The organism is Streptomyces sp. NBC_01445, assembly GCF_035918235.1.
Lineage (GTDB): Bacteria > Actinomycetota > Actinomycetes > Streptomycetales > Streptomycetaceae > Streptomyces.
Map to the genome: position 1 here is coordinate 8,437,795 of NZ_CP109485.1, position 57,671 is coordinate 8,495,465.

General features: G+C 69.9%; 45 protein-coding genes and 4 pseudogenes (2 of these 49 only partly in view). 27 read left to right on the plus strand and 22 right to left on the minus strand.

The window, feature by feature from the left end:
- The 4 genes from OG574_RS38450 to OG574_RS38465 form a co-directional block, all read left to right on the plus strand.
- Window positions 1–41 carry the final stretch of an NAD(P)H-dependent oxidoreductase gene (locus OG574_RS38450; RefSeq protein ID WP_326776966.1) on the plus strand. Its footprint begins 520 nt before the window's first position, so 41 of the gene's 561 nt are visible here — the last part of the coding sequence; its start codon lies off the left edge, out of view; it ends in the stop codon at window positions 39–41.
- 189 nt (window positions 42–230) lie between these two features.
- A complete protein-coding gene (locus OG574_RS38455; protein WP_326776967.1) occupies window positions 231–686 on the plus strand; it encodes a DUF6153 family protein in 456 nt (151 codons plus the stop codon).
- A gap of 85 nt (window positions 687–771) precedes the next feature.
- Complete coding sequence (locus OG574_RS38460; protein WP_326776968.1) at window positions 772–1,422, plus strand: DUF305 domain-containing protein; 651 nt, start codon at window positions 772–774, stop codon at window positions 1,420–1,422.
- Window positions 1,423–1,696: 274 nt separating this feature from the next.
- The gene (locus OG574_RS38465) at window positions 1,697–2,149 is read left to right on the plus strand and encodes an STAS domain-containing protein (protein WP_326776969.1); all 453 of its coding nucleotides are present in this window, start codon (window positions 1,697–1,699) and stop codon (window positions 2,147–2,149) included.
- 39 nt (window positions 2,150–2,188) lie between these two features.
- On the opposite strand, the gene OG574_RS38470 is transcribed toward OG574_RS38465, so the two are convergent.
- Complete coding sequence (locus tag OG574_RS38470) at window positions 2,189–2,767, minus strand: TetR/AcrR family transcriptional regulator (protein ID WP_326776970.1); 579 nt, start codon at window positions 2,765–2,767, stop codon at window positions 2,189–2,191.
- Window positions 2,768–3,029: 262 nt separating this feature from the next.
- Here OG574_RS38470 and OG574_RS38475 point away from each other — a divergent pair, with 262 nt between their 5' ends.
- The 4 genes from OG574_RS38475 to OG574_RS38490 are packed head-to-tail and all read left to right on the plus strand — an operon-like array spanning window position 3,030 to window position 7,840.
- The gene (locus OG574_RS38475; RefSeq protein WP_326776971.1) at window positions 3,030–3,569 is read left to right on the plus strand and encodes a (2Fe-2S)-binding protein; all 540 of its coding nucleotides are present in this window, start codon (window positions 3,030–3,032) and stop codon (window positions 3,567–3,569) included.
- Window positions 3,566–4,558, plus strand: a complete 993-nt coding sequence (locus tag OG574_RS38480; RefSeq protein ID WP_326776972.1) for an FAD binding domain-containing protein — start codon at window positions 3,566–3,568, stop codon at window positions 4,556–4,558. Before OG574_RS38475 ends, OG574_RS38480 begins: the two co-directional genes overlap by 4 nt.
- Window positions 4,555–6,693 carry a xanthine dehydrogenase family protein molybdopterin-binding subunit gene (locus tag OG574_RS38485; RefSeq protein ID WP_326776973.1) on the plus strand — a complete coding sequence of 713 codons (2,139 nt, stop codon included), beginning with the start codon at window positions 4,555–4,557 and terminating at the stop codon, window positions 6,691–6,693. The genes OG574_RS38480 and OG574_RS38485 overlap by 4 nt, the downstream gene beginning before the upstream one ends.
- Window positions 6,686–7,840, plus strand: coding sequence for an XdhC family protein (locus OG574_RS38490; protein WP_326776974.1), 1,155 nt, complete (start codon window positions 6,686–6,688; stop codon window positions 7,838–7,840). Before OG574_RS38485 ends, OG574_RS38490 begins: the two co-directional genes overlap by 8 nt.
- Before the next feature lie 141 nt (window positions 7,841–7,981).
- Here the strand turns inward: OG574_RS38490 and OG574_RS38495 are convergent, their stop codons facing one another.
- Window positions 7,982–11,203 (minus strand): BTAD domain-containing putative transcriptional regulator, encoded by a 3,222-nt coding sequence (locus tag OG574_RS38495; RefSeq protein WP_326776975.1) that lies wholly within the window; start codon window positions 11,201–11,203, stop codon window positions 7,982–7,984.
- Between the two features lie 82 nt (window positions 11,204–11,285).
- Here OG574_RS38495 and OG574_RS38500 point away from each other — a divergent pair.
- The 4 genes and pseudogenes from OG574_RS38500 (at window position 11,286) to OG574_RS38515 (ending at window position 16,040) form a co-directional block, all read left to right on the plus strand.
- Window positions 11,286–12,531: pseudogene (locus OG574_RS38500) on the plus strand (MFS transporter).
- Window positions 12,532–12,584: 53 nt separating this feature from the next.
- On the plus strand, window positions 12,585–13,682 hold the full coding sequence (locus tag OG574_RS38505) for an alkene reductase (protein WP_326776976.1): 1,098 nt from the start codon (window positions 12,585–12,587) through the stop codon (window positions 13,680–13,682).
- A 288-nt stretch (window positions 13,683–13,970) separates the two neighbouring features.
- On the plus strand, window positions 13,971–14,174 hold the full coding sequence (locus OG574_RS38510) for a cold-shock protein (protein ID WP_100598391.1): 204 nt from the start codon (window positions 13,971–13,973) through the stop codon (window positions 14,172–14,174).
- A gap of 330 nt (window positions 14,175–14,504) precedes the next feature.
- On the plus strand, window positions 14,505–16,040 hold the full coding sequence (locus OG574_RS38515; protein WP_326776977.1) for a DEAD/DEAH box helicase: 1,536 nt from the start codon (window positions 14,505–14,507) through the stop codon (window positions 16,038–16,040).
- A 68-nt stretch (window positions 16,041–16,108) separates the two neighbouring features.
- On the opposite strand, the gene OG574_RS38520 is transcribed toward OG574_RS38515, so the two are convergent.
- Window positions 16,109–17,071 (minus strand): electron transfer flavoprotein subunit alpha/FixB family protein, encoded by a 963-nt coding sequence (locus OG574_RS38520; RefSeq protein WP_326776978.1) that lies wholly within the window; start codon window positions 17,069–17,071, stop codon window positions 16,109–16,111.
- A 63-nt stretch (window positions 17,072–17,134) separates the two neighbouring features.
- A complete protein-coding gene (locus OG574_RS38525) occupies window positions 17,135–17,920 on the minus strand; it encodes an electron transfer flavoprotein subunit beta/FixA family protein (RefSeq protein ID WP_326776979.1) in 786 nt (261 codons plus the stop codon).
- 142 nt (window positions 17,921–18,062) lie between these two features.
- Between OG574_RS38525 and OG574_RS38530 the strand changes: the two genes are divergently transcribed.
- The 3 genes from OG574_RS38530 (at window position 18,063) to OG574_RS38540 (ending at window position 20,214) form a co-directional block, all read left to right on the plus strand.
- Window positions 18,063–18,731: a TetR family transcriptional regulator gene (locus OG574_RS38530; RefSeq protein ID WP_100598846.1), complete on the plus strand. Its 669-nt coding sequence runs from the start codon at window positions 18,063–18,065 to the stop codon at window positions 18,729–18,731.
- A gap of 181 nt (window positions 18,732–18,912) precedes the next feature.
- Window positions 18,913–19,284 carry a Zn-ribbon domain-containing OB-fold protein gene (locus OG574_RS38535; protein WP_234374819.1) on the plus strand — a complete coding sequence of 124 codons (372 nt, stop codon included), beginning with the start codon at window positions 18,913–18,915 and terminating at the stop codon, window positions 19,282–19,284.
- A 66-nt stretch (window positions 19,285–19,350) separates the two neighbouring features.
- Window positions 19,351–20,214, plus strand: a complete 864-nt coding sequence (locus OG574_RS38540; protein ID WP_326776980.1) for a 3-hydroxybutyryl-CoA dehydrogenase — start codon at window positions 19,351–19,353, stop codon at window positions 20,212–20,214.
- 21 nt (window positions 20,215–20,235) lie between these two features.
- On the opposite strand, the gene OG574_RS38545 is transcribed toward OG574_RS38540, so the two are convergent.
- Both OG574_RS38545 and OG574_RS38550 read right to left on the minus strand, forming a co-directional pair.
- Window positions 20,236–21,498 carry an arginine deiminase gene (locus tag OG574_RS38545; RefSeq protein ID WP_326776981.1) on the minus strand — a complete coding sequence of 421 codons (1,263 nt, stop codon included), beginning with the start codon at window positions 21,496–21,498 and terminating at the stop codon, window positions 20,236–20,238.
- A 40-nt stretch (window positions 21,499–21,538) separates the two neighbouring features.
- Window positions 21,539–22,999, minus strand: coding sequence for a basic amino acid/polyamine antiporter (locus tag OG574_RS38550; RefSeq protein ID WP_326776982.1), 1,461 nt, complete (start codon window positions 22,997–22,999; stop codon window positions 21,539–21,541).
- Window positions 23,000–23,183: 184 nt separating this feature from the next.
- On the opposite strand from OG574_RS38550, the gene OG574_RS38555 reads away from it, so the two are divergent.
- Window positions 23,184–24,275, plus strand: a complete 1,092-nt coding sequence (locus OG574_RS38555) for a baeRF3 domain-containing protein (RefSeq protein WP_326776983.1) — start codon at window positions 23,184–23,186, stop codon at window positions 24,273–24,275.
- Window positions 24,276–24,311: 36 nt separating this feature from the next.
- Entirely contained in the window at window positions 24,312–24,956 is a 645-nt protein-coding gene (locus OG574_RS38560) for an FxLYD domain-containing protein (RefSeq protein ID WP_100598841.1), read from the plus strand.
- 25 nt (window positions 24,957–24,981) lie between these two features.
- On the opposite strand, the gene OG574_RS38565 is transcribed toward OG574_RS38560, so the two are convergent.
- The 4 genes from OG574_RS38565 to OG574_RS38580 all read right to left on the minus strand — a co-directional run bounded on the left by OG574_RS38565 (window position 24,982) and on the right by OG574_RS38580 (window position 27,956).
- The gene (locus OG574_RS38565) at window positions 24,982–25,959 is read right to left on the minus strand and encodes a threo-3-hydroxy-L-aspartate ammonia-lyase (RefSeq protein ID WP_199842101.1); all 978 of its coding nucleotides are present in this window, start codon (window positions 25,957–25,959) and stop codon (window positions 24,982–24,984) included.
- 98 nt (window positions 25,960–26,057) lie between these two features.
- A complete protein-coding gene (locus tag OG574_RS38570; RefSeq protein WP_326776984.1) occupies window positions 26,058–26,681 on the minus strand; it encodes a helix-turn-helix transcriptional regulator in 624 nt (207 codons plus the stop codon).
- A 68-nt stretch (window positions 26,682–26,749) separates the two neighbouring features.
- On the minus strand, window positions 26,750–27,448 hold the full coding sequence (locus tag OG574_RS38575; RefSeq protein ID WP_326776985.1) for an HAD family hydrolase: 699 nt from the start codon (window positions 27,446–27,448) through the stop codon (window positions 26,750–26,752).
- A gap of 25 nt (window positions 27,449–27,473) precedes the next feature.
- Entirely contained in the window at window positions 27,474–27,956 is a 483-nt protein-coding gene (locus OG574_RS38580; protein WP_326776986.1) for an Lrp/AsnC family transcriptional regulator, read from the minus strand.
- 206 nt (window positions 27,957–28,162) lie between these two features.
- Between OG574_RS38580 and OG574_RS38585 the strand changes: the two genes are divergently transcribed.
- Complete coding sequence (locus tag OG574_RS38585; protein ID WP_326776987.1) at window positions 28,163–30,385, plus strand: NADP-dependent isocitrate dehydrogenase; 2,223 nt, start codon at window positions 28,163–28,165, stop codon at window positions 30,383–30,385.
- Between the two features lie 77 nt (window positions 30,386–30,462).
- Here OG574_RS38585 and OG574_RS38590 read toward each other — a convergent pair whose 3' ends face one another.
- From OG574_RS38590 to OG574_RS38610, 5 genes are all read right to left on the minus strand, one after another.
- Window positions 30,463–31,050: a dihydrofolate reductase family protein gene (locus OG574_RS38590; RefSeq protein WP_326776988.1), complete on the minus strand. Its 588-nt coding sequence runs from the start codon at window positions 31,048–31,050 to the stop codon at window positions 30,463–30,465.
- A gap of 177 nt (window positions 31,051–31,227) precedes the next feature.
- Window positions 31,228–32,115 (minus strand): LLM class F420-dependent oxidoreductase, encoded by an 888-nt coding sequence (locus tag OG574_RS38595; protein ID WP_326776989.1) that lies wholly within the window; start codon window positions 32,113–32,115, stop codon window positions 31,228–31,230.
- A gap of 212 nt (window positions 32,116–32,327) precedes the next feature.
- Entirely contained in the window at window positions 32,328–33,872 is a 1,545-nt protein-coding gene (locus tag OG574_RS38600; protein ID WP_326776990.1) for a GMC family oxidoreductase, read from the minus strand.
- A 20-nt stretch (window positions 33,873–33,892) separates the two neighbouring features.
- Window positions 33,893–35,476: an APC family permease gene (locus OG574_RS38605; RefSeq protein WP_326776991.1), complete on the minus strand. Its 1,584-nt coding sequence runs from the start codon at window positions 35,474–35,476 to the stop codon at window positions 33,893–33,895.
- A 42-nt stretch (window positions 35,477–35,518) separates the two neighbouring features.
- Window positions 35,519–36,988: an aldehyde dehydrogenase family protein gene (locus OG574_RS38610; protein WP_326776992.1), complete on the minus strand. Its 1,470-nt coding sequence runs from the start codon at window positions 36,986–36,988 to the stop codon at window positions 35,519–35,521.
- A gap of 785 nt (window positions 36,989–37,773) precedes the next feature.
- On the opposite strand from OG574_RS38610, the pseudogene OG574_RS38620 reads away from it, so the two are divergent.
- Both OG574_RS38620 and OG574_RS38625 read left to right on the plus strand, forming a co-directional pair.
- Window positions 37,774–38,154: pseudogene (locus OG574_RS38620) on the plus strand (FUSC family protein); the annotation flags it as partial.
- Window positions 38,155–39,038: 884 nt separating this feature from the next.
- Window positions 39,039–39,557, plus strand: coding sequence for an NADPH-dependent F420 reductase (locus tag OG574_RS38625; protein WP_266667804.1), 519 nt, complete (start codon window positions 39,039–39,041; stop codon window positions 39,555–39,557).
- Here the strand turns inward: OG574_RS38625 and OG574_RS38630 are convergent.
- Window positions 39,470–39,802 (minus strand): helix-turn-helix transcriptional regulator, encoded by a 333-nt coding sequence (locus tag OG574_RS38630; RefSeq protein WP_266667802.1) that lies wholly within the window; start codon window positions 39,800–39,802, stop codon window positions 39,470–39,472. The genes OG574_RS38625 and OG574_RS38630 overlap by 88 nt on opposite strands.
- Before the next feature lie 889 nt (window positions 39,803–40,691).
- Here OG574_RS38630 and OG574_RS38635 point away from each other — a divergent pair.
- Window positions 40,692–41,309, plus strand: coding sequence for a hypothetical protein (locus tag OG574_RS38635; protein ID WP_326776993.1), 618 nt, complete (start codon window positions 40,692–40,694; stop codon window positions 41,307–41,309).
- Window positions 41,310–41,323: 14 nt separating this feature from the next.
- Here the strand turns inward: OG574_RS38635 and OG574_RS38640 are convergent, their stop codons facing one another.
- From OG574_RS38640 to OG574_RS38650, 3 genes and pseudogenes are all read right to left on the minus strand, one after another.
- Window positions 41,324–42,487 (minus strand): hypothetical protein, encoded by a 1,164-nt coding sequence (locus OG574_RS38640; RefSeq protein ID WP_326776994.1) that lies wholly within the window; start codon window positions 42,485–42,487, stop codon window positions 41,324–41,326.
- A gap of 3 nt (window positions 42,488–42,490) precedes the next feature.
- Window positions 42,491–43,603, minus strand: coding sequence for a helix-turn-helix domain-containing protein (locus OG574_RS38645; RefSeq protein ID WP_266667796.1), 1,113 nt, complete (start codon window positions 43,601–43,603; stop codon window positions 42,491–42,493).
- Window positions 43,604–44,121: 518 nt separating this feature from the next.
- Window positions 44,122–45,374: pseudogene (locus tag OG574_RS38650) on the minus strand (IS110 family transposase).
- Between the two features lie 550 nt (window positions 45,375–45,924).
- Here OG574_RS38650 and OG574_RS38655 point away from each other — a divergent pair.
- Complete coding sequence (locus OG574_RS38655) at window positions 45,925–47,040, plus strand: IS110 family transposase (protein WP_326776995.1); 1,116 nt, start codon at window positions 45,925–45,927, stop codon at window positions 47,038–47,040.
- Between the two features lie 94 nt (window positions 47,041–47,134).
- On the opposite strand, the pseudogene OG574_RS38660 reads toward OG574_RS38655, so the two are convergent.
- Both OG574_RS38660 and OG574_RS38665 read right to left on the minus strand, forming a co-directional pair.
- Window positions 47,135–47,881 (minus strand): annotated as a pseudogene (locus OG574_RS38660) (NADPH-dependent F420 reductase); the annotation flags it as partial.
- A gap of 102 nt (window positions 47,882–47,983) precedes the next feature.
- Window positions 47,984–48,577, minus strand: a complete 594-nt coding sequence (locus OG574_RS38665; protein ID WP_266667790.1) for a TetR/AcrR family transcriptional regulator — start codon at window positions 48,575–48,577, stop codon at window positions 47,984–47,986.
- Window positions 48,578–48,882: 305 nt separating this feature from the next.
- On the opposite strand from OG574_RS38665, the gene OG574_RS38670 reads away from it, so the two are divergent.
- From OG574_RS38670 to OG574_RS38690, 5 genes are all read left to right on the plus strand, one after another.
- Window positions 48,883–49,764, plus strand: a complete 882-nt coding sequence (locus OG574_RS38670; protein WP_326776996.1) for an alpha/beta fold hydrolase — start codon at window positions 48,883–48,885, stop codon at window positions 49,762–49,764.
- A gap of 56 nt (window positions 49,765–49,820) precedes the next feature.
- Window positions 49,821–50,618, plus strand: a complete 798-nt coding sequence (locus OG574_RS38675; RefSeq protein WP_266667785.1) for an alpha/beta fold hydrolase — start codon at window positions 49,821–49,823, stop codon at window positions 50,616–50,618.
- A 95-nt stretch (window positions 50,619–50,713) separates the two neighbouring features.
- Complete coding sequence (locus OG574_RS38680) at window positions 50,714–52,114, plus strand: MFS transporter (RefSeq protein ID WP_266667783.1); 1,401 nt, start codon at window positions 50,714–50,716, stop codon at window positions 52,112–52,114.
- A 62-nt stretch (window positions 52,115–52,176) separates the two neighbouring features.
- The gene (locus OG574_RS38685; RefSeq protein ID WP_326776997.1) at window positions 52,177–55,326 is read left to right on the plus strand and encodes a BTAD domain-containing putative transcriptional regulator; all 3,150 of its coding nucleotides are present in this window, start codon (window positions 52,177–52,179) and stop codon (window positions 55,324–55,326) included.
- A 65-nt stretch (window positions 55,327–55,391) separates the two neighbouring features.
- Window positions 55,392–55,763 (plus strand): hypothetical protein, encoded by a 372-nt coding sequence (locus OG574_RS38690; protein WP_326776998.1) that lies wholly within the window; start codon window positions 55,392–55,394, stop codon window positions 55,761–55,763.
- Window positions 55,764–55,863: 100 nt separating this feature from the next.
- On the opposite strand, the gene OG574_RS38695 is transcribed toward OG574_RS38690, so the two are convergent.
- Window positions 55,864–57,671 carry the 3' portion of an alpha-L-rhamnosidase gene (locus OG574_RS38695; RefSeq protein ID WP_326776999.1) on the minus strand. It continues 847 nt past the right edge of the window, so 1,808 of the gene's 2,655 nt are visible here — the last part of the coding sequence; its start codon lies beyond the right edge, outside the window; it ends in the stop codon at window positions 55,864–55,866.

A 57,671-nucleotide genomic window follows, 5' to 3' on the forward strand; every position in this document is an offset into this window, starting at 1 on the left:
TCGGCCGCCTGAGCGAGCAGGCCGCCCCCGCCGCGGCCTGAGGCTCCCGGCACAAGTGCGGCCGGAGGCCGGGGGCGAAGCTGTCCCCGGCCTCCGGCCGCATCCATTTACGGGGAGGGCCTACGGGGAACCCGTACGGCGGTTCCGGGCGAACCGGGGCCGGCCACGAACGGCTGATCCGTGGCGGCCCCGGAGCGCGCCCGCCAATCCCTTCTGCCTACGATGCAGCGGTGACCACCCGCCCAGGACAGCCCACGCGACCGCAGTTGACGCTGCGGCTCCTCGGGCTGCTCGTCGGCGCCGTGCTCCTTGGCCTGCTCAGCATGCACGGCCTGGGACCCGTACCGGCAGGCGCGCACGGCGAGATGCACCCGGCGGCCGCGCCCGCGACGAGTGGCGCCGCTGACGCGGTTGACCGTGCCGGGCCCGAGCGTCAAGGCGTCAAGGCTTCTGCTCCCGACATGTGTGACCACGGAGACGGTGGCTGCGAAGGGCACATGGCGCACGCCGACTCGGTCTGCGCCTCCGCCTCCGTCGCAGGCCCCCCGGCAGTCGCCCCCGCGCTGCTCCCCGACGTGATCGCCTGCCCCGCCCGCCCCGAGGTCCGTACTTCCTCGGCCGGCAGCGGCCCCGACGGCGGCCGTGCCCCACCGTCACTCTCCGAACTCCAACTCCTGCGGATCTAGAACGGCCCGCGCGGTACCGCATCCCCCAAGGGGCGGCGCCGCGCTCACGCGAGCCCTTCACCGAGATCAGCATCAGGAGTTCCGCATGACCGCACACCGCACGTTCGTCCGCCGCGCCCTTGTCGCCGGCACCGCAGGGGCGGCCGCCCTGGTCCTCGCCGCATGCGGCAGCGACAAGCCGGCCGGGGGCCACGACATGGGCGCGAAGGAGTCCGCTTCCCGTCCGGCCGCGTCGGCCCAGGCCGACGGCCACAGCAATGCAGGCAGCCGCAACAGCGCCGACGTCTCCTTCGCCAAGGAGATGATCCAGCACCACCGGCAGGCCGTGGAGATGGCCGGACTGGCCGAGGGCCGCGCCGCGTCTAAGGACGTGAAGAGCCTCGCCGCCAAGATCAAGGGGGCCCAGGACCCCGAGATCGAGGAGATGTCCGGCTGGCTCACCGCATGGGGTGAGGAAGTCCCCGCCGACATGTCGGGCATGGGCCACGACATGTCCTCGTCCATGCCCGGCATGATGAGCGCCGGTGACATGGACGAGCTCAAGAAGGCGTCCGGCGACGACTTCGACAAGAAATTCCTCGCGATGATGGTCAAGCACCACGAGGGCGCCGTCGCGATGGGCAGGACCGAGAAGACCGACGGCACGTACGGCCCCGCGACGCGCCTCGCCGCAGACGTGGTGACCGCGCAGACCGCCGAGATCGAGCGGATGAACAAGATGCTCGGCAAGAGCTGAAGAAACCTGCGCGGGCGCGCCGTACACCCCGTCGGCCACACGCCGGCGGGGTGCACGCCCACGCTGTTCCCCGCCGGACCCGTGACGTCACGCGCGATCGGGGGCATGGTGGGAGACCCTCACCGCAACGGTCGCCCGGCACCCGTCGGCGTGAACCGGGGCCCGGCACGGCCTGATCGTGCCGCCCCGGAGCACTTGTCCGGTTCGGGAACGGGCGCCGGTGTGTGCGAGGCTCGACGCCAAGGCCTTCGTACGTCGGCCGGATGGAGGTGTGATGTCCACGCAGAGCCATCGCTTGATGATCACCGAGCTGGCGAGCTGTGACGGCTGCGCGGTGCTGCGGGTCAGCGGCGAACTCGACCAGAGCGCTGAGGGACTCTTCCTGGGCACGCTCGGCGCCTGCGTCGACGCGGGTCACCCGTACCTCGTCCTCGACGTCACCGCGCTCTCCTTCTGTGACTCACGCGGTCTCTACTGCCTGCTGGCCATGCGGTGGCTCCTGGACCGCCGCGGCGGCAAGCTCCTTCTCGCGGGGGCGGGGCGCCGGCTGACCGAACTGCTCACCCAGACAGGCAGTGTCGATCTCCTCCCCGCCCAACGGTCCGTCGGCCAGGCCCTGTTGTCGCTGCCTCCCACGCACCGGCCGGTCTGGCCACCCGTAACGAGCCCCGACGTGCTGGACGACGGGCAGCCCAGACCCCCGCGGCCTCGGCCGCCCACACCCTGACCTGGCCGTCGGCCCGAGGCCGCGCGCGACTCGCCCGCCTCAGGCGGCTCCCGGCGCACCGGCGCGCAGGCCGTCCATGACGAGGTCGAGCAGCCGCCCGGCGCGGGACTGCCAGTCGCCGTGCGGGTCGATCTGCCAGAGCCCGGCGATGGTGAGTGCGAAGTCCTCCGGTGTCACTCCGGGGCGGATCGTGCCCGCCTCCTCGTTCGCCGTGAGCAGGAGCGACATGGCCGCCGTCACCGGGCCGTGCCCGAGGGCGGCGAGGCTGCCGCGCGTGGTGGCCTGGCGCAGCGCGTCCGCCAGACCGGCCTTCGCCATGGCGTACTGGGCGAGGCGGTCCATCCACGCGCGCAGGGCCTCGTCGGGCGCGCGGGTGGCGAGCAGGTGGGACGCGGTGTCGGCGACCTGCTGCATCTCGTAGCGGTAGACCTCGAGCACGAGGGACTCGCGGTTGGGGAAGTTGCGGTAGAACGTGCCCTGGCCGACGCATGCCTTCTTGGCGATCGCGCTCAGTGGGGCGTCCGCCGACCGTGTCAGCTCGGTCAGCGCCACTTCCAGGATGCGGTCGCGATTGCGTTGCGCGTCCGAGCGGAGCGGCGCTTCCTTCTTCGGCTGCACCCGTCCCCCTTCCGGGAATCGCGAATCCGACGCCAGTGCCAAGAATCGGTATGCCCTTGCTAAGCGGACAGCTGTCCGTTAGCGTACGGCGTAGTGGACAGTTGTCCGCTTGGCTCCACCATAGCGGCAGCCCCGGCTCGAGTGGAGAGCTGGTGACCACCGCAAGCGACTTTTCGGCCGCCGAGCGCGCGACAGGCGCGGAACCCCGACGTTCTCCCTCTACGTACAGCCCTCTCACCCCATGAGCGAAAGAAGGCTGATCATGGCCCCATCGACGTCCAGCGTCATCACGCTGAACATCAACGGCGAGAAGTACACGCTGCCCGTCGACCACCGCACCACCCTGCTCGACGCACTGCGCGAGCGCCTCGATCTGCCGGGCACGAAGAAGGGCTGCGACCAGGGCCAGTGCGGCGCCTGCACCGTCCTCCTCGACGGCCGTCGCGCCGTCTCCTGCCTGCAGCTCGCGGTGGCGGCCGAGGGGCGTGAGATCACCACCATCGAGGGCGTGGCCGGCGCCGACGGACTGCATCCGGTGCAGCAGGCCTTCCTCGATCTCGACGGGTACCAGTGCGGTTACTGCACGCCTGGCCAGATCTGTTCGGCCCTCGCGGTCATCGAGGAGCACGCGGCGGGCTGGCCGAGCGCCGTGACCGCCGACGTACGGCCGGAGGCGGGCGTTCCGGCGCTGACCGCCGACGAGATCCGGGAGCGGATGAGCGGCAATCTGTGCCGCTGCGGCGCCTATGTGTCGATCGTCAACGCCGTCGCCCGCGCCGCAGGAACGGAGGCTGTCGCATGAAGGAGTTCGGATACGAGCGCGTCTTCGACGTGCCCGCCGCGGTCGCCCTGCTCGACGCCGACCCCGACGCGCGCTGTCTGGGCGGCGGCACCAACCTCGTCGACCTGATGAAGACCGGCGTCGAGAGGCCCGCCCGGCTCGTCGACGTACGCGAACTGCCGCTCGGAGAGATCGAGTTGACGCCGGAAGGCGGCCTGCGCATCGGTGCGACGGTCACCAACAGCGACCTCGCCGCCCATCCCGAAGTGCGGCGCCGCTACCCGATGCTGGCGCAGGCCGTCGTCGCCGGTGCCTCGGGTCAGCTGCGCAACATGGCCACCGTCGGCGGCAATCTGCTCCAGCGCACGCGCTGCGGCTACTTCACCGACCTGGCCAAACCCTGCAACAAGCGGACGCCCGGCAGCGGTTGCCCCGCGATCGAGGGCGAGCACCACAACGCCGCGATCCTCGGAGCCTCCGCGCACTGCGTGGCCGTCCACCCCTCGGACATGGGAGTGGCGCTCGCCGCGCTCGACGCGGTCGTCTCGTACGAAACGGTCGACGGCCCGGGCGAGTTGGCGCTGGCGGAGTTCTATTCGCCCGTGGGGGAGACCCCGCACGTGGAGACCGCTCTGCCGCCCGGCGCGCTGATCACCGCTGTCATCCTGCCCCCGGCGCCCGTCGCCGCCCTGTCCCGCTACCGCAAGGTCCGCGAGCGCGCCTCCTACGCGTTCGCGATCGGCTCCGTCGCCGCGGCGCTCGACGTCCGGGACGGAACGGTCCACGAAGTGCGCCTGGCCTTCGGGGCGGTCGCGTCCCGGCCCTGGCGCGCTCACGAGGCCGAACGCGCCCTGACCGGCGGCCCCGCGACCGCCGAGGCCTTCGCCGCCGCCGCGGACGCCGAACTCGCGGCCGCCGAGACGCTGCCCCACAATGGATACAAGGTGACGCTGATGCGCAATCTCGTCGTGGCCGTCCTGACCGAGCTCGCCGAGGAGGCCGTCCGATGACCACGACGACCACGGCAACCCTGGTGACGGGCACCGTCGGCGCCTCGTACACCCGGGTGGAGGGGCTGGAGAAGGTCACCGGGGCGGCCCGGTACGCGGGGGATGTCCCCGCCGCCGAACTCGCCCATGGCTGGCTGGTGTTGTCCACCGTCGCCCGCGGCCGCATCCGCTCGATCGAGTCGGACCCCGTCCGCGGGATGCCCGGGGTGCTGGCTGTGCTGCACCACGGCAACGCGCCGCGCGTCGACGGGAACTACGTCGGCATGCTGGGGCGGCCCGACCCGATCGTCGAGGTCTTCCAGCACGACCGGGTGCCGTTCGTGGGCTGGCCGGTGGCGCTGGTTGTCGCTGAGACCTCCGAGCAGGCCAGGGAGGCCGCCGAGGCGCTGGTGGTGCGGTACGACGAGGAGCCGCACGACGTCGCGTTCTCCGCCGGACACGCCGGCATCTACACTCCGGACGGCGACGGCATGCTGGCGGAGAAGGGCGACCTCGCGGCCGAACTCGCCGCGTCCGTCCATGTCGTGGACGCGGAGTACACCACCCCGGAAGAGCACCACAGCTCGATGGAACCGCACGCGGCGATGGCGCGCTGGGACGGCGGACGCCTCGAGATCGTCGACTCCAACCAGGGCAGCATGTGGGTGGCGCAGGAGCTGGCGAAACTGTTCTCGCTCGACCCGGCCTCGGTGCGGGTGCGGTCCGAGCACATCGGCGGTGCCTTCGGGTCCAAGGGTGTGCGCGTGCACCAGATCCTCGCCGTGATGGCGGCGACCGTACTCGACCGCCCGGTCAGGGTCGTCATGACCCGACGTCAGATGTTCTCGCTCGTCGGCTACCGCAGCCCCACGGCCCAGCGCGTCAGGCTCGGTGCCGACGCCGACGGGCGGTTGCGTGCTCTCGACCATCAGGCGCACAGCCTCACGTCGACGGTCCACGAATTCGTCGAGGCCAGCGCCGGGTTCGGGCGTCCGATGTACGCCGCCGACGCTCACCGCAGCGTCAACCGGGTGGTGCGCCTGGACGTGCCGACGCCGACCTTCATGCGCGCGCCCGGTGAGGCTCCGGGCTCGTTCGCCCTGGAGTCCGCGCTCGACGAACTCGCCGAACAGTGCGGCATGGACCCGATCGCGCTGCGTGCCCGCAACGAGCCGGACGTGGGCCCGGTCTCCGGCCTGCCGTTCGGCTCCCGCAACCTGCTGGCCTGCTTCGACGAGGGGGCCCGCAGGTTCGGGTGGGCGGACCGGGACCCACGTCCCGGCGTGCGGCGCGAAGGGCGCTGGCTGCTCGGCACCGGCACGGCGGCGGCCACCTTCCCGGTGATCGTGGCACCGTCCACGGCGGCCGTGACCGCTGAGGCCGACGGCACCTTCACGGTGCGGATCGGCGCGTCGGACGTCGGCACGGGGGCGCGGACCGCGCTGACCCTGCTCGCCGCGGAGGCCCTCGGCGTGGCCGGGGAGCGCGTCCATGTGCGCATCGGCGACAGCGACTTCGGCCCGGCGGCGATCTCGGGCGGCTCGATGGGCACCCGCTCCTGGGGCTGGGCCGTCACGGCCGCCGGGCGAGACCTGCGGGAGCAATTGGCCCTGGGCGGCGACATTCCGCCGCAGGGCATCACCGTGCGATCCGACACCAGCGCCGCCGTCGGCTCCCTCACCCAGAAGGAACGGCACTCCTTCGGCGCCCAGTTCGCCGAGGTCGCCGTCGACGTCACCACCGGCGAGGTACGCGTACGGCGGATGCTCGGCGTCTTCGCGGCCGGCAGGATCGTCAACCCGCTGACCGCGCGCAGCCAGTTCATCGGCGGGATGATCTGGGGACTGTCCATGGCACTGCACGAAGAGGCGATCAGGGACCAGGCCACGGGCGGTCACGTCGGCGCCGACTTCGCGGGCTACCACTTCGCCGCCAACGCCGACGTACCCCTGATCGAGGCGGACTGGGTCGACGATCCGGACGCGGACGACCCCGTCGGGATCAAGGGCATCGGCGAGATCGGCATCGTGGGCGCGGCGGCCGCCGTCGCCAACGCGGTCTGGCACGCGACCGGCGTCCGGCACCGGCACCTGCCGATCCGGCCCGACCGCGTACTGTCGGCCGGGGCCCCTGCCGCAGGTGACGGCGATGCTTGACATCGCCGACGAGCTGAACCGGTGGGCCGGGCAGGGCCGGGACTTCGCCGTCGCCACCGTCGTCTCGGTGGGCGGCAGCGCACCCCGCCAGCCCGGCGCCGCCCTCGCCGTCGACAGCGAGGGCACCGTCATCGGCTCGGTCTCCGGAGGCTGCGTCGAAGCGGCGGTCTACGAACTGTGTGTGCAGGTGCTCCAGGACGGCGGGTCCGTCCTGGAGCGGTTCGGCTACAGCGACGAGGACGCCTTCGCCGTGGGGCTCACCTGCGGCGGGGTCATCGACATCCTCGTCACGCCGGTGCGCGCCGACGCGCCGGACAGGCCCGTGTTCGCGGCGGCGCTCGCGGCCGCCGCCCGGGGTGGGACGGCCGCGCTCGCCCGGGTGGCCCGCGGACCGGACGAACTGCGCGGCGGAGCGCTGCTCGTGAGGGCGGACGGCTCGTACGAGGGAGGGCTCGACGGAGGATCCGGCCTCGAGCGGACCGTGGCGGCCGAGGCGCGGGCCCTGCTCGCGGCGGGCAGCACCGGTACGTTCGACCTCTCGGCCGACGGCTCCCACTGCGACGCCGACCTGACGCTGTTCGTCGAGTCGAGCGTGCCGCCGCCCCGGATGATCGTGTTCGGCGCCGTCGACTTCGCGGCGGCGCTGGTCCGTGCGGGCAAGTTCCTCGGCTATCACGTGACGTTGTGCGACGCCCGCCCCGTCTTCGCCACGCGGGCCCGCTTCCCCGAGGCGGACGACATCGTGGTCGACTGGCCGGACCGCTACCTGCGGCGCGCCACGACCGACGAACGCACGGTCCTGTGCGTGCTCACCCACGACGCGAAGTTCGACATCCCGCTCCTGGAGATCGCGCTACGGCTGCCCGTCGCGTTCGTCGGAGCGATGGGCTCACGCCGCACCCATGAGGACCGCGACCGCCGCCTGCGCGAAGTCGGCCTGAGCGACGAGGAGTTGTCGCGCCTGCACTCGCCGATCGGTCTGGACCTCGGCGCCCGCACACCCGAGGAGACGGCCCTGTCCATCGCCGCGGAAATCATCGCGTCGAGGCAGGGCGGCACGGGCGCACCCCTGACCACCTCGCGCACACCGATCCATCATGACGGCGAGGCGGGAGAGCGGCGCCTGTTGGCGACGGGGGAGAGGTGACCCTCGGCGGCCGGAAGACCTCGGCCCGGCCTCGTCGCCGAATGGCAGGACTGCGTACTGGGTAGGCGCGGGCGCCCCCGCGAGCGCGTCGCGCATCCCGCGCCCGGAACACGCGGCCGTGGACCTCGTCCCCGGCGCTCCCTAGCCCCCAGGAGCTCGGTCTGACGCGGCAGCGTGAAAGTGGAGCCGCGCGGTGTCCGCCGCCTTCTCCGGGGACAGATTCGCGCCCTCCCGGTACGCCTGCGCGAAGGCCGTCTCACCCAGCGCCGCCGTCGCCCTCGCGGTGACGCGGTCCACGTCGCCGCGTTCCGCGGGCGGGAGTGGGGCGCCCGCGCTGCGGCGGGCCGCGTCTGCGGCCCCGAGGAGCTCGGCCGCCCGACCCGCGGCGTCGGTGAGTGCTGCCGCGCCCGCCAGGCCCTCCAGGGAGAGGGCCACGGCGCGCGGCTCGCCGATGGCGCAGGCGACGTCCAGGCCGAGGAGATGGTGGGCTGCCGCCCCGCCCGCATCCCCGCGCAGTTCGGCGACGAAGCCCCGTTCCGCCTGGAGCAGATGATCGCCCGCCTCCGACGACACGTCACCGAACTCGTCGCGGATGCGCAACAGATGCGCCTCCGCCGCGTCGAGGTCGCCGGAGCGGCGTGCGCCGAGGGCCAGGCCCATCTCGGCGTGGAGCTCCCCGTACTTGTAGCCCTGTTCGGACGCTGATCGCCGGGCTTGCTCGTGCAGGTCGGCGGCCCGGTCCCAGCCGCGCTCGAGCAGCGCGAGCCGGCCCAGGCCCGAGAGCCGGGCGGAGACCTCCGCGTCCAGGCCGAGTTCCCGCGCCATACGCAGGCCCTCTTCATGGCGCCGGGCGGACTCCGCGTACTCACCCTTGATCTCGGCGAGCGCCGCCAGTGGCTCCACCGTCTGCAACTCGCCCCACCGGTCCCCGAGTTCACGGAAGAGCGCCGCGCTGCGCAGCCCGTCGCGCCCGAGCGCGTCCAGGTCCCCGCGGATGAGCGCATGCATCGCCCGCAGCCCGAGACCCGCGGCCGTACCCCACCGGTCGCCCTCGGCGGCGAAGAGGGCGAGCGCCTGCGCGACGGCCTCCTCGCTGGCGGTGACGTCACCCGACCTGAACAGGCCGTACGCGGAGAACCACACGGCGCGCCCCCGCCGCACAGGATCGGCGACCGCGGCGTCCGGGCACGGCGTCGCCGGGGGCCGCTCTCCCGTCATCAGCCCGAAGGCATCGCTCAGTACCCGGAGTTCGCCCGCGGACGGCGCCACGGCGAGTACGGCAGACAGGGCACGACGGGCCTCGCTCGGTCGGCCCCGCAGCAGCCACCACCAGGACAGGGCGGTCGCCAGGCGCACGGCGTCCTCGGCCGCACCACCCGTCGACGCGCGCCGCGTGGCTTCGTCGAGCGCCGCCCGCAGATTGGCGGTCTCGGCGTCGAGCCGGCCGAGCCACTCGCGCTGCCCGCGCCCACGGAGCCGGGGCTCGGCACGCTCGGCGAGTTCCGTGTAGTGGCGCAGATGCCGGTCGCGTACTCCGTCGAGTTCGTCGGTCTCGTGCAGGCGCTCCGTCGCGTACGCGGCGACGGACTCGAGGAACCGGTAGCGGGGGCCCGTACCTCCGGGGCCGGTCACCACGACGACGAGCGACCGGTCGACCAGCCGCGTCACGAGGTCGAGAACCTCGTCGCGGCGCACCCCGCCGCCCGCGCACACCTCCTCCGCCGCCTCCAGAGTGCACCCGTCGCGGTGCACGGCCAGGCGGCGCAGCACGGTCCGCTCAGGAGCGCTGAGCAGGTCCCAGCTCCAGTCGATGACCGCCCGAAGGGTCTGCTGACGCGGCGGGGCACCCCGTCGCCCCGACGTGAGTACCCGGAAGCGGTCCTCGAGCCGGGCCGCCAACTCCCCTACACCCAGGGCCCGTACGCGCGTCGCAGCCAGTTCGAGGGCGAGCGGGATCCCGTCGAGGCGCCGGCAGATCTCCAGTACCGCCGCACAGGTCTCGGGAGAGGCTCCGTCGAGCGGGAAACCGGGGGAAGCCGCCGCGGCGCGCGCCGTGAACAGGCGTACCGCGTCCTCGGGTTGCAGTGGTTCGACCGCATGCACCGTCTCTCCGGCGACGCACAGCGGCTCCTGGGTGGTGGCCAGGAGCCGCAGGTGCGGCGCCCGGCTCAGCAGCGTATCGGCGAGCTGCGCCACCGACTCGACGACCTGCTCGCAGTTGTCCAGGACGAGCAGCGACCTGCGGTCCCGCAGAGCTGTGGCGAGCCGTTGCTCGGGCGCGGCCGGCGCGCCTTGCCCGGGCGGCCCCGAAAGCGCGTCGTCCCGCAGGCCGAGCGCCGCCGAGACGACCTGCGCCAGATCGGCCACGCTCCCGCGCTCACCGGCGAGTTCGACCAGCCACACCCCGTCGGGTGCGTCCTGGGTTCGACGCGCCGCCTCGACCGCGAGCCGCGTCTTGCCGACCCCGCCCGGGCCGGTGAGCGTGACCAGCCGTTCCGTGGAGAGCAGCCGAGCGATCTCGGCCAGCGAACGGTCACGGCCCACGAGCGCCGTGAGCGGGGCGGGAAGGTTCGACCGGGGAGGTGCGGACTGAGGCACAGCGCCCGCAGGAGAGACCGGGGGAGGGGCGAGCGACGGGTCCTGGCGCAGGATCGCCGCGTGGAGCGCGGCGAGTTCGGGGCTCGGGTCGAGCCCGAGCTCGTCCGCGAGCCGGCCCCGAAGCTCCGCGTACGAGGCCAGCGCCTCACTCTGCCGACCCGTCAGATACAGCGCCCGCAGCTGGACGGCACGCAGCCGTTCCCTTAGCGGATGGCGCGCGACGAGGCCCGCCAGCTCCCCGGTCAGGAGCGTGAGGTCGCCCGACTCGAGGAGCGCCTCGGCCCGTTCCTCGAGGACGGCCAGCCGCTGCTCCGTCAGGCGCTGCGCAGCAGCACGTACGAACTCCTCGTCCGCGAAATCCGCGTACGCCGGACCGCGCCACAACTCCAGTGCCTCGGTGAGGAGTTCGGCCCGTTCGCGCGGGCCCACCGCGGATCCCGCCCGGTCCACCAGGTTCAGGAAGCGGTGCGCGTCCACTTCGTCACCGGCCTCGTCGAGGCGGAGCCGGTAACCGGGCGCCTGGCGCACCACACGGTCCCGGCCGAGCGCCCTGCGCAGTTGGGAGACCTTCGCTTGGAGGGCGTTGGCGGGGTTTCCAGGAAGGTCGTCGCCCCACAGCCCGTCGATGAGGCGGTCGGCGGAGACGGGCCGCCCCTCGTGGACCAGCAGTGCGGTGAGCAGGGCCCGGACCTTCACCTCGGGAACCGCGACCGGCTCCCCGTCGCCGTCCCGCACCGTCAGTGGACCAAGCACCCCGAACCGCATGGGAGCACCGTACACACGCCGCGGCCGCTGACCGTCAGCGGACCATCAGCGTTCCCGAAGCCCCGACCTGCACTGTCGTCGCATGAACGGAGCAGACGTCACCAGAACAGAACCGACCGACAGGTCATCCGCCACCGCCGCCGTCATCGGCCCGGCGCACAAGCACAAACTGCCCCTCCCCGCCCTGCTCGCGCTCGCCACCGCCGTCTTCGTCACGAGCCTGACGGAGACACTGCCCGCGGGCCTGCTTCCCGCGATGAGCCGGGACCTGGGAGTCGGCGAATCGGCCACCGGGCAGACCGTGACGGTCTATGCGATCGGCACCGCCCTCACGGCGATCCCCCTCACCGCGGCGACCGCCGGATGGCGCCGCAAGCGGCTCCTGATGACGGCGATGGCGGGGTTCGGTGTCGCCAACACGGTCACCGCCGTCTCGACGAACTTCCCCCTCACGATGGCCGCCCGGTTCGGGGCGGGCGTCGCCGCCGGTCTGGCCTGGGCGCTCCTCGCCGGTTACGCCCGGCGCCTCGCGCCCGCCCACCTCCAGGGCAGGGCCATCGCGATCGCGATGGCGGGCATCCCGGTCGCACTGTCCCTGGGGGTGCCCGCGGGCACGTTCCTCGGCAAGGCCGTGAACTGGCAGACCGCGTTTCTGAGCATGACCGGCCTCACCGTCGCCCTGCTCGGATGGATCGCCGCGGCCGTCCCTGACCAGCCAGGAGTGCGGCAGGAGACCCGGCCGCCGATCCTGCGGGCGCTCCGTGTGCCCGGCGTGCCCCCGGTCCTCTTCGTCACCCTCGTCTTCGTTCTGGCCCACACCGTCCTCTATACGTTCGTCGCGACGTTCCTCGACGGCGTGGGCATGGGGAACTCCACCGACCTCGTACTGCTCGCCTTCGGAGCCGCGTCCCTGGCGAGCATCTGGATCGTGGGCGTCCTGATCAACCGACACCTGCGCGCCCTGACCGTCGCGGCCGCGCTGCTGGTCGCCGTGGCGGCGGCCGTACTCGCCCTGCTGTCCGACAGCCCCGCCCTGGTACGCGGCCGTGACGCTGTGGGGTCTCGGCTGGGGCGGCGCTCCCACGCTCCTGCAGACCGCCGCGGGCGACGCGGGAGGCGAGTCGGCGGACGCGGCGCAGGCCATGCTCGTCACCCTCTGGAACGTGGCCATGGCCGGCGGCGGAATCGCCGGCGGGATCCTCCTCGACCTGGCCGGATCCCGCTCCTTCCCCCGGACGGTCCTCCTGCTCCTGATTCCCGTACTCGCCGTGGTCGTCGCCGCCCGCAGCCACGGATTCCCCGCCCGCCGCACGGCGAGGACGTCATGAACGGCCACACCGCACACCGTCACACCACTCACCCTGATTCAAGGAGCACCGCCATGACGACGTCCCGCCTCTTCGAAACCGCTCGCCTCGGCACGCTGACCCTGCCCAACCGCCTCGTGATGGCGCCCATGACCCGTAACCGCGCCACAGCGGACGGCGTCCCGCAGCCCGTCATGGCCACCTACTACGCGCAGCGCGCCACCGCGGGCCTGATCATCGCCGAGGCGTCCACGCCCAACGCCGTCGGACAGACCTACGCCAACATCACGGCCATCCACAACGAGGCCCACGTCGAGGGCTGGCGGCACGTGACCGACGAGGTCCGCGCCGCCGGCGGCCGGATGTTCCTCCAGCTCCAGCACGGCGGCCGGATCGGGCACCCCGACAACAGCGGCGGTCTGACACCGGTCGCCCCCTCACCCGTCCCGCTCCCCGACACCATCCACACCCCGACCGGCCACCAGCCCGCCGTTGTACCGAAGGAGATGACGCCCGACGACATCCGCTCCACCGTCGCCGACTTCGCCGAAGCCGCCCGCAAGGCCGTGGCGGCGGGCTTCGAAGGAGTGGAGGTGCACGGCGCCAACGGCTACCTCCTCCACCAGTTCCTCGGCCAGGGCACCAACCACCGCACCGACGCCTACGGAGGAACCGTCGAGGGCCGCATCCGGTTCGTGGTCGAGGTGGTCCGCGCCGTGGCCGACGCGATCGGCCCCGAGCGGGTGGGCCTGCGGATCTCCCCGGGACTCACCGTCAACGGCATGGACGAGGGAGACACCGACGACATCTACCCGGCACTCGTCGACGCCCTCTCGGACCTGGACCTCGCCTATCTGCACATCGTCTTCGCCGACCCGGACAACCCGCTCTTCCAGGACCTCCGCAAGCGCTGGACCGGCACGCTGATCGCCAACCCCGTGCTGCCTCGGGAGCGGATTCCCGCCGACGGCGGCAGACACGAGGGCGAGTGCCTCCTGGCCGCCGGCGCCGACCTTGTGGCACTCGGCCGCCCGTTCCTGGCCAACCCGGACCTCGTCGAGCGGCTGCGCGTGGGCGCAACGCTCAACCAGGTCCGCGACAGGTACCTGATGTACGTAGGAGGGGAGACGGGCTACACGGACTATCCGTTCCTGTCCGACAGCCGCCGATGAAGTGAATATTCGGGGCCCGGGGCGCCGGGATTTGCTCAACCTGGGGTGAAGGTTCGCGGCGACGCGCGAAATATCCTGGCTCACCGTGCCCCGAAGCTCGTTTCGTGCTAGTCTCGATCTCAGTTGCAGTTGTGGTTCCCATAGATACTTCAAGTGCCTTAGGTGACTTCACGTTGCCGGGCGCTTTTCTATTTCCGGATGCATTTTTCCGGGCGGGGCAATCATTGCGGCGACGCCGAGGTTCGCACAGTGCGGATCACGGGCACTGCCCCGAAGGAGAATTTGCATATGGCTACTGGCACCGTGAAGTGGTTCAACTCGGAAAAGGGCTTCGGCTTCATCGAGCAGGAGGGTGGCGGCCCCGACGTCTTCGCCCACTACTCGAACATCGCCACCCAGGGCTTCCGTGAGCTTCAGGAAGGCCAGAAGGTGAACTTCGATGTCACGCAGGGCCAGAAGGGCCCGCAGGCGGAGAACATCGTTCCCGCCTGACGCTGAAGCGTTGAGCGCAGCTGGTGCCCGTACCCCAGTGGTACGGGCACCAGCTCGTTGCTGTTTGCGGGGCATCCCGCCCGGGTAGGCACGACCACCGGGTGGCACACCACCCCGGCGGGGCGCCCAGACCCCCGCACCCCATTGATCCGGCCCGTCCGAGAGCCGCCTGCCGCCGCGGAATCCCAGTATTCCTACGTCAGGCGTCGCCATTCTCCGTACCGGCGCGCCGGCTGATTTTCAGTCTGCTATTCGGCTCGTTCTTGCAATTCGTCCGGCACTCATACGCCGGGAATTCCTCGATACGTGCCATATCGAGGAAGGTTCTCCATGAACCGTTCAGCTCGCACGAACGACCGTTACTCCAACCCTCGCCGGGGCTCCGCCGGCGGTGACCGGGGCGCCCGTTTTCGACCCCAGGGCCAGGGCCAGGGACGCACCGGAGGCAAGAGCTCCGGTGGCTACGGGCGCAGGTCCGCCGCGCCGCAGGGTGAGTTCGCCCTGCCTGTCACCGTCACGCCCGCCCTCCCCGCCGTGGAGACCTTCGGAGAGCTCGACCTGCCGGCCGAGATCCTCAAGACGCTCACCGGCCTCGGCGTGACCGTGCCGTTCCCGATCCAGGCGGCCACACTGCCGAACTCGATCGCGGGCCGGGACGTCCTGGGCCGCGGCCGCACCGGCTCCGGCAAGACCCTCGCCTTCGGGCTCGCGCTCCTCGCGCGCCTCGCGGGCCAGCGCGCCGACGCCAAGCAGCCCTTCGGCCTCATCCTCGTCCCCACGCGGGAGCTCGCCCAGCAGGTCACCGAGGCGCTCACCCCGTACGCCCGGTCGCTGAAGCTGCGGATGGCCACCGTCGTCGGCGGCATGTCCATCGGCCGTCAGGCCAGTGCGCTGCGCGGTGGCGCCGAGGTCGTCGTCGCGACGCCCGGACGCCTCAAGGACCTCATCGAGCGCAAGGACTGCCGCCTGGACCGGGTGAAGATCACCGTCCTGGACGAGGCCGACCAGATGGCCGACATGGGCTTCATGCCGCAGGTCACCGAGCTGCTCGACCTGGTGCACCCCGAGGGCCAGCGGATGCTGTTCTCGGCCACCCTCGACCGCAACGTCGACCTGCTGGTGCGCCGCTACCTGCACGACCCGGTCGTCCACTCCGTCGACCCGTCGGCGGGCGCCGTCACCACGATGGAACACCACGAACTGCATGTGCACGGCGCCGACAAGTTCGCCGCCGCCACCGAGATCGCGGCCCGCGACGGGCGGGTCATCATGTTCCTCGACACCAAGCACGCCGTCGACCAGTTCACCAAGCACCTGCTCGGCAGCGGCGTGCGGGCCGCCGCCCTGCACGGCGGGAAGTCCCAGCCGCAGCGCACCCGCACCCTGGCCCAGTTCAAGGCCGGTACGGTCACGGCGCTCGTCGCCACGAACGTCGCGGCGCGCGGCATCCACGTCGACAACCTCGACCTCGTGGTCAACGTCGACCCGCCGAGCGACCACAAGGACTACCTGCACCGCGGCGGCCGTACGGCCCGTGCCGGTGAGTCCGGCAGCGTCGTCACCCTCGTCCTGCCCAACCAGCGCCGCGACATGAGCCGGCTGATGCGCGACGCCGGTATCCGGCCGCAGATCACCCAAGTCCGGTCCGGCGAGGCCGAGTTGAGCCGTATCACCGGTGCTCAGGCGCCCTCCGGCGTCCCGATCGCCGGCCCCGCGCCGGCCACGGAGCGGCCCAAGCGCGGCGGTGCCCCGTTCCGCGGCATGGGCTCGCGCCCGGGCCGCGCCGGTGGTGACTCGCGCCGCACCTCCGAGGCCCGCCAGCTCGCCGATGCCCGCAAGGCCGCGCGGGTCCGCCGCGCCGGCTGAGGCATACGCACGAAGGCCGGAGGCCCGGGACCGATATCGGTCCCGGGCCTCCGGCCTTCGTGCTGCTGTCAGCCCTTGCGGGTGGTGACGTTCTCGGTGAGTTGGGGGACGACGTCGAAGAGGTCGCCGACGACGCCGTAGTCGACGAGGTCGAAGATCGGGGCTTCGGCGTCCTTGTTGACCGCGACGATGGTCTTCGAGGTCTGCATGCCGGCCCGGTGCTGGATCGCGCCGGAGATCCCGTTGGCGATGTAGAGCTGCGGGGAGACACTCTTGCCGGTCTGGCCGACCTGGTTGGAGTGCGGGTACCAGCCCGCGTCGACCGCGGCGCGGGAAGCGCCGACCGCCGCGCCGAGGGAGTCGGCGAGGGCCTCGATGATCGCGAAGTTCTCGGCGCCGTTGACGCCACGTCCGCCGGAGACCACGATCGCGGCCTCGGTCAGGTCGGGACGCCCGGTCGACTCACGCGCCGTGCGCGCGGTGACCTTCGTGCCCCTGGCCTGGTCGGAGAACGACACGTCCAGCGTCTCGACCGCACCGGCGGCCGGGGCGGACTCGACCGGGGCACTGTTGGGCTTGACGGTGATGACCGGGGTGCCCTTGGCCACCCGGGTGGTGGTGGTGAAGGAGGCGGCGAACGCCGACTGGGTGGCGACCGGACCCGAGTCACCGGCCGTCAGGTCGGTGGCGTCGGTGATGACACCCGACCCGATCCGTACCGCCAGACGCGCCGCGATCTCCTTGCCCTCCGCCGAGGACGGCACCAGCACGGCGGCCGGGGACACCGCGTTGTAGGCGGCCTGCAGCGCATCCACCTTCGGCACGACCAGATAGTCGGCGTACTCGGACGCGTCGTGCGTGAGCACCTTCACGGCGCCGTGTTCGGCGAGGGTCGCGGCGGTGTCGGCGGCGCCGGCACCGATCGCCAGCGCGACGGGCTCGCCCAGACGGCGGGCCAGGGTCAGCAGTTCAAGGGTGGGCTTGCGGACGGCACCGTCCACGTGATCGACGTAGACCAGAACTTCAGCCATGGAACTTCTTCTCTCCTGCGTGCGAAAGATGAGGACAGAGCGGGTGATGCGAGCAGGCGGAACTCAGATGAACTTCTGGCCCGCGAGGAACTCGGCGAGCTGCTTGCCGCCCTCGCCCTCGTCCTTGACGATCGTGCCCGCACTGCGCGCCGGACGCTCAGCCGCGGAATCGACCGTCGTCCAGGCACCCTCCAGGCCCACTTCCTCGGCCTCGATGTCCAGATCCGACAGGTCCCAGGAGGTGACCGGCTTCTTCTTCGCCGCCATGATCCCCTTGAACGAGGGGTAACGCGCCTCGCCCGACTGGTCGGTCACCGACACCACCGCCGGCAGGGACGCCTCCACCTGCTCCGAGGCGGTGTCGCCGTCACGGCGCCCCTTGACCACACCGTCCTCGACCGACACCTGCGACAACAGCGTCACCTGCGGCACACCCAGACGCTCCGCCAGCAGCGCCGGCACCACACCCGCCGTGCCGTCCGTGGACGCCATACCCGAGACCACCAGATCGAAGCCGGCCTTCTCGATCGCCTTCGCCAGCACCAGCGACGTGCCCACGATGTCCGTGCCGTGCAGATCGTCGTCCTCGACATGGATCGCCTTGTCCGCGCCCATCGACAACGCCTTGCGCAACGCGTCCTTCGCGTCCTCCGGACCCACCGTCAACACGGTGATCTCCGCCTCGTCCGCCTCGTCCGCGATCTGCAACGCCTGCTCGACCGCGTACTCGTCCAGCTCCGACAGCAGCCCGTCCACATCATCACGGTCCACCGTCAGGTCATCAGCGAAATGCCGGTCCCCCGTCGCATCCGGCACATACTTCACGGTGACAACGATCCTCAAGCTCACGCCGGCTCTCCTACCCTGTAGTTCCTGAAAGCGACACTATGGCACTCAGTACCCTCTGGCAAGGTACGTGGTGCCAGATGGGCCTCTTCGGTGTTACGTTCCCGGCATGACTGAGGCGACCAGACCGGCCAAGAAAGCGCCGATGCGCGAGGTGCTCGCCGAGGCGGCGTTCCAGCTCTTCCTCGACCGGGGTTTCGAGCAGACCACGGTCGACGACATCGTCGCCCGTGCGGGTGTCGGGCGCAGGTCGTTCTTCCGGTACTTCCCGTCCAAGGAGGACGCGGTCTTCCCGGATCACGAGCGCTGCCTCGCCGACATGACGGCGTTCCTCGAAGAGGCCGACGGCAGCGACCCGGTGGGCACCGTCTCCGACGCGGCGCGTCTCGTGCTGCGCATGTACGCGGCCAACCCCGAGTTCTCCGTGCAGCGTTATCGCCTCACGCGTGAGGTGCCGGGGCTGCGGACGTACGAGCTGTCGGTGGTACGGCGCTACGAGCGCACCCTGGCGGGCTATCTGCGGGAGCGTTTCGAGGGGGAGCGGGACGGCGCGCTGCGGGCCGAGGTGATCGCGGCGTCCGTCGTCGCCGCCCACAACAACGGGCTCCGAACCTGGCTCCGTTCGGGTGGTGAGGGAGACCCGTACGCGGCCGTGGACCACGCTCTGGGGATGGTGCGCGGTGTGTGGAGTGGCGCGGACCGGAGTGCGGCCCTGCCCGCCGCCGAGGACGAAGTCGTCGTGATGGTGGCCCCGAAGGGTGCCCCGATGTGGCAGGTCGTGCAGCGGATCGAATCGGCCTTGGGGCAGGGCTGAGGGCTCGGTCCGGGGACGCATCTGACTTGATTTGGCACTCAGTGCCTTTACAGCACGGAACTCAGTGCCATACGGTGCGGAGGCGCCGACGCGATGGTGCGGCGCATCAGAGCCGAGCGCAGGGGGCCGAGCCGTGTCCGAGACAGCAACAGCAACCCACACCGCGCCGATCGGGCACGACGTGTCCCACGCCGCGCCGACCGGCCCCGACGGGACCGGCCTGACGATCCAGCGCTGCCGATGGTGCGGCACCGCCTCGTTCCGGCGGCTGCTGTGTCCGGTGTGCGCGTCGAGCGATCTGCAGGCCGAACACAGCGACGGTCTTGGCGTCGTCGTGCAGTCCAGCGTCGTGAACCGGTACACGGGGACGGCGCGAAACGAGTCCCTCGTCCGCTTCCCCGAAGGCTTCGTGTTCCGGTGCCGCGTCGTCGGCGCGGCACCGAACCTGGTGTGGATCGGCGCCCGGGTGCGACCCGTGGCCGGCAGCGACCCCGACGCCGGGGAAGTGGTCTTCGAGCTGTGCGACACGGGTGGACGCACCGACTGGCAGTGACTCTGCCGTATTGCGACAACGGGTGGCCCGGCAACCGCGGGCGGCCGTAAGAGAGGACGATTTTCGATGCGTGAGTTCGGCAGAGTGGGCGTGGTGGGCTGCGGCCTGATGGGATCGGGCATCGCGGAGGTCTGCGCCCGCGCCGGTCTCGACGTCCTGGTCGCCGAGCGCGGCGAAGAGGCGCTTGCGGCGGGCCGGTCCCGTATCGTCACGTCCCTCGACCGCGGCCTGCGCAGCGGCAAGTTGAGCGCGGACGAGCGCGAAGCCGCCCTCGCCAGGCTGGAGTTCACCACCGACCTCGACGAGTTCGCCGACCGTGACCTGGTCGTCGAGGCCGTCGCCGAGCAGCCCGACGTGAAGACCGCCGTGTTCAAGGAGCTCGACCGGGTGCTCGGGGGCGGGGACGCGATCATCGCCTCCAACACCTCCTCCATCCCGATCATCGACCTCGCCGCGGTCACCTCGCGCCCCCAGCAGGTCGTCGGCGTCCACTTCTTCAACCCCGTCCCCGTACAGCGTCTCGTCGAGGTCATCCCGACGCAGCTCACCGCGCAGAGCGTCACCGACGCGGTGACGGACTTCGCTGAGCGGCGGCTCGGCAAGACCGTCGTCCACGCCCAGGACCGGGCGGGCTTCGTCGTCAACGCCCTGCTGATCCCGTACCTCGTCTCCGCCGTCAGGATGCTGGAGTCGGGGGCCGCGTCCGCCGAGGACATCGACAACGGCATGGTGCTCGGCTGCGCGCATCCCATGGGCCCGCTGCGCCTCCTCGACCTCATCGGCCTCGACACGGCGCAGTCCATCGCGGAGTCGATGTACGACGAGTTCAAGGAGCCGCTGTACGCGCCCCCGCCGCTGCTGCGCCGCATGGTCGCCGCGGGCGCGCTCGGCCGGAAGTCGGGGCGCGGCTTCTACGCGTACGACAGCTGAGCCGGGCGCACTCGGCGCCGGTCAGAAGTCGACGGGGTCCCGGATCAGCGGGCACGTCATGCAGTGTCCGCCGCCTCGGCCGCGGCCGAGTTCCGCGCCGACGATGGTGATGACCTCGACGCCCGCCTTGCGCAGCAGGGTGTTCGTCTGGGTGTTGCGGTCGTACGTGACGACGACGCCCGGTTCGACCGCGACGGCGTTGTTGCCGCTGTCCCACTGCTGGCGCTCGGAGGCGTAGACGTCGCCGCCGGTCTCGATGACGCGCAGTGCGCCGAGGCCGAGCGCCTTCGCCACGACGTCGACGAACGGGCGCGAGCCTTCGTCGGCGATGTGGAGGCCGGACGGATCGCTGCCGGGGCGCAGCGTGAAGGTGTGGACGGCGTCCATGATGGCCGGGTAGAGCGTGACGATGTCGCGGTCGGCGAAGGTGAAGACGGTGTCCAGGTGCATGGCGGAGCGCAGCTTCGGCATACCGGCGACGATGACCTGCTCCGCAGCGCCGTTCCTGAAGAGTTCGGCCGCCACCTGAGTGATCGCCTGCCGTGAGGTGCGCTCGCTCATGCCCATCAGGACGACCCCGTTGCCCACGGGCATGATGTCGCCGCCCTCGAACGTGGCCTGGCCCCAGTCCCGTTCGGGGTCCCCCCACCACACGGTGGAGCCCATGAAGTCGGGGTGGAACGCGTAGATCGCCTTCATCAGCAGGGTCTCGTCGTGGCGTGCGGGCCAGTACAGCGGGTTGAGGGTGACGCCCTCGTACAGCCAGCAGGTGGTGTCGCGGGTGTAGAGGGTGTTGGGCAGGGGCGGCATGAGGTACTCGCGTACGCCCGTCGACTCGCGGACCAGGGCGACGTAGTCGGAGCGGAACTCGTCCGGCAGGTCGGTGGTGGCAAGCCCGCCGACCAGATACTCGGTGAGACGGTGCGGGCTGAGCTCGTCGAGGAAGGCCCGGGTGTCGTCCATGAGGCCGAGACCGACCTCGTTCGCGACGATCTTGCGGTCCAGGAGCCAGGCCTTCGCCTCGGGGATCAGCATGGTCTCGGCGAGGAGTTCGTGCAGTTCTACGACGTCGACGCCGCGCCCTCGCAGCTTGTTGACGAAGTCGGCGTGGTCGCGCTGGGCGTTCTCCACCCACATCACGTCGTCGAAGAGGAGGTCGTCGGAGTTGGTCGGGGTGAGCCTGCGGTGGGCGAGGCCGGGCGCGCAGACCAGGACCTTGCGCAGCGTGCCGACCTCGGAGTAGACGCCGAGCGCCGGCTCGGCCGTGGTGTCGTTGCTGGTCACGATGTGCCTTTCCAGGGAGTCGGTGCGACGGGCGGGCCGGTCAGAGGCTGATCCAGCCGGCCGCCAGGGCGATGACGCCGAGGACCGCTCCGGCCACGGACACCGCGAGGATGACGAGTTCGGTGGGGGAGAACAGGCGTCTGCCCTGTTCGCGGCGGGCCATCACGAAGAGGACGGTGGCGGGCGCGTAGATGATGAGGGACACCAGGACGAACTTCACCCCGGCCGCGTAGAGAAGGAACGCCGTGTAGACGGTCGCGATGACCGCCACGACGAGTTCGCCGCGCGAGTCGCGGGCCCCGGCGGTCAGTTCGTCCGGCCGCAGCGCGATCTTCACGGCGAACGCGGCGGCCAGCAGGAACGGGATCAGCGACAGGGCGCTGGTCAGATCGAGCGCGAAGTTGAACGCGTCGTCCGAGAACGAGGTGATGACCAGGACGACCTGGGAGAGGGCCGTGGTCATCACAAGTGCGGGCACGGGCACGTCGGTGTGGTTCGTACGGGCCAGGAACCGCGGCATGTCCTTGTCCCTGGCGGCGACGAGGAGGACCTCGGCCGACATCAGCGTCCACGCGAGATAGGCGCCGAGCACGGAGATGATCAGGCCGACGCTGACGAACACCTTGCCCCAGGTGCCGACCGCCTCCTCGAGAACGCCCGCCATGGACGGCTGGCGCAGCTCGGCGATCTCGCTCATCGGCAGGATGCCGTACGACACGATCGTGACGGAGGCGAAGACGGCGAAGACGCTCAGGAAACCCAGGACGGTCGCGCGGCCGACGTCCTCGCGGCGTTTGGCGTGGCGGGAGTAGACGCTCGCGCCCTCGACGCCGAGGAACACGAAGACCGTCGCCAGCATCGTCCCTCTGACCTGGGAGAACAGTGAGCCCGCATAGTCGGCGCCGCCGAAGTTCTCCGCGAAGACGTGCGGCTTGAGGCAGAACAGGGCCAGCACGACGAAGACGAGGATCGGCACGACCTTCGCGACGGTGACGACGCGGTTGATCGTGGCCGCTTCCTTGACCCCTCGCCGGATCAGGAAGAAGAACGCCCACAGCCCTGCCGAGGACAGGATGATCGCGAGGGCGGTGTCGCCGTCGCCGAGGGCGGGGGCGATCGCGCCGATGGTCGACATGATCAGCACCCAGTACGTCACATTGCCGACGCACGCGCTGGCCCAGTAGCCGAAGGCCGAGAAGAAGCCCAGATATTCGCCGAACCCGGCCTTGGCGTACGCGTACACGCCGGCGTCCAGATCGGGCCTGCGGACGGCGAGCGTCTGGAAGACGAAGGCGAGCATCAGCATGCCGGTGCCGGCGATGGCCCACGCGATCAGGGCGCCGGCCACGCCGGTCTCCTGCGCGAAGCGGCTCGGCAGGGAGAAGACGCCGGCGCCGACCATGGATCCGACGACCATCGTCGTCAGCGTGAGGAGGGTCAGCTTGGCTGTGGGCGACTGCTCGGGCTGGTCGGCGGAAAGGGTGCCTTCTGCCTGCGTCATGTCTTCCTCTGGCCGTGGGGCGTTGGAACCGGCAGAGGACGACCATATTCGCTAAATGTCTTGTATCTCCCATTGAGGGGTTGGGGTGGCAAGGGGAGTAGTGCCGCGCGCCGAACGGGAAATTCGGGCATATCGTGCATCGAGGAAGCCTTGTGAAGCCTCACGCCTTTGGAAAGGCGCTCCCATGCAGCCCGAACTGACCCCCGCCGTGCTGGCGTCGCTGCGCCGGCCCCGGCACTATCCGGCGGTGTCGGTCCTTGTGCCCACGCACCGGCGGAAGCCGGACAACGCGCAGGACCCCATCCGGCTGCGCAATCTCCTGGCCGAGGCCGCCAACGAGCTGAAGGCCGATCCCGCGGTGAGCCCGGAGCGCCGCCAGGACATCGTCGAGCAGCTGGATCTGGCGCTCGCGGAGATCGACCTCGACCACGCCGAGGACGGTCTGGCGATCTTCGCCTCGCCGGGCGAGCACCACGTGTGGTCGCTGCCGCGCACCGTCCCCGAACGGGTCGTGCTCGCCGACACGTATCTGACCCGCAATCTCGTCGCCGCGTACAGCGCCGAACAGCCCTACTGGGTCCTCGCCGTCTCGGCGGACCGTGCCGCTCTGTGGAAGGGCGACGCGCGGCGCCTCGTGGAGCAGCACACGGCAGGATTCCCGCTGACCCGGAGCCTCGACGCCCCTGACGCCGAGCGCAAGCAGCGCGTCGGGGACCTGCCGAGCACCTACCGCGACGAGCAGACCCGCCAGTTCCTCCGGCAGGTCGACACGGCGCTCGACGAAGCCCTCGCTCCCACCGCGCGGCTGTACGTCGCCGGTGAGCAGGAGGCCGTCACCCTGCTGAACGAGGTCGGAACGGCCACCGAGCACGCCGTCCCCGTGGCCCACGGCGGACTCGCGAACGCCGATGCGGAGGCGGTGCGGGAGGCGGTGCGGCCCGCCGTCACCGCTCAGGAGCAGCAGAGTGTGGCCGCCACCATGGCGGACATCGAGCGTGCGCGGGGCTGGAAGGAGTTCGCCGCGGGCGTGGACGAGGTGTGGGAGCACGTCGCCGCCGGGCGGGTCCGTGCACTGGTCGTCGAAGAGCATTTCCGCACCACCGTCCGGCAGGCCGGCGACCACCTGGTCCCGGCCGAGCCCGGCGACCTGGACGCCCACGACGACATCGTCGACGAGATCGTCGAACGGGCCCTGGAGACGGGCGCCGAGGTGCGCTTCGTCCCTGACGGAACCCTCCCGGACGAGTCGGGAATCGTCGGAATCATGCGCTACTGAGCCAGAGCTTTCGGATAGATGCAAGGAGACGTCTGAATGAGTGCCGGTCCCTCCGGGAAGAAGCCAGCGTCGCGTCGGCGGCGGTCCATGACGGCCGTCCTGGCCGTGCTCGCTGCCACGACAAGCGCCGCGGCCCTCGTGTCGTGCAGCACGGACAGCGGCAACGGCAGTTCGTCGAGCGTCAGCCCGCGCCCTACACCCCCCAATACGGCTTCCTTCTCGGGCACCCCGCCCTCCGCGATGGCGTCGGCCGCCGAGTCTGCCGTCGCCTCCGCGAAGGCGGAGGCCTCGGCGGCGGCGAGCTCCGCGTCGGCCAGGGCCTCCGAGTTCGAGGCGTCCGTGTCGGCCGAGGTGGAACGGGCCAACGCCGCGGCCGCCAGCGAACTCCTGAAGGTCAAGGGCCAGGGCAACGCCATGGCCGATGTCGCCCTCACCGGGAAGCCGCGGTCCCAGACGGGCGGCGTGTTCGCCGTCGTCGTCAACATCACCAACCGCACCGACAAGAAGGCTTCCTACGCCGTGCAGGTCGATTTCAAGGACGCCGACGGCAAGGTCGTAGAGACCCGGTACGTCGGCGCGGAGAACCTCGACCCCGGCGAGCGGGCCCAGCCCCTGGCCATCAGCCGCAAGCCCCCGGAGATGAAGCTGACCGCGAAGATCGCCAAGGCGCAGCGGTACTGAGGGCGCAGCGTAACCGAGAAGCGTCTCAGGGCCGGAGCAGCTCGGTGAAGCGTGCGATGTCGACGTTGCCGCCGCTGACGATCACACCGACGCGGCGGCCGCGCAGCTGCCCGGCCAGGGCGCGCGCGGCGGCGAAGCCGAGGCAGCCCGTCGGTTCGACGACGGTCTTCATCCGGGTGTGGAAGATCCGCATGCACTCGACCAGTTGGTCGTCCGTGGCGGTGAGGATGTCGTCGACGCCGTCCTTGATGACGGCGAAGGTGTGCTTGCCCAGGTGCCGCGTCTGTGCGCCGTCCGCGATGGTCTGCGGGGTGTCGATGTCGATGATGCGGCCCTCGCGCAGCGACTGCCTGCCGTCGTCGCCCGCCTCGGGCTCGACGCCGTAGACGGCGCAGCCCGGGGACAGGGCGCGGGCGGCGAGGATCGACCCGGAGAGCAGCCCGCCGCCGCCCAGCGGCACGAACAGCGCGTCGAGTTCACCGACCTCCTCGAACAGTTCCTTGGCCGCGGTGCCCTGCCCCGCCATCACGTCCGGGTGGTCGTACGGCGGGATCAGCGTCAGGCCCCGCTCGGCGGCGACCCGGTGCCCGATCTCCTCGACGTTCTCCGTGTAGCGGTCGTACATCACGACCTCCGCGCCGTACCCCTTGGTGGCGGCCAGCTTGGCCGCGGGGGCGTCGTGCGGCATGACGATGGTCGCGGGCATTTCCAGGATGGCGGCGGACAGGGCCACGGCCTGTGCGTGGTTGCCGGACGAGTAGGCGACGACGCCGGCGCGGCGCTGCTCCGGCGAGAACTTGGACAGCGCGTTGAACGCGCCGCGGAACTTGAAGGCGCCCATGCGCTGGAAGTTCTCGCACTTGAAGTGGAGCGAGGCGCCGAGTTCGGCGTCGGTGAGGCGCGAGGTGAGCACGGGGGTGCGGTGGGCGTGCGGGGCGACGCGCTCGTGCGCGCGCACGACGTCTTCGTAGGTCGGCAGGTCGGACGGCGTCAGGTCGGCCATGGGGCTTCCTCTCAATCGGCAGCTGATCATGTGGCATCCGGGGACATCCGGACATCCGCGTGTCCGGACATCCGGGCGTCCGGGCATACGGCATCCGCCTATTTGGCGTCCGCGTACACCGTCGCCCTCGACACACCCAGGTGGTCGGCGACGATGCCTGCCGACCGGCGTACTTCCATGAAGCCCTGGGCCTTCAACTCCCGTACGAGTTCCCGGCGTTGGGTCGTCCGCAGGGCGCGCGGAGTGGTCGCGCGGTCGGCGGCGAACGCGTCGATGCGGGCACGGATGGCGTCGCCGTTCGCCGGGTCGAGGGACTCGGCGGGGGCGGCGGCGCCGTCGGAGCGGCCGAAGTGGTCGAGCACGGTGCCGATGCCGTCGAAGACGGTCATGTCGATGTTCAGGCAGAGCGCGCCGGCGTAGTGGCCCCGCTCGTCCTTGATGCCGATCGACGTGCTCTTGACCCGGCGGCCGTCCGCGAACCGGTTCGGATAGTTCGCCACGACCTGCGGGTACGCGTCGTCGGCCATACGCGCGAGCCCGAGTTCGGTGGCGGGGTCGCCCACGGAACGGCCCGACAGGTTGTTCTCGATGGCGACGATCGCGTGGTCCGGGTCGTCGAGATCGTGCACGACGACCTCGCAGAACGGTGCGAACGTGGCCGCGAGCCCCTTGGCGACCTGCTGGAGCTGCTCCATGAGATGGGTGTGGCCGGGTTCGGACATGCTGACAGTTTATAAAGAGCTGGACTGTTCGTCCAGAGACTTCGGGTGCTGCCCACGGCGCACGGGCGTCACATGCCCGCAGTCGCCGTCCTCGCCAGCCAGTCGTACGCGGCCTCCGCCGTGAACTCCCGCTGCCCGCCCCGGAACAGCAGCCCCGCAGTGGCGAACGCGGGATCGTCGGCCTGCGCGGCCACGTACGGGATCGCGATGCAGCGCATCCCGGCGGCATACGCGGCCGCCGCTCCCGGAACCGCGTCCTCCATCACTGTGCAGTGCGCGGGCATCGCGCCGAGCCTGCGCGCGGCCTCCAGGAACACGTCGGGCGCGGGCTTGCCGTGGGCGACCTCGTCCGCGGAGACGTAGATCCTGAGCTGTGCGTCAAGGCCCGTGCCCGACAGGACCGCGTCGATGGCATCGAGCGGCGATCCGGACGCGACGGCCATCGGCACCCCCGCCTCGTGCAGCCGCTCCACCAACTTCCGCATCTGCGGATATACGGGTGTCCTGGCGCGGGCGAGCGCGAGGTAGCGGGTGCTCATTTCCGTGAGCAGCGCGTCGACCGTGGCCTGGATCCCGTACTTCTGGCGCAGGCTCTCGATGGTCTCCTGGGCGCTGATGCCGACGTAGGACTCGTGTTCCTGCCAAGTGAAGTCCGGGACGCCGTGTTCGGCGAGGGTGAGCCGACTCGCCTCGAAGTAGTTCGGCTCGCTGTCCACGAGGGTTCCGTCGAGGTCGAGGACGACCGCGGTGCTGCCCAGGGTGCTCATGCGCACCAGGATGCCAAGGCTGCGGTCACCGGCGCTCGGCGGCGGCCCGGCCGATCGCCTCGACGAGTGGCAGGACCCGGTGCGGCACGCGCTCGCGCAGCGCGACCTCGGTACGGGTGCGGACCACGCCGGGCAGCCGGTTGAGCTGCTGGATGATGTCCTCCAGATGGCCGTTGTCGCGAGCCGCGACGCGGGTCAGGAGGTCTCCTCCGCCGGTGATCGAGAAGGCCTCGATGATCTCCGGCACGCCGGCGAGTGCGTCGCCCACGTCTTCGAGATGGCCCTGCGTGACCTCGATGTGGACGAACGCGAGGACCGGGTGGCCGAGGGCCGTGGGGGAGAGGGCCGGGCCGGTGCCGGTGATCACCCCGTCGCGCTCCAGCCGGTCGAGCCGCGCCTGGAGCGTGCCGCGGGCCACGCCGAGAATGCGGGCGTACTCACGCACACTCGTACGCGGCTGCTCCAGGAGGAGACGCAGGATGCGGGTGTCCAACTCGTCCACGGCCATGGGCTGCGGCCTCCTTCGCGGGGCGGTGATCGCCGGATGACTGTACCAATGGTCCAGTGGATCCGGGATTGCGCGGGCCAGTGGAGCGCACTCGGGGAGGAGCTCAGGATCCGGTGCGGGATCCGGTGCGGGGTCCTGTCGAGAGGGGGTCGGTCACGAGATATCTTGATGTCGAGCAATGTTGCAGACGTGGAGCGGAGCACCCGGTGACTGACTCGACCATCATCTATACGCACACCGACGAGGCCCCGGCCCTCGCGACGTATTCGTTCCTGCCCGTGGTCGAGGCCTACGCCTCGACCGCCGGCGTCAGTGTGGAGAGCCGCGACATCTCGCTGGCCGGGCGGATCATCGCCAGCTTCCCGGAGCGACTCGAGGAGGGCCAGCGCATCGAGGACGCGCTCGCCGAGCTCGGCGAGCTGGCCAAGACGCCCGGCGCGAACATCATCAAGCTGCCGAACATCTCGGCCTCCATCCCGCAGCTGAAGGCGGCCATCGCCGAGCTGCAGGGTCAGGGCTACGCGCTGCCGGACTACCCGGACGACCCGCGGACCGACGAGGACAAGGACGTCCGCGCCCGTTACGACAAGGTCAAGGGCAGCGCCGTCAACCCGGTCCTGCGTGAGGGCAACTCCGACCGCCGCGCCCCCGCGTCGGTCAAGAACTACGCCAAGGCGCACCCCCACCGCATGGGCAAGTGGACGCCGGAGTCGAAGACCAACGTCGCCACCATGGGCGTCAACGACTTCCGCTCCACCGAGAAGTCCGCGGTGATCGCCGAGCCCGGCACCCTGCGCATCGAGCTGGCGGCCGCCGACGGCACCACCACCGTTCTGCGCGAGTCCGTCCCGGTCCTCGCGGGCGAGGTCGTCGACGCCTCCGTGCTGCGCGTCGCCGCGCTGCGCGAGTTCCTCACGGCGCAGATCGCCAAGGCCAAGGCCGAGGACGTCCTGTTCTCCGTGCACCTCAAGGCCACGATGATGAAGGTCTCCGACCCGATCATCTTCGGCCACGTCGTGCGCGCCTTCTTCCCGAAGACGTTCGCGAAGTACGGCGAGGCGCTCGTCGCCGCCGGCCTGTCCCCGAACGACGGCCTCGGCACCATCCTCAAGGGCCTGGACTCCGTGCCCCACCTGGGCGCCGAGATCAAGGCGTCCTTCGAGGCCGAGATCGCCGAGGGCCCCGCCCTCGCCATGGTCGACTCGGACAAGGGCATCACCAACCTGCACGTACCGTCCGACGTCATCGTCGACGCGTCCATGCCGGCCATGATCCGCACCTCCGGCCACATGTGGGGCCCGGACGGCGAGGAGGCCGACACCCTCGCGGTGCTGCCCGACAGCAGCTACTCCGGCGTCTACCAGGCCGTCATCGACGACTGCCGCGCCAACGGCGCCTTCGACCCGTCCACCATGGGCTCGGTGCCGAACGTCGGCCTCATGGCGCAGAAGGCCGAGGAGTACGGCAGCCACGACAAGACCTTCGAGATCCAGGCCGCGGGCACCGTCCGCCTCGTGGACGCCGCGGGCAACGTGGTCCTGGAGCAGGAGGTCGCCGAGGGCGACATCTTCCGCGCCTGCCAGACCAAGGACCTGCCGATCCAGGACTGGGTCAAGCTCGCCGTCACCCGCGCCCGCGCGACCGGCGACCCGGCCGTGTTCTGGCTCGACGAGGGCCGCGCGCACGACGCGACGCTCATCGAGAAGGTCAAGGCGTACCTGGCCGACCACGACACGGACGGTCTGCAGATCGAGATCATGTCGCCGGTCGAGGCGACCGCTTTCTCCCTGGAGCGCATCCGCCGCGGCGAGGACACCATCTCCGTCACCGGCAACGTGCTGCGCGACTACCTGACCGACCTCTTCCCGATCCTCGAGCTGGGCACGAGCGCGAAGATGCTCTCCGTCGTCCCGCTGATGAACGGCGGCGGCCTGTTCGAGACGGGCGCCGGCGGCTCCGCCCCGAAGCACGTCCAGCAGCTCGTCAAGGAGAACTACCTGCGCTGGGACAGCCTCGGCGAGTTCCTCGCCCTCGCCGTCTCCTTCGAGCACCTCGCGACCACCACGGGCAACGCCCGCGCCAAGGTCCTGGGCGACACTCTCGACCGCGCGACCGGCACCTTCCTCAACGAGGACAAGTCGCCGAGCCGCAAGCTGGGCGGTATCGACAACCGCGGCAGCCACTTCTACCTCGCCCTGTACTGGGCGCAGGAGCTGGCCAAGCAGACCGACGACGCCCAGCTCGCCGAGGCGTTCGCGCCGCTCGCCAAGACGCTCGGCGAGCAGGAGCAGACGATCGTCGACGAGCTGATCGCGGTCCAGGGCAACCCGGCCGACATCGGCGGCTACTACCAGCCCGACGCCGCCAAGGCCGCGGCGATCATGCGCCCGTCGGCCACGTTCAACCAGGCCATCGCGTCGCTCGCCTGAGCACTCCCGGTCTGACGTGTTCCGCCCCGGTCGGCATCAGCCGACCGGGGCGGTCCCGTATCCGCGCTACGGGTGACTTACGAGGCCGTCTCCGCCGCGCGCCGGTAGCGCAGCATGACGACCCCGTTCCCGAACGTCCGGGTCTCCATGAGCCGGAGCGCGACTGCGCGGCCCGCCGCCGGGAACAGCGGCTTTCCGCCCCCGATCAGCACCGGATGGACGTATACGCGGAACTCGTCGACCAGGTCGAGCTCCATGAACGTCGCAGCGAGACCGGCCCCGCCGAGTGACATGTCCCCGCCGGGCTGCGCCTTGAGCGCCAGGATGTCCTCCACGACGACGTCCCGCACGATCGTCGTGTTCCAGTCGGTGTTCTCCGCGCTGTTCTCCAGCGTCCTGGAGAACACGATCTTGGGCATGTTCCGCCAGATGCCCGCGAACTCGGCCATCGTCTCGCCGCAGTCCGGGTCGGCGTCGACGGTCGGCCAGACCGACACCATCAGCTCATGGGTGACCCGCCCGTCGATGAAGGCGCTCATCCCGGCGAGCTCCGCGTTGAAGTACCGGTGCAGCTCCTCGTCGACCCGGTGCCAGCCGATGTCGCGGTCCGGCCCCTCGATGTAGCCGTCGAGGGAAACCGACATGCCCAGAACGATGTCTCGCATCTCAACTCACTCAATTCTCACGGTGGTTGTGGCCGGGCGGAGCACTGCCGTCGGTCATCCCTCACCCGGATGCGGATGCGGATGCGGATGCGGATGCGGATGCGCGGCGCATTGGGCGTGCGACAGGGGTGGACCTGGGAGGCACAGGATTTCGCGCGAGGATTTCACCCCCTGGACTCAGAGCTCCAGTGTCGCCGCCAGCCGCCGCCACTGCTCCCGGGGAAGGCCGGCCCGGTCCTCGCCCGGGGCCAGCACCTGGATGGCGACGTGGTCCGCGCCCGCGTCCAGGAAGGCGTCGATCCGCTCGCGCACCCGCTGCTCGTCACCCCAGCCGAAGAGGGCGTCGACGAGCCGGTCGCTGCCGCCGTTCGCGAAGTCGTCCTCGGTGAAGCCGAGACGCAGCCAGCTGTTGGTGTAGTTGGCCAGCTGCAGATAGAGCGCGAGCGTCTCGCGGGCGGTCGCCCGCGCGCGGTCCGGGTCGGCCTCCAGGACCACGGTGAACTCCGGCGCGAGAAGCGGCCCCTGGCCGAGCGCCTCACGGGCCTGCGCGGTGTGCTCCGGGGTGACGAGATACGGGTGGGCGCCGGCGGCACGGTCGCGGGAGAGCTCCAGCATGCGTGGGCCGAGCGCGGCCAACACGCGGCGGCCGGCCGGGATCCCCGCGGCGTCCAGCGCGTCGAGGTAGTCGACCATGGCGGCGTACGGACGCTTGTACTGCGCGGTGAGCTTCGCGTGGCTCACGCCGAGGCCGAGCAGGAACCGGCCGGGGTGGGCGGCCTCCAGGGCGGCCCAGCGGTCGGCGGTCTCCCGCGCCTCGTGCTGCCAGATGCTGAGGATGCCGGTCGCGACGGTGATCTTCGAGGTGGCCTCGATCAGCGGGGCGGCGTGTTCGATGCCGCTGCTGCCGCCGAGCCAGAGCGCGCCGTAGCCGAGCTGCTCCAACTCCGCGGCCGTTTCGGCGAGTTCGGTCGCCCGAGCAGGGTCCGGGTCGCGCAGTCCGGTGTTCCACAGGCCGTACCTGCCGATCGCAGATGCCTGCGTGCTGCTGCTGTCGCTGAAGCTCATGAGCTGTCTCCCGCTGCCAGGTGGATCAATGTCCGACGTCTGCCGCAACCTTCGTAGGTGATCTTGTATTCCGCGTGATGTATGCGATGGGCCTGATATGGGTGATCGAGTTCGGTGGCCGGGTACCGACCGGATGCGGACACCGTCGAGACAGGCGCCCTTTGTGCGCGATGGCCGCGCGGGCGGGCCGCACCGTCAACACCCTCCCCGGATCAACCTGCCTTGATCATGTCGGCGCACTTCTCGCCGATCATCATCGTCGTGATGCATGGATTGACGGCAGGCAGGAACGGCATGACCGACGCGTCGGCCACCCGCAGCCCACTGACCCCCTTGACCCGCAGCTGCGGGTCGAGCGGAGAGTCCGCGTCGGACGCCGAGCCCATCCGGACCGTTCCCGCCGGGTGATACACCGTGTTGTGGGTCTCCTTGATGTACGAGAACAGCTCGTCGTCGGACTGAGCATCCGGGCCGGGGGCCAGTTCGGCACCCGCCCAAGCGGCCATCGGCGCCTGCGCCGTGATCTCCCTTGCGAGCCGAAGCCCGTGGATCATCACCTGGATGTCGTGCTCATCCGTGAAGTACCGCGGGTCGACCCTGGGCTTGTCACGGAAGTCGCGGGTGCGCAGCCGCACCGTGCCCATGGACCGGGCCCGGGTGACGTTCGGCGTGAGACAGAACGCGTTGTCCGTCGTCGGGTAGCCGCGCCGGTACGTGTTCATGTCGAAGGGCACCGAGCCGTAGTGGAACATCAAGTCGGGCCGGTCCAGGCCTGGTTCGGTTCCGGCGAAGATGCCGATCTCCCACCACTGGGTGGACCTCGTGACCATGGGCTGCTTCGCCTCCCACATGATCACACCCTCCGGATGGTCCTGGAGATGCGAGCCGACCCCGGGGGAGTCCACGCGCACCTCGACGCCGCAATCGCGCAGATCCCCGGCCGGTCCGATGCCCGACAGCATCAGCAGCTTCGGCGAGTCGATGGCTCCGCAGCTCACGATGACTTCACGCCGCGCCGCGACCGAGCCGCTGTGAATGGTGTCGGGCTCCAAGTAGTCGACACCGGTGCAGCGATTGCTGTCGTCGAACCGCAGCGACTTGGCCTGGAGCCCGGTACGGATCTCCAGATTCGGCCGGCTGTCGAGAATCGGATGGAGATACGACACGGACGCGGACGAACGGGTGCCGTCCTCACGGGCGTTGATCTGGAACCAGTGCGCGCCGCGCACCACCGTGGAGCCGGTGTTGAACGGTGTGGTGGGAATGCCCGCGTCGGCGCAGGCGGCCAACAACGCTCTGCCGCACGGGTCGTTGGGCGGGATCGTGCGGATGGTGACGGGGCCGGAGTGGCCATGGTGGTCCCCGGGCGCGTCGTTGGTCTCCAGACGCTGGTAGAGCGGGTAGCAGTCCGCGGCGCTCCACCCCGTACAGCCCAGCGCCCCCCACTCGTCGAGATCCTCGGCCGGCGCCCAGAACGCGATGCAGGAGTTGTGCGACGAGCAGCCGCCGAGGACCTTGCCGCGGGCGTGCCGCATGAAGCTGTTGCCGTTCTCCTGCTGCTCCACCGGGTAGTCCCAGTCGTAACCGGACTCCAGCAGGGCCATCCACCGCTCGAGCCGCAGGATGCTGTCGTCGCCGACGTCGGAGGGACCGGCTTCCAGCACGCAGACAGTGACGGCCGGGTCCTCGCTCAGCCGCGCGGCCACGACCGCCCCGGCCGTACCACCGCCGACCACCACGTAATCGAACTCATCCACCTCTGCTGCTCCTTCTCGACTCAGGATCTGCCGTGGGCCGGTGCGGGCTCCGGCGGTTCTCCGACGGCGTGTTCGGCGATCACGCCGGTCTTCTTGCGCTGCACGAACCAGTAGTAGGCGAAGCCCGCGGTCGCGACGACGCTGACGAACAGGACGCCGCCCCATCGCAGATACCAGTGCTGTGGTCCGGTGGCGTTGTAGACCGCGGCGCGCGGCCACAGCAGGTTGACCGACATCGCGGCGCCCCAGAGCACCGCCAGGATGTTGACCGGCAGACCGAAGCGGCCCAGTGAGAAGTAGCCGGGCGCAGGCGACCACTCGCCGCGTAGCCGCTGTACCAGCATGGGCCCGGTGACCAGCAGATACGCGATGTAGATCATGATGATGGCGATGCTGGTGACAACCGAGAAGATCTGCGGCTGTTTGATGTTGACGACGAGGATGGCGATCGCCACGATCCCGATCAGGCACGTGGCGACCACCGGTGTCTTGAACCGCGGGCTGATCCTGGCCAGTTTGGAGCCGGCCGGCAGGTTGTTGTCGCGGGCCATCGCGAACGCCATGCGCAGGCCGGCTGTCTGTACGGACAAGGCGCACACGGTGATGGCGATGACGACGCACCACAGCACGGCCAGGCCGACCGTCTCGCCGAGCGTGGCCTTCACCACGTACTGCAGACCGTCCACCGACAGCTCTTTGGCCTGCAGATCAGGGGTGGCGAGCAGCGCGAAGAGCAGGATCAGGCCGCCCAGGACGAAGGAGGCGATGAGTGCGCGCAGGATGGCGCGCGGAGCGTTGCGGGCCGGATCTTTGGACTCCTCGCCGAGCGAGGAGGCGGTGTCGAAGCCGTACATCACGTACGCCGAGGCGAGCGACGCGGTCAGGAATGCGCCGAGGTAGCCGAGCGGCTGGCCCTGTCCGTAGCCGTCGGTGTCGACGATCGCGCTCGGACCGCGGGTGATGTGCGCTGCCAGCAGGCCCACCAGCACGACCGCGGCGATCAACTCGATGAACACCCCGGCGGAGTTGATGGTGGCCATCAGTTTGACGCCGAAGGCGTTGATCAGGGTGGTGAAGAGGATGAGGATCGTGCCCAGGAGCACGGCGTTGGTGGCCGCGTCGTACTGTCCCGTCCCGTCGCCGATCACCTGGAAGAAGCTTGAGATCTGAGGCAGCGTCAGCTGGTATGCGAGGGCCACGGCGGCCAGCGACACCATGGTCGCGATCGTCATCATCCAGCCCGCCAGCCAGCCGATGTGCGGACCGCCTGTGTGCTTGGCCCAGTTGTAGACCGACCCCGCCACGGGGAAGCGCGCCGCGAGTTCACAGAAGCTCAGCGCCACCATCAGCTGTCCGATGAAGACCATCGGCCACGACCACCAGTAGGCCGGCCCGCCGAAGCTGACGCCGAAGTAGAACAGCTGGAAGGTGCCGGTCAGGATGGAGATGTAACTGATTCCGGCGGCGAAGGTGTGGAAATTGCCGAGGGTGCGCTTGAGTTCGGGCTTGTAGCCCAGCTCCGTGAGCGCGGCGTCCTCGTCGTGACCACTCGCGTCGTGATCACTCGCGGCGTGACCAGGTCCATCAGGCGGAATGTCCGGCATCGCCGTTCTCCTCTCCCGCGCGGGTGGTGGCGTGCCCAGGACTCACTCGAACCACCGCTGCGGCCGTGGCGCGGTGTTACGCCAGATGTGCTTGGCCTCCCGGTACTCCGCGAGGCCGGTCGGACCCAGCTCCCGGCCGACGCCGGACTGCTTCATGCCGCCCCACTCGGCCTGCGGTACGTACGGGTGGAAGTCGTTGATCCATACGGTCCCGGCGTTCAGCAGGGACGCGACCCGCTCGGCTCGCTCGGCGTTCTGCGTCCAGACCGCTCCGGTCAGGCCGTAGACGGTGTCATTCGCGAGGGCGACCGCCTCGGCCTCGTCGCGGAACCGCTCGACGGTCAGGACCGGGCCGAAGGATTCGTCGCGCACCACCGACATGCCCGGGGTGCACTCGGTGAGGACGGTCGGCGGATAGTAGTAACCGTCCCGCAGCGCCGGGTCCTCGGGCCGGACGCCACCGCAGCGCAGCACCGCACCCTCCGCGACACCCGTGGCCACATATGCCTCGACCTTGTCGCGGTGGGCGGCGGAGATCAGCGGACCCGTGCGGGCGTCCTCGTCGAACGGGCCGCCCATCGGGATCGCCCGGGCCCGCGCCACCAGGTCCTCGACGAACCTGTCGTGCAGTTCGTCCTGGACCAGCAGCCGCGCCCCGGCCGAACAGACCTGACCGGAGTGCAGGAACACAGCCATCAGGGCGTAGTCGACAGCCGTCTCGTAGTCGGCGTCGCCGAACACGATGTTGGGGTTCTTGCCGCCGAGCTCCAGAGCCACCTTCTTCACGGTGGCCGCGGCCGCGGCCATGATGCGCCGTCCCGTGACGAGACCACCGGTGAACGACACCATGTCGACCCGAGGGTCCTCGGTGAGCGGTGCTCCCGCGTCCGGACCGGTGCCCAGGACGAGATTGGCGACCCCGTCGGGCAGTCCGGTCTCGGCCAGCAGCCGCATCAGGATGATCGCGGTGTGGGGGGTGAGCTCGCTGGGCTTGAGGACGAAGGTGTTGCCCGCGCCGAGCGCGGGGGCGACCTTCCAGGCGGTCTGCAGCAGCGGATAGTTCCAGGGAGTGATCAGCGCGCACACGCCGACCGGCACGTGCACCACTCGGCTGTCCACGCCGGGGTTGCCGGTGTCGACGATCCGGTCGGTGCCGCCGGAGGCCACCAGATTGCCGAAGTAGCGGAAGCAGTTGGCGATGTCGGCCATGTCGTACTCGCTCTCCACGAGCCGTTTCCCGGTGTCCAGGGATTCGGCGCGGGCGAGCGCGTCCTTGTCACGCTCGATGAGGGCGGCCACGCGAAGCAGCAGAGCGCCGCGCTCGGCGGCCGGTGTGGCGGGCCACGGTCCGCGGTCGAAGGCTTCACGGGCCGCGGCGACCGCCGCCGCCGCGTCCTGCGGACCCGCCTCGTCGACCGTGGCGACCAGCGTGCCATCGGCCGGGCAGCGGATCTCGCGCACCCGCCCGTCGACGGCAGCGATCCACCTGCCACCGATGAACAGCTCAGGCATGCAGACTCCTCCGGGTCGGACGTTCGATGCAGCTCCCGAGCACGATCGGTCCTCCGACCCTGCTCCCGAGCACGCGGTGCGGTGCTCCGTCAACCGACAGTAAGTACGCGGCGTCGTCTGCGCAGCACCGCGGGGGCCAGCGGTGAGGTGACGGGGCATCCCGTTGCCGGCACCCACCGACGCCGGAGTGCGGCGACGTCGGAAGGCGAGATCGCGGGGCGGGAACCGCTCGGAAAGGTGGCCACGGCAAGAGAGGCTCCGTCGGGTGCTGGCAGGCGCGACCACCCGACGGAGCGCGTGCCACGTCAGGGAAGCCAGCTGGTTCCAGTGGGGCCGGCTCGCGCACGTCGTCGGCGTCGACCAGCCGGGCCCCGGCATGTCGATGACGCCGATCTTCATGATCGGCCTGCTTCATGATCGGCGTGGTGTTCGGCTTGGCGGTGACTGCGAGGTGTTCCTCGTGACGCGGATGGGAGAGCCGTACGTCCATGGGGCCCGCCCCCGCCGAGGCGGTCGTCACCGGCTTCAAGCACGGCGGACGGCGTCGGCCGTGTTCGCCTGCCGGTTCGAAGGCCGGCAGTGCGCCGTCTCCCTCGGCGTGGTCCGTTGGTCCCCTCCTGGCTGACGCACGGGGCTTTTGACTGGGCCATTGGCCCAAGGCCTTCGCCCGCTGTTGTTCCAAAGGCCCTTGAGATGCTGTGATGTTCCCGTCGATGGCGCTGCGGGATCTCCGCGGCGCCTTTTTCATGCGGAGTTTCGCGGTGACGCGGAAAGGGTGGGTGGCTGTGCTGAAGAGGGTGTTCGTGGCTCCGGATCCGGGGCGGCTGCGGCTGCGCTTCGCGGCCCGTGGCGTCCTCGGTATCAGCCTTGCGGTGGCCCTGTGCGGGCTCGCCGGACACTCGCTCGTCGCGGCCATCACCGGTGGCCTGGCCGCGCTGCTCGCCCTGTTCACGGTGACCGACGCGACGGTGCGCGGACAGGCCGTGACGACCGCGCTGCTCCCGGCCGTCGGACTCCCGGTGCTCGGGCTCGCGGCCACGCTGCACGACGTGCCCGTCGCCCGTGACCTGGCGTTCCTCGCGGTCGTGGGCGCCGGGGTGTACGCGCGGCGGTGGGGGCCGCGCGGGCACTCCCTCGGCGTGTTCGCGTTCATGACCTTCTTCGCCATGTCAAGGGCGCGACAGGCAACCAGTCCCGTATAGCCGGTGTTCTTGCTGGCCGGAGCTGTGCTGGGGTGCACTCGGCGAGCCGCATGTGTGGCCACGTGTTGTCGGGTGAATCAGGGTGCGTGCTGACCACTTGCTGACTTTCCTGACGCACCGTTAGGTGACGGTGTGGGTGCGCGTTCTGTGGTGAGGCCGGTGACCGTGCGGACCGAGTGGCGGGGCGGAACAGGTGCTCCAAAGAGCCGAGCCCGAAGCGGCGGATCAGAGTCGCCAGCAGTATGGCGCCCGCGACGAAGGTCAGGGGCGCCGGCAGCGCTGCCCGGGCTTCGCCTCGAATGGTGGACCCGGCCCGCCCGGCTCAAGAGGAGGCCTGGGACGCCCTGCGCCGCGCTTTCGACGTGATCGCCGAGCCCTAGACCGGCGAGCCCGGACCTCCGATGGGCATGATGCGGCTGCTCAGCGACGCCTGCGCGTTGATGACGCGGCACTGGGAGAAGACGCAGGGCTGGCAGAGCATGCTGGCGCCAGAGATCTCCCGTCGGCTCGGCGGGCCGGATCCCGTCATCGACATGCGGGCCAACGCACTCGCGGCGGCCGCGATCTCGTGCCTGGACGCGGGCGCCGATGCTGGACCGCAAGCGGCGGGACCACCTCGATGCCGGACCTCGTGGACCAGGCGATGGGCATCCTGCGTGAACCGGGCGACGTTTCCGGATAACGCATCACGCCCGCGTGCTCGGGCCTCCCCTACGGCCGTACCTCGCGCAAGGCAGGGGCCAGGCGGCGAGCACAGGCAACTGCCTTGCCGTAGCGGTGCCTAATCGACCGCGCCGCTGAACATCGTGCCATTCCGAGCAGCGGCACGATCCCAGGAAGGACAAATCATGAAACTTACTGCTATCGGTGCTGGCGCCATCGGGGGCAATCTGGCCTGCAAGCTTGCCGCCGCCGGTCACGACGTACAGGTGGCCGACGCCAGGGGCCCCGAGGCCGTCCCGGCCGACGTGCTGGAGCCCGGCGCCCGCGCCGTGCCCCTGGACTCTGCTGTACGGGACAGGGACGTGATCATCATGTCTATCCCCTTCGAGCGTGCCCCAGAACTGGCCGACGTGCTCGCCCTGGTCTCCGACGAGACGGTGGTCATCGACACCGCCAACTACTACCCGCACCTCAGCGGGCCCATCGAGGCAGTGGACAGCGGGCAGGTGGAAAGCGTGCGTAACGCCGAAGCCCTGGGCCGGCCGCTGGCCAAGGCATGGAACGCCGCCCTGGCCGAGACCCCCCGGATGCACGAGGATCCGGAGCCGTCTCAGCGTCAGCCGAGGCGCTGCTGGCGCGCCCACGCGTCGACATCGGAGACCTTGAACTGCAGCTTTGCGTTCCGGCCGGCGCCGAACTTGTAGACGGCCAAGCCGAGGCGGGGTGCGTCGCGATAGACCCAGGTGAGAGACATGTTGAGGTACTCGGCGGTCTGCTTGGCATCCATGAAGCGCGGGGGCATCCGACCTCCAATACTTGTGCGGGAGATCAGTGTCAGCACGGGATGCGACTTGGTGAGGCCGTAGGAGGCCTGGTACGGGTTCGTCATTCCGTTCGGGAGGGCGGATCGTTGCCCGGGACCGTCGAAGCGGACGATCTGGGTACTCACGTCATGAAGTCTTCTCTCTCACCCCGCTGACCTGGATATATGCGTCACGGAGGTGCCCTGACCTGTGTGTTTGCACCTTTCTCGGTCTTTCAGGTTCGTACTGTTTTGTGCAGCCGATTCTCTCCAGCCGCTCCCCAGATTCTCCCCAGCGAGCATGCCGGCAGGGGCTGTTGGTCGGGCGGAAGGGGAGGGTTGCTCGGCAACTCTGCGTGTCGGGCAGGGCTCGGCATCGGTGATAGTCGGTCTGTCGTGATGGCGGTGGGTACGCCAGACGTCAGCGGGTAGCCGGGACCCGACTGCCGAGGGTGGAATTGCGTAGGCACGCTCAGCCAGGAGACCTAATTGGGTACCACATGGCACAGGTAGGCAAGACCGTCTTCTGGCGTCCACGTGGTCCAGTTCGACGCCGTTCACGCGGGTTTGGTCTTGGTGGTCCAGGTGCGTCGACGCTGTTGGTGACACGGACGTGACAGAGGTTGTCCCTCGTCGGCCTGCGGGGCCGCTGGCGCGGCGCTGGTGGGCCGCGGCTTGGGAGTGGATGCTTCCGGTAGGTCGGGGCATGTCCAAGAATTCGAACGGCTGTAGGCATCGTGGCGCGGGATGGCTACGATCGCAGTCGTTCGTTCGTGACCTGTTGTGGGTGCAAATTGCGCAGCGGGAGGGCGGCGGGTGGCCGATGTGGAGCTATCCGGGGAGGTGGTCGACGATCGCACGAGTGTCCGTACTAGCCTTGCCGTTCGTTTGGGCGCGTTCCCGTGTCTAGGGTCGGTTGAGGTCTGTTGGCTTTGTTGTTGAGGCTGCTTCCGGTGGCGCGGGGCAAGCGGTAAGGATGAGCGTGTACGGCCCTGCTGGGGAGAGCGTCGGGTGCAGGACGAGAGCGGGTTGGTCGATGGCAATCGCGGCACGAGAGCCCTTGGGTGTGGTTGCGGGAGCGCTGGCTCCCGGCGATCTCGTACCCCGCGATGCGAATCTGGCGGTTGTTGAAGCCGAGGGGGCGCAGGTCGTTGTGGCCTACCGGGTCGAGGCGCGAGAGCGGGAGCGACGGGCGGCTGCGGGTATGCCACCCCTGACGCGACCGGATGCCCTGAACCTCTTGATGGCGCTGCCGCTCGGCGAGCCTGTTCCTGCCGGATCACTGAACGGCAGGGAACGCCGAGCGTTGAAGTGCCTGCCGAAGGGGGCGGTGGTCCGACGTGACGGATTGATTACCCGTCTGGCAGCCCAGCCGGTCCACGTCGACATGGTGTTCGTGCCCGGACGCAGTTGGGAGTCGGCGATGGAGCGGGCCGAGCGGTTCACGCCATTCACTGCTCGTTCCGTATTGATCGATGGCGCGTTGCGGCGCAAGGACGAGGCGGTGATGCGCGCTGATTTCTACGGCATCGGATTGCTCCACGTCCAGGGCGATGCGGTCGAGGTTGTTGTGCCACCCGGCCGCTTCGTGCGCAAGCGCCACACGGTTGCTGGCTGGAAGTTCCTGGAAGATGTCCACCGGCAGCTCCCTTGAGGGGGTGCATCCGGCTACTGAGTGACGGGCAGTGTCGCCCATGCTTTGAGCGGCGCGGGTACTTGGAACCCGGACTTGGGACTCGCACCCACTCCGATGCGCTGGTTTTCCAGTGCGTAGCGGTCGACGGCTGCAGCGCATTTGTTGCGCCACCACGTCTTACGCTCGGAGCCGGCTCGGTGGCTTGCTATGTCGCTGACCCATGTGCCCCAGGTGTGGATGTTGTGGTTCTCGGCCTCACGCCGCGTTTCACCGTCGGAAAGGTAGAAGCTGTCGAGGCTGCGCCCGTCGCACTCCTCGCAGTCGCAGGTTGCCGGATCGGCATTGCCGTAGACCTTGGACAAGAACTCGGCGCCCTTGAAGCACATCAACTGCGGCATCAGGATGTGCGGGTACGTGGGGCCGCCGCCGCGCTTGCCGATCTGGGCCTTCTCGTCGGGCGGTATCGCGTGGCGGAGCGAGCTCTGGACGCCGATTCCCGCGCAGAGGGCGCCGTGCGCCATCACGTCGAGAGCTGCGAGGTCTGTGCGCAGCAGTGACATGTGCTCGACCTCGGTGAACAGCCTGCGCAAGTTGGCCGGGATGTCCTTCGTCTGTCCCAGTGGGTCGAACTGGCGGAAGAGGATGACTGCCTTCGGGTGACGGATCTTGGCGCAGACCGCGATCAGTTGGCCGATGTTCTCCCGGCTCAGCCAGGTGACATCGATCGGAAGGGAGACCAGCGTGTCGGCTCGCTCGATCCGGTTGGCTTCCCGCATTACCGCTTTGAGGGCACGGGAGTTCGCCGGCGGTATGTAGCCGGTGGGTGTCAGTGCTGCGGTTGCCCCTCGAGCCTTCTGGAAGTTCAGCGAGGTGTCCACGGCGGCGAACAGTTCGTCGGGAGGAGCCATGAACGGCTCCTCCGCCGTTGCCGTGTACGTGGTGTACACGGCGCTGTCGATCAGCAGAGTGCCCTGGTAGCCGACGTCGGCGCGGAGCTGGAAGGCGCGTGCGTCGGCGTTGGCGCCGGTCATGACCACGCCGCTCAGGCCGTCATCGAGGGCCGGGCGAGGTCGGGGAGTGTACTGGGCATGTTCGTGCAGTAGTACCCGGCCCTGCAGGAGCGGCACCGCTGCCACGGTGTGGTCGAGCGTCTTCACGGCGGGCGGTCGCCGCCTCGGATCGGGAGCGTTGCTCATGAATCACCTCGCAGAAGGGTCCGGCACGTCCTTGTGTCCGGACGGAGAAGAAGCGCACAAGTAGATCTCGTGGAACTCCTCACGGCCCAGGCCCGCCAGATGAGCGGTCTCGGTCGCACTGAGGTGGTGCTGTCCCTCAAGCCAGGTGACGGCCTGAGCGATATGGCGCGGGGTCTCGCGCCGGATGACGATTGGTTCGTTGGTGCGGTAGCCGAGTGCGGACAACTCGACCATGAGCGTGCGGTACTGCCAGTCGCTGATCACGCCCAGGTCCACGGCCCGCCGGATGAGAGCGGCCATGGAGACCCCCCAACGGGCTTTGAGATCCATGAGGCGAGCGACGTCGATGCCGGGCTTCAGCTCGCCCAGGATCACCTCGTGCGGCATGAGGAACTCGGCGGCGAACCGGTCGGCTTGGGCCTCCTGTGTGCGTCCCTCGCCTGGCTCGCGGTGCATGATCAGATGGCCCAGCTCGTGAGCGAGGCTGAAGCGTGAACGGTCGCCAGGGGCAGTGGAGTTGAGGAGTACCAGCGGCGCCCGGTCGTGCGGCCACTGGCTGACGGCGTCGAGTTCGGTGGTGCCCAGATCGCGGACTACGACCAGGGCGCCGACGTGTTCGAGCAGCGCAACCAGGTCGTCGATGGGGCCGGCGGGAACGTTCCACTCTTCGCGCAGCGTCTCCGCAGCGTCCGCGGGAGTGTCGAAGTCGTTGACCTCAATGGGCCTGAACCGGTGGGGATGACGGAGGGCTGCCGCCCGCGTTACCGCTTCGACCTGGAGGCGGGTGAGCGCCAGCGTCGCATGGATCCGGCGCAGCGCGGGGGCTCCCAGTGAGGCCCGCTTGCGGTGGTGGATCAGCCCGATGCCTGCCCCGGCCGTATCAGCGGCCTGGCACAGCACCTCGGGTGTGAAGCGAAGCGCGGCGGCGAACAGGAGCACCCGCTCCGCCCGGACCGGGATGCGTCCGGCTTCGGCCCGGCTTACGTACCCCTGCGAGATGCGGTTGCCCTCCACGTGCGACATCTGCTCCGCGAGCTCGGACTGGGTCCATCCCCGAGAGTCGCGCGCCAGGACGAGCATGGCGGGATCCGCCAGCAACTCCTCTTGATCACTCACGGTCCACCTCCAACCATGACAAGCCTCAACTCCCCTGAGGATACACTGGTTTATCCCTCAAAATATTCCGGACATGATCCGTAAGGTGCCATGCCTTCAGGAATACCACGCGCCACTGACAGTCCAACTGACAGTCTGGCGACCGTTGTTGGGCGGGAGAGGGCTTCACGTGCATCATCCGCCCGAGACATCGCTGCGCAGGTCAGGAGGTCGCTCTGCGGAGGGACGCAGGGTGTCGCATCGCGTTCGTCACGGCTGTATCTCTCGCACGTTCGCCGCCATCAACGAACATCAGTTGCCGCATAGGTGCGGTCGGCGGTCGAGTTTGAGCACGCCGGGTTCGGGTGTTGTGGGGGCGGGAGGATGGGTGGGTGCTGTCCCTGTTCTGGGGTCTGACTCCTGACATCTCTGACCGATGTGTCCTGGTCTCACAGTGTCGGCCGTGGGTCGGGGATGGTGCGTTGTCGGTTCCGGGCCGGCGGAGAGTGTCCCGATAGACATCTCGGGATCTGAAGAAGTCAAGCAGCCGTTGCCACTGGTGAGGACGCGGGCTGACTGAAGGCGAGCTTTTCGTCGAAGAGAGCGCGCTTTTGCAGGCAGTGGAACAGCTGGCCGAGCAGGCGATTGAACAGGTGCCGTTGAGCTTGAGCGTGCCAGTCACCGACGTCGCGTCGATGGCGGTAGTGAGCCTGAGCGCCGGGTGATGATCGTAGGGATGAGAAGGCCCAGAGATAGCCGGCGTGGTGGAGCCGGTTGTTCTTGACCATGCGGCGTCCGACGTAGTGCTTCTTGCCGGAGGCGCGAGTGATCGGTGCGGATCCCGCGTATGCCTTGAGTCCGCGGGCGTCGGCGAAGCGGTTCCGGTCATCGCCCGTCTCGGCAAGAACTCGTGCCGCGAGCTGGACGCCGAGGCCGGGGAAGCTCAGGAGTATCTCGGCATCGGGATGCTCGCGAAAGCTGACATCAACTGCTTCGGCGAGATCTTCACTGGCCTGGCACGCTGCTTCGAACTGTTGCAGCAGAGCGAGGAGTTGCTTGCCGAAGGCGTCCTCGACAGGCGCGGGCTGGTGAGCGTACTCGGCCCGCAGGACACCGCGCAGGCGGTCAGCCTCCTCGTCGATGCCGCGGATACGGCCGGCGCGCTTGAGAGCGGAACGCAGCTGGCTCAGCGACAGACGCGAGTCTTCGGTAGGCGTCGGCGCTTTGGCCAGGATGATGCGGGCTTCCTCGCGGGCCAGCCCGCCTTGTTTGGCCAGGAAGGCATCCAGGGCGGCGGGGTAGTACTCGCGCAGCAGGGAGCGGATCTGGTTGCCGATCTGCTGGCGGTTCCAGACCGCGTCCTGCTGAGCCCGAGCCAGCACCGCGATGGCCTGGACCTGGTCGGAGTCCGCGGGCAGTGGTCGGTGCATGGCCATGTCGGTGCGGAGGATGTTCGCCAGCACGAGGGCGTCGCCGGGTCGGACTTCTTGCGGGACGCACCGTGGCGGTCGCGATAGCGGGATGCTGCAAGTGGATTGATCGCGAAGACCTTACGGTTGCCGGTCCGCAGGGCTGCTACGAGCAGGCCTCGGCTGGTCTCGATGGCCACCGGTATCGGGGACGCGGGGCTGTCGCCATGCTCGGCCAGGAGCTCCAGAAGTATTCGGTAGCCAGCGGCGTCGTCGCTGATCCGTCGCTTGGCCAGCAATTCGCCGGCCTCGCCGACCAACGCGACGTCATGGTGCCGTTCCGCCCAGTCGATCCCGCAGAACACAGTCACACGTTCTCCCATCGTCGAGTATTTGCGCAGGTCACGAGCTCATGCGGGTCACGCGGCGTCCTAATCCCAGGACTCGATCGGTCCGCCATCTCGGTAGCCGTTCGCGACACCAGCGCACCTCAGGGGCCTCTGTCTGCGCCAGAGCTCAAGGCTCGCGGAGGTGAACAGGAGGTCGCCCTGCGGCGGGCTCATGCCACGACGACAACGAACGACACGCACCGGTGGGTTTCACGGGACTTGGAGACGCCGGAACTGCGCCGCTCTCTCGTAAGACCTCAGGGGTCTGGGAGATCGCCAGGCATCTGCCCGGCGCCCGCACGTCCCGTGAAACCCACCACGCGACGGCGCCGCTCTATCGGGAGGCTTCACCAGCCCGGGGCCTCACAGGCGTCCGTCACGCCAGACGGCACAGAAGCCCAATTGCGGCTCTCTGGAACCACCTTCACAACGGATTAACGGATTAGGGGCCTGCCGATTGTTGTGGCGTCCTCACGATTCTGACCGTCTGACGCGGCCCGGTACCGGCGACGCGACACGTCATCGGACCGGAAGGGGAACGGACATGTCCACTGCGAGCGTGCCCAGTACGTCGCTCGCTCCGCAGACGCACCGTCGCCGCCCTGCGGGGGAGGTGGTGCTTGGAGTGGACACACACCGGGATGCACACGTGGCTGCGGTGCTCTCCGTAACAGGGGCGGTGCTGGCCACCGACGAGTTCCCGGCCACCGCAGCCGGGTACCGGAACCTGCTCAAGTGGGCCGGGAAGTCGGGTGTGGTGAGACGGGCCGGAGTGGAAGGGACCGGCTCCTACGGGGCGTCCCTGTCGCGCTATCTGCTGGCACAGGGCGTGGACGTGCTGGACGTGAACCGGATGGACCGAGCGGATCGCCGTCGGCGCGGTAAATCGGATCCGCTCGACGCCCAGAACGCCGCGCGAGCGGTCTTGAGCGGACGGGCTTGCGCCCGCGCCAAGACGGGGGACGGGCCGGTGCAGATCGCCAGGATGTACAAGCTGACGAAGGTGTCGGCCGTCAAGGCCCGCACGCAGGCCATCAATCAGCTGAAGGCCGTCCTCATCACTGCCGACCCGACCCTGCGGGAGGAACTGGCCGGACTGGGCAATACCGAACTCTTCCGTACCTGTGCGGGCTTCGCCGACCTGAGCAGTCTCAAGGAGGTCGGTGAGGAGTCGGTGCTGCAGGCCACGCGGACCACTCTGGGTCTGCTCGCTTACCGGATCGGCCAGCTCTCCGAGCAGATCCGGGAGGTGGACGCTCGTCTGGCCCGGCTCGTTGAAAGTCATGCCCCGCAGCTGCTCGAGGTAGTGGGGATCGGCCCGGACACGGCGGTTGCTTTGCTGATCGCGGCGGGGGACAACCCGGAACGGCTGCACAGCGAGGCGTCGTTCGCCGCGCTGTGCGGGGTCAGTCCGGTCGTGCGTTCCTCGGGACGCCGGCAGTTCCGCCGTCTCAACCGCGGCGGTGACCGTCAGGCCAACGCCGCGCTCCACCGGATCGTGTTCACCCGCCTGCGGGTCGACCCGCGCACTCAGAATTACTACGAGCGCCGGCTCAAGGAGGGCAAGACCCGGCGCGAAATCATCCGGTGCCTCAAGCGTTACGCGGCGCGGGAGGTCTTCCATCTCATCGGACAGCCACAGCCAGAACCCCGCTCATAGCCCCTTGGATCGGCTGCGGCGGCTCGCGTGTGTTCGCGGTGTACCAGCGCTGCCGCTCTCGTGCCGTTGCGTGCACGAGAGCGGCGTCGGGGTCTCAGCGGTGGGCGGCGCGGTTCATCTCGACGACGTCGTCGACGGTGGGGTTGGCCGGGAGGGCGGCGAAGCGTTCCGGGAGGCTGTTGCGGATGGCCGTGTCCTTGTCGCGGTCGGCCGCGGCCAGGGCCGCCGGCAGCTCGGCGAGGGTCAGCTCGGTGCAGTAGGCGGGGCCGTTGGGCTGCTGGCGCCAGGAGTCGGCCAGTGTGCCGGCGTCGTACGGGTCGAAGCCGGTGTCGTCCACCAGGTTCATGGCCACCTTCCGCGCCTGGTCGGAGTCACCGGCGACCGGGATGGCGATACGGCCGGGGGTACCCGCCGGGACGCCCCTCGTGCGTTGGGTCTCGGCCAGCGCGGCGTTCCATGCCTTGATGACGGGGCGGCCGAGCAGCTCGGCGGTGTACACGCTCTCCACCTGGCCGTTGTCCACCGCCTGGATCGGCTCGCTGAGCATGCCCGGGTAGTAGTTCGAGGTGTCGATGACCACCGTCTCCTCGGGCACCGACGCGAACAGGTCCGCCAGCTTGCCTGCCACCCCGAACGGGATCGACAGGACGATCACGTCCCTGCCCTGCACCGACTCCTCCAGGGCCACCGCGCGGGCGCCGGACTCCAGCACCTCGGCCGCCACGGTCTCGGGACCACGGGCGTTGGCCACCAGCACGTCATGACCGGCCGTGCTGAGTTTGGAGGCGAGGTTCCCGCCGATGGCACCGGCGCCTATGACAGTTATTTTCACGACTTGTCCTTTGCTGGGTTGTGCTGCGCCACCGGTAAAGGTGGCGTCATGTGATGGCTGTGCGTGGTCGAGCCGCCGGGCGTGGCGGGGCCGGACCGGATGGTGCGGCGGTTACGCCTGGGTGTCCCGCTCGCGGTAGCCGCTCGCGATCAGTGCGCGAAGCCGGCCGAGCGATTCCTCGTCGGTGCCGTTGCCCTTGATCCAGGCAAGGGAACAGGCCGCGAGGAACAGGTCGTACCCCTGTACCGATGCCCGCACGTGCCCTGCGCGCTGCGCCGCTCGCACGTACTGGTCGGTGGCTGTGATGAGGATGTCGCAGGGAATCGTGAGCGGGCTGTCCGGCTCTTGCGCCCGGGCCGCGGCCATGAGTGGTTCCGGCAGGCCGCTGTAGGCGCTGAAGTACTCCTCCATCGCCCGCAGCCACTGCTCCAACGCCTCGGCCGGGTCGCCGAGTTGCTCGATGTCGGCCTGGCGGGCGACGAGTTCCTCGGAGCGGGTCTGCAGCACGGCCGCGAGCAGTGCTTCCCGGGTGGGGAAGTGCCGGTAGAGGGTGCCGGGCCCGACGCCTGCCTCCTTGGCCACCGCCTCCAGGGAGGTGCCGACCCCATGTCGCAGGAAGTGCCGCTGCGCGGTCTCAAGGAGGGTCGCGCGGTTGCGCTGAACGTCCGCACGGGGCCTGCGCCCCTGGTGCCCGCTGGCGGCCATGCGTCCTCCTGTCTCCGGTGAGCTACGTGCACGCATCAAAACGGATGCTGCCTCCGTACGTCTTCGAGCGTAAAACGGAGACCCCCTCCGGTCAAACCGGAGAGCGGTACACAGGGCGCTTGCTGCTCGACGGGTCGAGTGCGGTGGCCCTACGCGGCTCGGTCACTGTTCCCCTTCGGGAACCGGACGGTGTCCACGTGGCCCCATTCGCTCCCCCCGGCTCGGACGGGTTGCGCCCTGGCTGTAACGCTGATGAAACGGGTGCAGCCGAACCTCAGGCATCGACCACGCCTGAGGAGGTACTGATGGAGGACGGCGACGCCGGGCTGTTGTATGTGACCGCTCCCGATGGGGCGACGATCGCGGCCGAGGTCATCGTTCCCGCGCGGCCGGCGGTGGCGACGCTACTGCTCGTCCCGGGTCTGGGTTACGGGCCGTGGAGTTGGGCACCACAGCGGGCGGAGTTCGCTGCCGGTTACCAGTTGGTGCTGCTCCACAACCGCGGTACCGGGCTGTCCGACGCACCGGCCGGTCCGTATTCCATCGGCACCTTGGCCGATGACGCGGCGGCCGTGCTGCGCGCGCTGGGCGCCCCTCCCACCCACGTGGTGGGCACTTCGATGGGGGGATACGTCTCGCTGCAGTTGGCAGCCGCGCATCCTGACCTGGTGGTGTCGGTGGTCGTGATCGCCAGTTCGCCGGGCGGTCCCGGTGCGCTGCCCGTCCCCGAGCAGACGGCCATGCTGTGGCGCGAGCACGCGCACCTGACCGGCGAAGAGTTCGCGCGGCGGACCATGCCGAATTCCTTCGCTCCCGGCTGGACCGAAGCGCATCCCCAGGAGTATGCGGAGCTGCTAACTGCCCGCACAGCGTCACCCGTGTCGCCGGAAGCCTGGGCGGCGCAGTCGGCGGCGTGCGAGGAGTTCCTCACCGACGGCCTGCGGGGTGGGGGACTGCACCAGCCAGTGACCGGCATTCACGGCACCGCCGATCGCGTCGTGCCGTTCGAGAACCTCGCCGAGCTCGGCCGTCAGCTCCCGCAGGCGCAGCGGATCGCCCTCCGTGGCGCCGGTCATCTGTGCTGGCTGGAGCGTCCCGGGGACGTCAACGAGGCCATTCGTGACCACCTCGCGCGTGCTGGTGCCGCCCGGACCGACGTCCCTGGCGGCGCTGTAACTGCGGCGTAACGCCGTAGCCGCACGCTCGCCCATCACTTCGCAGGAATCACAATGAGGAGAAGCTCATGCCGTACGTCGATGTGGCGCCCGGTGTCCGTATGGCCTACGAGGACCGGGGCACGGGCTGCCCCCTCGTGTTCGTGCACGGATGGGGAGGCAGTGGAGACGTCTGGGACTACCAGGTGCTCGACCTGGCCGACCGGTTCCGCGTCATCACCGTCGATCTGCGGGGCCACGGAGCGTCGGACAAGCCGTGGGGTGACTACGGTTACGCGACGTTCTGCGCCGACCTGGCCACGCTGATGCGCGAACTGTCCCTTGAGGACGTCACTTTGGTGGGCTGGTCGATGGGCGGCCACATCGGCCTGAAGTTCGTGCAGACCATCGGGGCGCCGGTCGCGCGGCTCGTGCTCACAGGGTCGGGACCCCGCCTTCTGCAGGCCGCCGACGCGCCGTACGGCGGTCCCGAGGGCAGCGCGCAGGCGCTGTGCGACGCCGTGCGCTTCAGCAGGGTGGAGACGATCCAGGGCCTGTACGGCCGAAACTTTCACCGTACCGATCTCGCCCCGACGCGCGACTGGATGATCCGTATCGGCCTCCAAGTGTCCGCGTTCGTGGGCCTGAAGTCCTTCGAGGCGCTGCTCGCCGAGGACCTGCGACCTGGTCTCGCGGACCTCACGATCCCGGTCGCCGTGTTCTGCGGACGCCACGACGAGATCTGGGACCCATGGTGGTCGGAGGCGGCAGCCAAGGACATCCCCGGCGCATCCCTCACCTACTTCGAGAACAGCGGCCATGTCCCGTTCATCGAGGAACGCGCCGCCTGGAGCGCCGCTCTGGCCGAGTTCGTCACCGGTGGCTGAGGCGGGACCCCCAGCACCCCGGCAAGCGATTCAGACCCCCCTGCACCCCTGCACGTCCCCGGCCGAGCCTGGCCTGCCAGAAGAAGGAGCCGCACATGAAGACTCACCATGACCAGCTATCTGCGCGCGCGCAGCGCAAACTGCTCGCCGCCGGTCTGCTCGGCAGCTCGATCGAGTGGTACGACTTCTTTCTGTACGGCACCGCCGCCGCCCTCGTGTTCCCTCATGTGTTCTTCCCGCACTCCTCGGCGCTGATGGGGACGCTGCTCTCGTTCAGCACGTTCTGGGCGGGTTTCCTGGCCAGGCCGATCGGCGGCGCCATCGCCGGGCACCTCGGGGACCGGCACGGGCGCAAGCCCGTCGTCGTGGTCGCCCTGCTGGGCATGGGTCTTGCGACCTTCCTGATCGGCTGCCTGCCCGGTGCCGGCACCATCGGTGTGGCCGCGCCGCTGCTGCTGGTGGTGCTGCGGTTCGCGCAGGGCCTGGCCTGCGGCGGTCAATGGGGCGGCATCGTGCTGCTGCTGACCGAGTCGGCGAGCCCCAAGCGGCGCGGGTTTGCCGGGACCTTCGGGCAGATGGGCGTCCCGCTCGGCATCATCCTGGGCAACTCCGCCTTCCTGCTCACCACCAAGCTGACCTCCGACGACACCTTTCTGAGTTGGGGATGGCGCGTCCCGTTCTTCTGCAGCGCCCTGCTGTTCCCCGTCGTGCTCTTCATCCAGACCAAGGTCGAGGACACTCCGGAGTTCGAGCAGCTGCGGCGCAGTGCGGAGCGCGGGGCCCGTCCTCAGGTGGCGCAGGCGCCGCTCAAGGAGGCGATACGCGACCACTGGCGCTCGATTCTGCTGGGCTGCGGGCTGCTCGCGGCCACCAACTGCCTCTTCTACATCAGCAACACGGGCGTCCTGGCCTACGCCACCGGTGAGCTCGGGATGGACCGTGAGGCACTGCTCACCGGGTCGCTGCTGAGCTCCCTCGTGGCAGTGGCGGCGACGCTCGCCGCGGGGGCCGCCTCCGACCGCTTCGGGCGGCGCCCCGTCATCCTGGTGGGAGCCGTCGCGCTCGTCGTCTGGGCCTTCCCGTACTTCTGGCTGGTGGACACGGCGAAACTGGAGATGCTCTTCGTCGCCGTCACCGTCGGCGCGGTCTTCCAGTCCCTGACCTTCGGTCCGCTGGCGGCCTACCTCGGCGAACTCTTCGCTCCCCGGGTACGCCTTTCCGGTGCCTCGCTCGCCTACCAGCTCGCCGCGATCACCGTCAGCGGTGGCACGCCGGTGATCATGACGGCGCTCATCGCCCAGACCGGAGCGACCTGGCCGGTGGCCGTCTTCGTAGCCGCGATGGCGCTGGTGACGACCTGGTGCACCTGGCGGCTGCGGGAGACCAACACGGCGTCCGTACGCCGTGATCCGCAGGCCGTTCCCGGTGCTGAGGGGACAGGCGTGCCGGGTGTCGACGTGGACGTGGCCGGTGCGGAGGCAGTGGCCAAGGCGTAGGCCGACCCAGGCTGGGACAGGGAGCAGACCTCGTGACCGCAGAGCGGACTTACGATGCGGTGGTGACCGAGATCGTCCGTACCCGGCTGCGGCCGCCGAGGCCGGTCGCGGCGCGGATCGCACGGCCCCGCGCTGCGGCCGCCTTCGCCGAAGCGGCCGACGTGCCGTTGGTGTGCGTCGAGGCGGACGCGGGGTACGGCAAGACGACCTTGGTCGACGCCGTGACGACCGGTGCCCACCGGGCCTGGTACGCCCTGACCCCCGCGGACCGGGATCCGCACACCTTCCTCGCGCACCTCACCGCCGCCGTGACCATCACGCAGGACGACGCCGGAGATCCGGAATCCCTGAGCGGCAGCTGGTCCGCCCTGCTCGACCGTGCACTCGACCGGATCGACGAGTGGGCCGCGGCGGGCGGGACGTACATCGTGCTCGACGACTACCACGTGGTCCACGGCTCCCCGGTGGACGCGGTCGTCGGGCGGCTCGTGGACGTTCTCCCGACGCGGGTGCAGATCGTCGCGACGTCACGGACCCACCTCGATCCCGAGTCCTGGGGAGGCCGCAACGCCAGGTACGACGCGGTGCGCGTCATCGACCGCGGCCTGCTCGCGTTCGACGACGACGAGACCGTCGCCTACTTCCACTCCCGTTTCGGGGTGAGCCTGCCGCCACCGGTCGTCGAGGTGCTGGTCGAGGAGACCGAGGGCTGGCCGATCGCCCTGTCGCTGATCGGCCGCCGCCTGCACCGCGGTCACCACTGCGCCGAGGAACTGCTCGCGGCGCTGCCCGCGGGGAGGGACGCCGCCTTCGATTTCCTCGGGAACCAGGTCTTCGCCGAGCAACCCCTGGACGTGCAGCGGTTCCTCCTCGACGTGTCGGTGCTCTCTCCGCTCACGCCCGAAGCCTGCGCCGCCGTGGCCGGCACGACGATGGAGGTGGCGGCGCGCACGCTGCGGGGCATCGCGGCAGCGGGGTTGTTCTGCGCCGAAACGGACGCGGGTTCCTACCGGATGCACCACCTGTTCCGCCATTTCCTCATCAGCCAGATCGACCCTGCGCGGCGGCGCGAACTGCATGCCGCCGCCGCACGCCACCACCGCGCGGGCGGCGAGTACGAGCGGGCGGCCACCCATGCCCTGGCATCGCAGCAGCCCGAGGCCGCCGCGCGCGATGTGGCCGTGATCTCCGGGCAGTTGCTGGCCTCCGGCCGTCACCTCACCCTCCTCGCCCTGACGGACGACCTCGGCCCCGCCCTCGACGAGCACCCGGCGCTCCTCGTCGCGCGTAGTCACGCGGTCCGCCTGAGCAGCCGGTTCGACGAGGCCATCGACCTAGCGCGCCGGGCCGCACAGCTCATCGACCCTGAAGCCGGCGAAGACCTCGGTGAAGCACTGCGGGCAGAGCTCGCCGTTCATCTCGACACGGTGCACCCCGCGCGCACGGAGGAGGTCCTCGAGCGCCTCACGGCCGTCGGCCCGCACGGGCACGACCTTCTCGCGCCGCGCATCGAGAACGAGATCAACCGTGGTCGCCTGGCCCACGCCGCGCGACTGCTGGAGCGGGCGGGTGACGTGCACACTGCCGCACTGCGCCCCCGCCTGCTGGTGCGTCAGGGCAGGCTGTTGGAGGCCCGCAGCCTGCTGGAGCGGTTCACCGACGACCACAGCCGCATCCCGATGGCCCACCGCGAGAGCTCGGCTCTGCTCGCCTGGATGCACGCACTCCTGGGGCATGCCGACCGGGCGGCCGAGCACGCCCGGGTCGGGATCGGCCTGGGGCGGGACCTGCGCTCCCCTCTGCTCACCTGCGTCTCGACCGGTCGCCTGGGGCTGGCCCTCATCACCGGCTCAGGATCCACCGACGTCCGCCAGCCCCACCAGCACCTGCTGGAATCCCTCGAACTCGCCGAGCGGCTCGGCGTCGACCGTTTCCGGGCCGAGCCCCTCATGGGCCTGACGGTCCTCGCTGACCGGATGGGGCGGCCCGAGGACACGTTGCGCTTCGGAATCGACGCAGTCGAGATTCTGGCCGCTGCCGGAGACCGCTACCTCGAAGCCATGGCCCGACTGGCGATCGGCGCCGCACTGGCGAGCCGGCACGACCCGACGGCCCGCACGTGGCTCAAGGAGGCCCAAGAGCTGGCGCACGAGTGCGGCGATGCGCTCGTGCCGCTGCTCTGCGACCAATGGCTGGCGTCGCTGGACCTCGCCGAGGGGGATCGGGCCGCGTTCGCCGCGCGGGCACAGGACGTGCTGACGCGCACGGTGAATCTCAACCTCACCGACATCTGGCTAACCCCCGGCTGGCTCGGGATCACAGAGGAAGCCGTCCGACGGGCGTGGCTCGACGCAGCGCGGGCCGAGGGGTGCGCCGCCGCCCACGTGGCCTACCTGCAGGGCCGGATCAGCCCGCCGGCCGACGGCACCACCACCCACCCGTCTCCACCGGCGCAGTCCGTACTGCGTGTGACGACTCTCGGCGGATTCGCGGTCGACCGTGGAGGCGCCACCCTGACCGCGGAGTCGTTCGGGCGCCGCAAAGCGATCGAGATCCTCCTGCTGCTGTGCGCGAGCGAGCGCCACTCCCAGAGCCGCTCGGAGCTTCAGGACAAGCTGTGGCCGGAGCTGTCACGCGAGAAGGCGAGCGTCAGGTTCCGGGTGGCCCTGCACGCGCTGCACCATGTGCTCGAGCCCGACCGGGCGCCGCGCGAGCCCACCCGATTCGTGTGCACCTCCGCGGACCGGATCTGGCTCGACCCGCACAGCGTGACCATCGACGCCGACGAATTCCGCGTACACGCCGACCAGTTGCTGGCGTCCGCGGAGTGCGACCCGGCAGAAGGCCAGAAAGTTCTGGGCGCCTACCAACAGCCGTTCCTCCACGACTATCCGGCCTTCGAGTGGGCGATTCCCGTACGCGACGAGCTGGCGGTCCGCTTCACCGAACTCACCCTGGCGACAGCTGAGTTGTTGCTGGAAACCGGCGACCACACAGCGGCCATTGCCGCCTGCCGCCGTCTTCTCGCCCATGACCCGTTCGTCGAACCAGCCTACGAAGTCGTGGCGGCGGCCCGCCTCGCCGCAGGCGACTCGGCGGGCGCTCACCGGGCATTTCGTGAGTGCGAGCGACTCTTCGAGGAGGAGCTGGACATCAGGCCCACGTGGACTCTGAACGCGTCAGGCGTTCACTCACTTCGCCATGTGCGGTGACTGCGGCGGGCAGGAGGGCGGTCTTGGTGTAGGTTCCGCGGGGTGGTGAGTATTTCCACGTGATCATGAGCAGCGATCGAGCACTTCTGGAGCTCACCTACCAGCCGCTGGATCTGCCCATGTCCGCCCGCGAAGCGCGCTCCCTGACTCTTTACACCGCCGAGCCGGGCACCCCGGACGAAGACCGGATCAAGGTCCTCTCCAGTTGGGCAGCCACCCGGGCCGGCGACTGGGTGCTGGATTTGATGCCGCCGTGGTGGCTCCGCATGGGATGCGCGGCCCACCGCGTGCGGACCTCGGGACTGAGGGCGGACGGTGTCCATCGATCCCGTCGCCCGGACCACGACCCGCCCACCGGCCTGGCGGCACAGCGGAGCGTCCCGCAGCAGCCCGCCGAGGAGGACGCGCTCGCTGGGCAGAGTGCGCATTACGCCTGACGGCTGCACCCACCGTGCGTTGAAGAAGCGGAGCGGACCACCCTCCCCCGTGCCGCCCGGTCCTGTTGGGCGCCGCCGAGAAGCGCCTAACAGGAGAACCTCAGCCCCGGCGTGCCGTGAACCGACCGGGGCCCGTGGCCAGTTCCTCGCCATCAGGGAAGATGAGGGTGGCGGTGGCCGTCGGCGGGACGTCGACGGCCAGGTGCAGTTCGCTGCCCTCGGTGCGCCATTCGACCGATATGGTGCCGCGCGGGCTGACGAAAGTGCCACGCGCCCAGCCCACCGACGGATGTGGCACCGGCGCCACGACAAACCGCTCCCAGGCCACCGAGCCTTCGGCCTGTCGCAGCCCGAGCACGTGGGTGTGCAGGAAGTGGATGACCGCGCCCTTGCTGTAGTGGTTCAGGGATTCGTGCGCGTCGCCGTTCTCGTCGACGCCGTCCCACTCCTCCCAGATCGTGGTGGCACCCCGGTCGAGCATGCCTAGCCAGGACGGCGACGTGCGCTGAAGCAGGACCTCGTACGCCAGGTCGGCGTGGTCGGTGTCGACGAGGACGGGCAGCAGGTCGGCGCTGGAGAGGAAGCCGGTGCCCAGGTGGGTGCCGGCCTCGCGGATCAGCTCGGCCAGGCGTGCGGCGACCGCGTCGCGCAGCTCGTCGGGGGCAAGGCCGAGGGAGAGTGCGCGGACGTAGCTGGCCTGGGTGTCGACGGTGGTGCGGCCGGTTTCGTCCAGGAACTCCGTGCACCAGGCGTCCTTGACCCGCTGGGCAAGGCGGGCGTACCGGGCGCTGTCGGCTGCGCGGCCCAGGACATCGGCGACTGCGGCGAGGGTGACGCAGGACCGGTACAGGAAGGCGGTACCCACCTCGCCCTTGTCGGTCTCCATCCAATTCTGTGCCGGTTGGAGGAGGGATCCGTCCGCGGTGCGGGGTTTCGGTTCGCACCACTCGCCCCAGTGGAAGGAGCCGTCCCAGAGGTACTCCTCGTGCGGGAGAGGTTCGACGGAGCGGGCCACCCGGGAGGGGTGGCGGGCGGTTCGGGCGGTGGTCAGCGCGAAGTCGACCCAGCGGACCATCGCGTCCCAGTTCTCGGCGAGGGCCCGGCGGTCGCCGTACGTCTCGTACAGCAGCCACGGCACGAGCACGATGGCGTCGCCCCAGCCGGCGGAGCCGGTCATCGAGTCGAGGCGCGCGTCGGTGTGGAGCTTGATGCGTCGTCCGTCGGGGGAAAAGTTGGCGATGCGTCCGTCATCGAGCTGGTCGTCGCGGACCGAGCGCAGCCATTTGCGGCTGAAACCGTGGATGTCGTAGAGGCGTGCGGCGGTGGGCGCGAAGACCTGGTAGTCGCCGGTCCAGCCGATGCGTTCGCGGGTCGGGCAGTCGGTGGGTACGTCGACGGCGTTGCCCCTGAAACTCCAACGCGCTACGTCGTAGAGGTGGTTGAGGTCTTCGTTGCCGCAGGAGAAGGTACCGGTGGGGCGCAGATCGGTATGGACCACCCGCATGGTGAGGTCCGACGCGTCCAGTGGGGCGGCGCTGCGCTCCAGGCGTGCGTAGCGGAATCCGTGGACCGTGTGGCGGGGCTCGAAGGTCTCGCCGGCGGCGCCGGAGGAGGTGATCTCGTCGTGCTGGACGAAGACGGTGACCGGGTCGCCGGGGCGCTGGATGTCGAGGTGGGTGGTGGTCAGGTCGCCGGTGGCCGGGTCGAGGTGTTCGCCGTGGTCGATCACGGTGCGGGTGCCGGCCGGGCCGAGGTCGGTGAGCGAGAGCCAGCCGGAGGCGTTCTGGCCGAAGTCGGCGATCCAGGCGCCGCTCTGCAGCCGGGTGAGCGCGCGGCAGGGCAGGTCCTCGATGTGGCGTACGGGCGGGGCCGGGGACCAGTCGATCGGGGGTGCCGTCACGGCGTCGA

Excerpts from the sequence above, each read along its gene's own strand:
- OG574_RS38460 (WP_326776968.1), top strand. The coding sequence starts at position 772 with ATGACCGCACACCGCACGTTCGTCCGCCGCGCCCTTGTCGCCGGCACC.
- OG574_RS38610 (WP_326776992.1), bottom strand. The coding sequence starts at position 36,988 with ATGCCTGAGCTGTTCATCGGTGGCAGGTGGATCGCTGCCGTCGACGGG.
- OG574_RS38680 (WP_266667783.1), top strand. The coding sequence starts at position 50,714 with ATGAAGACTCACCATGACCAGCTATCTGCGCGCGCGCAGCGCAAACTG.
- OG574_RS38465 (WP_326776969.1), top strand. The coding sequence starts at position 1,697 with ATGTCCACGCAGAGCCATCGCTTGATGATCACCGAGCTGGCGAGCTGT.
- OG574_RS38490 (WP_326776974.1), top strand. The coding sequence starts at position 6,686 with ATGCTTGACATCGCCGACGAGCTGAACCGGTGGGCCGGGCAGGGCCGG.
- OG574_RS38495 (WP_326776975.1), bottom strand. The coding sequence starts at position 11,203 with ATGCGGTTCGGGGTGCTTGGTCCACTGACGGTGCGGGACGGCGACGGG.
- OG574_RS38665 (WP_266667790.1), bottom strand. The coding sequence starts at position 48,577 with ATGGCCGCCAGCGGGCACCAGGGGCGCAGGCCCCGTGCGGACGTTCAG.
- OG574_RS38560 (WP_100598841.1), top strand. The coding sequence starts at position 24,312 with ATGAGTGCCGGTCCCTCCGGGAAGAAGCCAGCGTCGCGTCGGCGGCGG.
- OG574_RS38690 (WP_326776998.1), top strand. The coding sequence starts at position 55,392 with ATGAGCAGCGATCGAGCACTTCTGGAGCTCACCTACCAGCCGCTGGAT.
- OG574_RS38550 (WP_326776982.1), bottom strand. The coding sequence starts at position 22,999 with ATGACGCAGGCAGAAGGCACCCTTTCCGCCGACCAGCCCGAGCAGTCG.
- OG574_RS38520 (WP_326776978.1), bottom strand. The coding sequence starts at position 17,071 with ATGGCTGAAGTTCTGGTCTACGTCGATCACGTGGACGGTGCCGTCCGC.
- OG574_RS38565 (WP_199842101.1), bottom strand. The coding sequence starts at position 25,959 with ATGGCCGACCTGACGCCGTCCGACCTGCCGACCTACGAAGACGTCGTG.
- OG574_RS38675 (WP_266667785.1), top strand. The coding sequence starts at position 49,821 with ATGCCGTACGTCGATGTGGCGCCCGGTGTCCGTATGGCCTACGAGGAC.
- OG574_RS38570 (WP_326776984.1), bottom strand. The coding sequence starts at position 26,681 with ATGTCCGAACCCGGCCACACCCATCTCATGGAGCAGCTCCAGCAGGTC.
- OG574_RS38510 (WP_100598391.1), top strand. The coding sequence starts at position 13,971 with ATGGCTACTGGCACCGTGAAGTGGTTCAACTCGGAAAAGGGCTTCGGC.
- OG574_RS38540 (WP_326776980.1), top strand. The coding sequence starts at position 19,351 with ATGCGTGAGTTCGGCAGAGTGGGCGTGGTGGGCTGCGGCCTGATGGGA.
- OG574_RS38515 (WP_326776977.1), top strand. The coding sequence starts at position 14,505 with ATGAACCGTTCAGCTCGCACGAACGACCGTTACTCCAACCCTCGCCGG.
- OG574_RS38670 (WP_326776996.1), top strand. The coding sequence starts at position 48,883 with ATGGAGGACGGCGACGCCGGGCTGTTGTATGTGACCGCTCCCGATGGG.
- OG574_RS38595 (WP_326776989.1), bottom strand. The coding sequence starts at position 32,115 with ATGAGCTTCAGCGACAGCAGCAGCACGCAGGCATCTGCGATCGGCAGG.
- OG574_RS38640 (WP_326776994.1), bottom strand. The coding sequence starts at position 42,487 with ATGAGCAACGCTCCCGATCCGAGGCGGCGACCGCCCGCCGTGAAGACG.
- OG574_RS38655 (WP_326776995.1), top strand. The coding sequence starts at position 45,925 with ATGTCCACTGCGAGCGTGCCCAGTACGTCGCTCGCTCCGCAGACGCAC.
- OG574_RS38635 (WP_326776993.1), top strand. The coding sequence starts at position 40,692 with ATGGCAATCGCGGCACGAGAGCCCTTGGGTGTGGTTGCGGGAGCGCTG.
- OG574_RS38575 (WP_326776985.1), bottom strand. The coding sequence starts at position 27,448 with ATGAGCACCCTGGGCAGCACCGCGGTCGTCCTCGACCTCGACGGAACC.
- OG574_RS38625 (WP_266667804.1), top strand. The coding sequence starts at position 39,039 with ATGAAACTTACTGCTATCGGTGCTGGCGCCATCGGGGGCAATCTGGCC.
- OG574_RS38530 (WP_100598846.1), top strand. The coding sequence starts at position 18,063 with ATGCGCGAGGTGCTCGCCGAGGCGGCGTTCCAGCTCTTCCTCGACCGG.
- OG574_RS38505 (WP_326776976.1), top strand. The coding sequence starts at position 12,585 with ATGACGACGTCCCGCCTCTTCGAAACCGCTCGCCTCGGCACGCTGACC.
- OG574_RS38485 (WP_326776973.1), top strand. The coding sequence starts at position 4,555 with ATGACCACGACGACCACGGCAACCCTGGTGACGGGCACCGTCGGCGCC.
- OG574_RS38475 (WP_326776971.1), top strand. The coding sequence starts at position 3,030 with ATGGCCCCATCGACGTCCAGCGTCATCACGCTGAACATCAACGGCGAG.
- OG574_RS38555 (WP_326776983.1), top strand. The coding sequence starts at position 23,184 with ATGCAGCCCGAACTGACCCCCGCCGTGCTGGCGTCGCTGCGCCGGCCC.
- OG574_RS38580 (WP_326776986.1), bottom strand. The coding sequence starts at position 27,956 with ATGGCCGTGGACGAGTTGGACACCCGCATCCTGCGTCTCCTCCTGGAG.
- OG574_RS38605 (WP_326776991.1), bottom strand. The coding sequence starts at position 35,476 with ATGCCGGACATTCCGCCTGATGGACCTGGTCACGCCGCGAGTGATCAC.
- OG574_RS38590 (WP_326776988.1), bottom strand. The coding sequence starts at position 31,050 with ATGCGAGACATCGTTCTGGGCATGTCGGTTTCCCTCGACGGCTACATC.
- OG574_RS38480 (WP_326776972.1), top strand. The coding sequence starts at position 3,566 with ATGAAGGAGTTCGGATACGAGCGCGTCTTCGACGTGCCCGCCGCGGTC.